Below are 57,671 nucleotides of genomic sequence, written 5' to 3'. Positions count from 1 at the left end.
ATTATCTATGCCATTAATCGGGTTGCGGAAACCGTTAACAATGACCAACGCCTCAACGACAAACTCAAAGTCATTTTCTTACCGGATTATCGGGTAAGTCTGGCAGAGCTTATTATCCCCGCTGCAGATATTTCCGAGCAGATCTCTACGGCTGGTAAAGAGGCCTCAGGCACTGGCAATATGAAACTTGCGATGAATGGTGCCCTGACAATCGGTACTATGGATGGTGCAAATGTTGAGATCAGAGAGGAAGTTGGAGATGACAACATCTTCATCTTCGGTCTCAAAGTCGATGAGGTGAAAGCTCTGCAAGCTAGAGGGTACGACTCGTTTATCTATTACGACAGCGACCCACAATTGAAAGCTTGCCTGAATATGCTACAGGACGACACCTTTACTCCTGAGCGCCCTGGAGAGTTAATTTCTGTTGCCCGTAATTTGCTCGATTATGGCGACCCATACCTTGTTCTCGCTGATTTCAGTGCCTATTGCGATGCGCAATGCGCAGTTGATAAATCTTATCGTGACCAGTCATCTTGGGCGAAGAAAGCGATTCTCAATACCGCACTTACATCCAAGTTCAGTTCGGACCGAAGCATACAGGATTATGCTAATAATATTTGGCGGCTGTCATCGGTTCGATAACAAACTGAGTTTTATCGTTTACTGATTAATTGCCCGACAGCTTGTCGGGCATGTCAGTGATTCGGACCGCTGAGAAAGCGAGGTTCAATGGAGCATTGGATGATATTGAGCCAGCGAAAATAACACAGAATATGTCGGTAAAAATGATTTAAACCGACAGTTAGCTGGGGTGAGTAGCTTTTCACCTGCTAGGAGATAGGGAAGTGAATATGGATACGACCATTGAAAAGGTTGCAGTCGAAGCTGGCATTGCAGGAGAGTACAAGGATGCATGGGGGCGTGATGCAGTCGTTGATAAGCAGACAAAAGAAGCCTTGTTGTCAGCGCTGGGCTATGACCTTAGCTCTGAAAAAGCGTTACTGAAATCGGCAGAGAAGAAAAAAAATAAAGAAATTATCGCACCAGTAACTGTATTCACGCAGGATGCTGAAAAAATTTTTCATCTCAACCTTTCAAAGGCAGCAAGAGTCAGTGATTTCAGTTGGCAACTCACCACTGAGTGCGGTCAAAAGTTATCAGGAGATATCTCTTCTCTGCTAGTTTCAGACGGCCGTGAAGCTAATCAGCCTGTCACAATAGCACTCCCTGACTCTTTGCCTATGGGATACCACAGTTTTCAACTGAGACGTAAACGCAGAAAATCTCCCATTCAGATGAGACTGATAATAGCGCCAACGCAGTGCTACAAGCCCTCAGTATTACGAAATGGGGATAAACTCTGGGGGGCAAGTGTTCAGCTTTATACTCTCCGCAGCAAAAATAACTGGGGGATTGGTGATTTCAGTGATTTGAAAGCGCTGGTGGCCAGTGTTGCCAAACATGGTGGCGATTTTGTTGGCATTAATCCTATTCACGCTTTGTTCCCAGCCACGCCTGAATCAGCAAGTCCTTACAGTCCATCATCGCGTTTGTGGTTGAATATTCTCTATATCGATGTTCAGTCTGTGCCTGAGTTTTTATCCAGTCAGCATGTACAAGAATATGTAAATACCGAGGACTTCAAAGAACAGTTAGCACTCATCCGTGACTCTGAGTGGGTCGATTATCAGGGTGTTACCGCACTGAAGCTGCCTGTACTCCGGTTGTTATTTGATGAATTCAAGCAATTGCGTGATGATACATCAAGAGTGCAGACATTTAAGGACTTCATAAGAGACGGTGGAGAGAGTCTTGAGCAACAAGCACTCTTTGATGCGTTACATATTGAACTGAACCAGTCTACTGGCAATGATGCTGGAGATGTGTGGGGATGGCCAGTATTCCCTGAGACGTTGAAACATGCAAAGAAACCAGCGGTAGCAGACTTCGCTAAAACCCATCACGAAGACATTGAATTCTTCATGTACCTTCAATGGATTAGCCAACAGCAGTTAGAATTAGTCCATCAGGAAGCGACGGATAAAGGCATGAAGCTGGGTCTTTATCGAGATTTGGCGGTTGGAGTCTGTCACTCGGGGGCTGAAACATGGGCAGATGAAGGAGGACTGGTTCTCGATGCAAGTATTGGTGCACCTCCCGATGCGCTTGGTCCACTTGGACAGGTCTGGGGTTTACCACCTTTCAACCCGGATTATCTCGAAAACAACGCATATCAGCCGTTCATTGAGCTTCTTCGCGCCAATATGCAGTATTGTGGCGCCCTGAGAATCGACCATATCCTGGGCTTACTTCGCTTGTGGTGGGTGCCTAAAGGTCGACCAGCATGTGACGGAGCCTACATTTATAACAAAGTTAACGACTTACTCTCTATTCTTGCCCTTGAAAGTCATAGATATAAGTGTAGTGTTATCGGCGAAGATCTTGGCACTGTACCAGATGAAATAGTGTCAATGTTGAATAATGCAGGTATTCACTCTTATAAAGTGCTATTTTTTGAAACAGCGAAGGATGGTGGCTACTACTCGCCTCAACACTATGCGCCTCAGTCTATGGCTACGCTGTGCACCCATGATATGCCTACACTGAAGGGCTTCTGGCATTGTGAGGATTTAAAATTAGGTGAGAAGCTTGGTCTTTATAATGACCAAGAAGAGTTGAAAGTACTTTATGACGGCCGTGCATACAATAAACAGCGACTTCTAGACAGTCTCCATTGGCATGTGGTACTCCCTGACCACATAGGTCACGACGCCGCTTATGTGCCTATGGATACAGCGTTAAGTCATGCGTTACACCTTCATCTTGCCGCTGGTGCAAGCTCGCTTTTCAGTGTGCAGCTTGAGGATTTACTTGAAATGGATAGCCCGGTTAATGTTCCCGGAACCTGTAACGAGTATCCTAACTGGCGGCGCAAACTCAGTGTATCTCTTGAAGAAATCTTCGCCCGATCTGATATCAACGTGCTGGCAGAAAAATTAACGAAAATAAGAGTTGAAGCCAGTCGTTCTGACTCGTAAGGAGACATTTTTTGGCTATTTCATGTCCTGAAAAGGATATTTATCAGCAGCTTGAAAGAGCTGCTTTCTCAGATCCCTTCGCTTTTCTTGGTCCTCAGTATCGTGAGCACGACAATACAGGCGACATCGCTTTGCGTGTTTGGATGCCTAGTGCGGAATCAGTCGTTCTCGTTCGTGCGTCAGGCACTCGACAGACACTTCGCCGTGACGGCGACTCTGCCGGGTTTTATCTCGACAGTGCTGATGATTTGACAGGGGAGCTGTACGAGTTAGAGATCGACTGGGGAAAACAGACACAGACGATCTGCGATCCTTATCAGTTTCATCAGGTAATGCCTGAGGAAAATGCCGTTCTGGACCCCATTCGTATGCATAAAGAGATGGGTGCCCAAAAGCTTGCTTTAGCGAGAGCAGGGGAAACGGTACAAGGTACCCGTTTTATCGTTTTTGCCCCGCATGCTTCCTCGGCCAGTGTTATTGGTGACTTCAATAGCTGGGATGGTCGTCGCAATCCGATGCAACGCATTGACCACGGATTATGGGTACTATTCATACCTGATATTGAAACTGGTGCCAGATATAAATTTGAGCTCAAGGATTCAGCAGGTAATGGTTTACCTCATAAGATGGACCCTTGGGGTATGCACGCAGAGCAGCACCCATCTTTTTCTTCCCGAGTGTATGATCGCAAAGCTTACCAGTGGAATGACAAGAAATGGCAAAATCGGCAACTGGAGACAAAGCATGAGCTGCCTTTGTCCTTTTACGAATTACATCCGGGCTCATGGCGTCGACATGAAAACGGAGATATGTATACGTACCGTGATCTTGCTGAGCATCTTGTCCCTTACCTTAAAGAAATGGGTTACAGCCATGTCGAATTGATGCCTATTTCAGAGCATCCATTTTATGGTTCTTGGGGATATCAGCCAGTTGGGATGTTTGCTCCTACGAGCAGATACGGTACACCTGATGACTTCAAATTTTTCGTCGATGCCTGCCATCAGGCCAATATCGGTGTGGTCTTAGATTGGGTTCCTGCTCATTTTCCTTCAGATGACCATGGTTTGGCCAATTTTGATGGTACATCATTATTCAATGATCCCGATCCTCGCAGAGGATGGCATCAGGATTGGAACAGCTTTATCTATGACTACGGAAGAGATCATGTTCGACGCTTTTTAGTCTCGAATGCACTTTTCTGGCTCGAAGAATTCCACATCGATGGGTTACGGGTAGATGCAGTCGCCTCTATGCTCTATCTGGACTACTCTCGCGAGCATGACCAGTGGATCCCAAATGCAGACGGTGGAAATGAGAATTATGATGCAATCAGCCTTCTTCGTTGGATGAACGAGGAGGTATACAAACATTTCCCTAATGCACTGACTATTGCTGAGGAATCGACGGCATTTCCCGGTGTTTCCCGTCCGACCTCAATGGGGGGACTGGGTTTTGGCCTTAAATGGAACATGGGCTGGATGCACGATAGCCTGAGCTATATTCAGGAAGAGTCAGTCCATCGCAAATATCATCACAATACGGTGACGTTCCCAATGGTTTACGCTTTTAGCGAAAACTATGTGTTGTCGCTGTCTCATGATGAAGTCGTATACGGTAAAGGGGCTGTTCACGATAAAATGCCGGGTGATGAGTGGCAAAAAACAGCTAATTTACGCGCTTACCTTGGTTACATGTATGGTCAACCGGGCAAGAAACTCAATTTCATGGGAACCGAGTTCGGACAGACGTCTGAATGGGATCACGACAACCAACTTCAGTGGTTTTTGTTAGAGTACGACCGACATGCTGGTGTGCAGAAACTGGTGAAAGATCTCAACCATCTCTATCGTGAATTTCCTGCATTGCATCAACTGGATTGCTCGCCAGAAGGCTTTGAGTGGCGGATGCAAGATGACAGTGAACATTCTGTTTTAGTTCATGAGCGTTTTGACCGCACTGGACAGCGTATTCTGGTCGTTTCCAACTTCACGCCAGTGCCAAGAGAAGATTATCGTCTCGGGGTACCAGTGGACGGAGATTATCGTCTGATCCTGAATACCGACGATAAACAGTATCATGGTAGTGGTTATGATATTGGTTCATCGATAAAAACAGAGAGGGTCGAGTGTCATACATTGCCACAATCTGTGGCGTTGAATTTGCCGCCTCTATCGACCCAGTTCTATATTTTTGAACCTAAGTAAAGCGTAAAACGAGACCAAAACCCTGTTCGAAAGCAGCCCAGTTGTGGCTGCTTTTTTTGTGATTAACTGCGTGTGACTTTTATGTTGTTCGATCCAAACTTAGCTCTGGTAAGTATACTGAACTAAGCAGTTGCTAAAGAACATTGATTGATTTTAAGGGGTTAGGATGCAATATCGAAAGGTTGCTCGACAGATTAAAAGCCACCGACGTCGGATGGCGATGGAGTGAGTATTAGCCGTGTACATGGATTCGATGATCCTTTGTCTTTCAGTCCTTTCCTGCTTCTTGATGAATTAAAAAGTGACAACCCTGATGATTATATCGGGGGATTTCCGCCACATCCTCACAGAGGTATCGAAACGCTGACATATATGTTGTGTGGTCATTTTGAGCATAAAGATCATCTTGGTAATCGCGGTGCGCTGAAAAGTGGCGGTGCTCAGTTTATGAGTGCTGGCCGCGGGGTAATACACAGTGAAATGCCAATCATTACAGAGGGTAAACTGCATGGATTTCAAATGTGGATTAATTTACCGGCGGCAAAAAAAATGCAGACACCTTGGTATGAAGATTTTCAATCTCCTCAAATCGCGGAGTATAGCGAGGGTGAGGGAAACCTGCTTCGCCTGATCGCTGGACAGGTTTCGGATGGCGAAGCCATATTACGTGGCCCTTTGATGAAGACAGGTGTCCCGGTAATTGTTGCAGACTGGCAGGCTAAATCGGGTGAGGAACGTGAGATTATTTTCGAACCTGATTTTCAGGCAAAAGTGTTTGTTTATGAGGGCAGCGTTGAAATAGGTAACGCTATCGTTGAGAAAGGTTACCTTGCATTGTTGTCTGAGGGAGAAGCGTTGTCGATAAGAAGCCGGGAAGCGACTGGCGTATTGATTCTGGCTGGTCAGGTAATTGACGAGCCAGTGGCCCACTACGGTCCGTTCGTGATGAACACTGACCAGGAGATTGAGCAGGCCTTGAAGGACTACCGCAACGGCGTACTAGCCAGAGACGACTTAGGCGAGTGAGTGGTTTTTAACAACCTGTTACTGCGTTTTTTCGGCGCGCTCAATGCCTGCAGGTTGTGTGTGACCAGCGATCGAAACTCTCTGGCCATTTTGTCGCCTTGATGACTGTTGCTTCATGATCGCTACTGCTTCTTTTGATTGAATTGTTTTATAAGCGCTGATATGTCGCTTCGGCTGTCACCATTTTGTGCGAGTTCTTCATAACGCTGTAAAGTTTGTTCGGTGAGGGGAAGTTGAGCATCGATTCGATGACCCTCATCAAGACAATAGGTCAGATCTTTGATCATCCATTCGATTGCGAAACCAAAATCAAAGTCGTCATTCGCCATTGTGCTGGCACGATTAGCCATCTGCCATGAGCCAGCGGCACCTTGTGACAGTGTCGCGAAAACTTTTTGTATATCAAGGCCAGAACGAAGTGCGAAGTTGACCCCTTCAGAGAGGCTTTGCAATACGCCAGTGACACAAATTTGGTTGACCATCTTACAGAGTTGCCCTGAGCCATGTGGGCCCATTAGGGTCACTACTCTGGAATAGGTGTTTAAAGCCTGAGTGATCTCGTTCAGGTCAGATTCATTTCCACCTGCCATGACGGCCAGTTGACCAGCTTCTGCACCTGCCTGACCACCCGACACGGGAGCATCTACGAATTGGCATTCATGCTCGGAGAACACATCAGCCAATTCGCGGGCAAGTTGAGCAGATGTAGTTGTGTGATCAACAAAGGTGGTACCCGGTTTGGCCGTTTCCAATACACCTCTCTCACCATAAACGACATCTCTGACGTCGTTGTCATTGCCTACGCATATAAAAACAACATCACTGTCTTTTGCTGCTTCGGCTGGTGATGCACATACCTGACCAACATGTTTTCTTCGCCAGTTCAGGGCCTTTTCAGCGCTGCGGTTGAATACTTTTAAGGTAGAACCCAAGCGAGATAGGTGACCGGCCATTGGAAATCCCATATTTCCTAAACCGATAAACGCGACCTTTTGAGACATATCGAACATAATCCTTTGTTCTAAACTGTTACCTGTTAACTATGCATGATCGCTTATTTGGTATCAAATTCTTGATTATATTGTAAATATCTGATTTATAATGTCATTAAGGAAAAACGTAAGGAATAGTGTGTTTTTGTCAACCATATTTCACGCAGTTGAGACAGTTCTCCTTATCACAGGTGCCCTGATGTTAATACGCTCAGCCTTCCAATATGGCCAGAGAACGGGCGATTGGCATCATATCAGCCTAGTGGTATTTAATGCGGCTGTTCTCAGCAGGGATGAACTCAGGTGGCGGTCATGTGCCATTATTTGTCTGCTTGTGGGATTCGTGGTGAAATTTTCTTCCTTACTGTTGATCGTCTCCTAATATCGAGGCTTGTAATCCATACAGCTCCAGTCAATCTGCCCTTCATTTAAGAAATACAACGTGAGTTGGCAGCATATCGATATGTCTGGCATCGACGTTCATCGTATTCAGAAACAGTTTAACGAGGGAAGAGGTATATGGCCGATATCGCTATGACGGGTATGGAGCCGAATCTGGTACTGAAAAAAAGCGTTAAGAAGATTCTTTTTTTTGGCATTTTAAGTGTGGCTCTTGCAACAATCGTCACTATCTCGGTGAGAAATACGGTATCAGATGTTTTGTTGGCATCGGTTCACTCTGAAGGAGAAGACAGGTTACTGTCTTATATCAGTGATATACGTAGAGTCCTCGGTCGATATAGAGTATTACCTTATCTGACCTCAGACAATGACAGCATTAACCAGCTTTTACTCGGCGATCCAGCGGCTGAGAGGGAAAGTGAGGCGTTTCTTACCCACATGGACAAGGCCGCCAATACTCGAGGTTGGTATGTATTTCGCTCCGACGGTTCTTTGGCATCCGCAAGCATAGAAGACTATCCCGATAATAAAATGCTTTCATCGCTATTTCAGCGTCTTGAAGACTCTGGTGGTGAGGTAGTCACAGCCACAGATACGACATCTACTCCTGTCTTCCATTATTTTGCAGCGCCTCTATACGGAGAAGGCAAGCTGGCAGGATTGTCTGTTATTCGTTTCGAGCTCAATCAGTTAGAAGAATCATGGTCTGCGGCTAATGAACATGTTTTTGTCAGCGATATGGACGGTAAATTTTTTCTTCGTGTAAGAGAGGATTTGCCGATTAACCTTTCATCCAGTGTTACTCAGCAACGCGTGGAGCTCAGCGGCGGCTACTCCATCTCAATAATGACGTTGGTGGACTCGAATAAGTCATTTCTTGAACAGAGCGTGTTACTTGATGATGTTAATTGGCGGGTTTATTTTTTGACACCGCTTGATACGATCCATGCTTATGCTAACGGATCTGCGGCAATCGCACTGACCTTGACGGTATCGCTGATTGCTCTGTGTTTATACCTCAATGAGCGAAAAAGACGCCTCAGAACAAGGGAGCAATTTCAGCTAGCTATTACTGACTCTGAACAGCAATTAAGGCAAATCATCACAGGTACCAATGTTGGGTTGATCATGCTGGATAGATGGGGAGAGACATTATTTATTAACCCAATGGCTCAAAGGTACCTTACTCTTTCAGATTCAGAGGCAAGAGGATTCTCTTTAAATCAACTTTTCCCGGACGATGAGCGAAATGAAATTATCAATGCTCTTCTGGAACGACTCAAAGATAGTGATTTTGTTGAAATGACTGGCGTTGAAGCTCATGCTCAGCGAAGTGACGGTTCGACATTTCCGATCTTATTTTCTATTACTGCCTCCCCACAGGCTTCCCAAAAAGTGTATCTCGTCACCATACTCGATATCAGTAAGAGAAAGAAAGCCGAGCATGCACTTCAGGAACTCAATAGCCGGCTAGAGCAAAGAGTATTAGAGCGAACAGCCGAGCTGGAGTCTGCAAAACAAACTCTGATTGACCAACAAAAGCTTGCTGCGATGGGCAAAATGTCGACCGCCATTGTCCATGAGCTAAACCAACCCCTGACAGGCCTGAAAACACTGCTTTCTAGCAATAGTCTTCTGATTGAACGTCAGCAAATGGATACTTTAAGAACGAATATGGCAATGGTCGATACATTAATCGATCGTATGGCAGCGATGACATCTCAATTAAAAACGTTTGCTTTTAACAGGCCCAGCGAACTTTTGCCTTTGTCCATTTACACGCTTATCGACAGGGTTGTGTTGATAAATCAGGACCGCCTAGAGAGGGTGATGTTTTCACGAAAAATTGAGTATGGCATCCCACTTATTAAGGGCGAAGCTCAGCGTGTCGAACAAGCGATTGGAAATCTATTATCCAACGCGATGGATGCGGTAGAAGGTGTTAAAGAGCCAATGATCGAGCTGAAGGTCAAGCTAAAAGTGTGCTCTGATACCAAGCAAAAATACGTTAATTTGGATGTGATAGACAATGGCCCCGGTGTGTCTGATCAAGAATTAGGACAGATCTTTGAACCTTTCTATACCAGTAAGAAGATGGGGGAGGGTTTGGGTATAGGGCTTGCTATTACTGCGAACAGCATGCGTGATATCGGAGGAAGCATAGAAGCGTTTCGAAATAATGGTCAGGGAATGACATTCCGGCTCCAATTCGACGTTTTTAGCAAATAGCGGCGGCCCCTTTGTGAGTGACGATTTTTAGAGTGGGCAAGTAACGCCGAAAATCAAAAAGTGGGTGACATTTAAGTCGACGTTACTTGATGGAGTTTATCTTTTACCTCGCAATTGACTCACGGTTCAATTTGTAATTTTTTGTGGTAACGGCAAATAAGATGGCAAATATCAAAAGACCGAGCATACGAAAATAAATCTCGATATCTGGCCATAACATCAGAAGCGCCGATATAAGAAGGACACCTCTCAATAGCGGGTTGAGAGGGCTCTCCAAATATCCCTCTAACGTCGCTACCAATGCCCAAGTCCCGAGAATGGCAAAACCTCCGACGACAATGACATCAGTGATATCGCCATTTACCAGCGGTGTATAAGCCATAAGTAGTGGAACGAGATAGAGACCTTTAGCAACTTTCCAGGCCGTAAATCCAGTTTTCATTGGTGGTGTTTTGGCGATGGTCGCTGCCGCGAACGCTGTCAGACAGACCGGTGGTGTCACATTACTGTCTTGAGACAACCAGAATATGATCAGATGAGCCGTTAAAAGAGCCAGCCCTACTTTTTCCAGACCCAGTCCCTGCTCTAGGAGGCTCGATTTAAAATCATCGGGTACCAGACTAAACAGCACTTTTGCATCCTCAAGCAACATTGGCCTTGCAAGCGCGTCAATACTCTCCGGTGCCAGAAGCATAAAGATTGTTTTCGCCTGTTCAGGGAGCTGCCCGTTTACCATCATTTCCAGAAGCTGTTGTTCCGCAATGAGGCTATATATTGCGGGGGCAGAGAGTGTTCCCAACACGATATAAGAGGCTGTTACAGGTAGGCCCATGCCAAGAACCAGTGAGGCTATAGCGACCAGCCCGAGCATCATAAATAAATTGCCATCGGCCCATGAATTAATCATGAGTGAAAAGGTATTACCCACGCCAGTTGTGCTGATGACATTGACGACCAGCCCGATCCCGGTCAGTAGCACTGCAGTGGTTGCCATGTTTTTCGAGCCTTGTGACAAGGCATCAATGACATCTCTCAGTCCCATTTTATTCGGCGATAACCAAGAGGCTACGACTACTGAGAGAATGGACAGCCCAGCGGCATAGGTTGGAGTAAACCCATTAATCAGAAGAATAACCAATACAACAAGGGGAATAAGATAATGCCAACCACTGATTAACACTTTCAAAACGGGCTCTGAATTTTTTTCTACTGATTGCACACCACTTCGTTTTGCTTCAATACGAACGAAAAAAGCAACGGAAAGAAAGTAAATGAGAGCAGGTACAAAGGACACTGCAATAATATCGACGTAAGGGATTTGGGTGTATGAAGCCATAATAAAGGCTCCTGCTCCCATTACAGGAGGCATAAGTTGCCCGCCTGTTGACGCGGCGGCTTCGACACCTGCAGAAAAACGGGCGGGAAAACCTGCTTTTTTCATCAGGGGGATAGTAATTACACCCGTTGAAACAGTGTTTGCAACGCTTGAGCCCGATACCGAGCCCATCAACCCGGAGCCAAGTACTGCAACAAATCCAGGGCCACCTATGATTTTTCCTGCCACTGCGCGTGATACACGAATGATGAAATCACCTGCGCCGGATTTAACCAGAAAGGCACCAAATAGAATAAACATAAAGACATAGCTCCATGAAATCCGAGAAATGGGGCCAAAAAGTCCTTCTGAGCTATAAAAACTACGGTAGAGAATTGTCTCAGTTGATAAACCGGGAAAAGCGAATACGCCGCTGATAAGATCTCCCCACCATACGACATAACTCAACGCGACGATGATTAGCAGGGGAATAAACCATCCCATGGTTCTTCTGATCAGCTCGAGTACGATGACAACGGCCAGAATAGAAAAAAACCAGTCAGATGCAATGAAGGTAACGCCACGCTCGTAAAGTGCATCTTCTGCCAGTGCGATATAAATAAGGCATGACATTGCGGCAATTGCGATGATTATATCGATACACAGGGCTATTTTGCTGTATTTCAGACGCTTAGCGGCAGGATAGGTTAATGCACACATTGCCGCGAAACCTGCAAAGTGTGTGGCCGAGACCAATAACTCGGGTACAGTGGCCAGAGTGTTAAACCAGATATGTAGTAACGCCAATATGACTGCGATGGTAGTGATCACGTTTGTGAGTAGCGGTGAGTGATCTCTTTGTGACAGCTCAAATTGTGAGAGGGCTTCCTCGCCACTCTCACTGCTGTCTTTTGTTAGATTGGTATTCATTGCGACTCCTGAGGTAAGGCTTCAGGTAACCAGAAGCTAACAGATGTCAGCCCCTGTACTTCCGTGTCGATAGATTGATGGCGGTCATTACTGCGTTTTTAAATGAGCCGGGATAGTCAGTCCCATTTCTTCATAAAAACGTGCTGCTCCCGGATGAAGCGGAACTGGCAAGCCTGCAATGGCTTTTTCTAATGCCATCGCTTTGGTGGCTTTATGAATACCATTCAGGAAAGGGAGATTGTCATATATGGTTTTCGTTAGCATGTACACGTCTTCATCGCTAATGTCATAGCGGGCAGCAAGGAAGTTTGGCTGTGCAATAGTTTTTACTGTTTTGGTTTGGCCCGGATATGTATTTGCTGGTATTTCAAGGCTATTCCAGAGGTTATAACCCTTATTGGCTGCTTTTATCTGCTTATCTGTGAATGATAGTAGTGTGATATTGTCTCCCATGGCGGCAAAGGCTCTGGTTACCGCACTCACAGGAACACCAGCAGGGGTATTCATTCCCTCAATGGCACCATTTTGAAGTGCATCGGCACTTGCACCATATCCCATGTAAGCGAGATTAAATGACTCCGGGTCAATTTTCAGACCAGACATAATATGCCTGCCGGAACCCTCAGTACCTGAATTTTTTTTGCCGATTGAAAATTTCTTTTTCTTCAGATTTTTCAGGTCTGACACATTTCCTGTTTTGGCTAAATCAGAATGAATAACAAAATGTTCGACATTTTGCCAAAGCATGGAAACTGAGCGAAGTTGTTTTTGCGGACCGGCTTGTTTAAGTTTACCTTCACCATTCCATGCCCACGCACCATAAAGACCCTGCAAAATTGCAAATTGCGCTTCATTCTCGCGTAACAATTTAACGTTTTCGCCAGACCCAGCAGAGCTGATAGCAGACAGCGAGAATTTGTGCTTAGGTTCTAATTTGATTTTACTGAGAGTGGCGAGTGCAACCCCAACAGGATAATAGGTTCCGCCAGTTGAGGCGGTGGCGAGAATATAACTACGATTCTCAGAGGCATGTGACGCGGCTGTCACTGTGGACATGGCGATAAAAATTGTTGTTAAGGCGGCATGTTTAAATCGAGCTGCGATGTTCATTATTCACTCCTTTATTCAGCGTGACTGATACACACTTTCCTTTCGATGACATTGTCATTACTGTGAGCCCAAATAGCATGTTACGTGCCAAAATATAAATTATTGATATTGATGTGATTTATATGAGTGAAGTATCGGAATGAGCAAAAAGATGCTGAGAGAGGTAAGGTAGAGTGAGCAAGATTATGCTCATGTGAACCGAGCTGTTGTGATTGGAAGGTATTGACGTCTAATGTGTTGGAGTATTTGTATGACTCTCATCACGCCATTTTGTAGATATGATGAGCAAAAAAATGCTCATAGGCTCGAGATAACGTTTGTGAGATATACACGTTATCAAATTAATAGCGACACATCTGATGTGCAATGTTGATCGATTCTTTTTGAGCCTGAGAGGTAATCGATGACTTGAACCTGATACCGCTTTATTTGCCACCGTCATTACTGATGTAGTCTGCCCGATTTAATCCATGCTTTTGCATCTTTTGATTAATGGTCCGTCGAGGTAGATCTAATTCATCCATGACTGCTTGAATATGCCCCTTATGACGCCGTAACGCTTCCTGAAGAATCTGACGCTCAGCATTTTGCATTCTGATCGCGAGTGGAAGTCTGTTTTCTGAACTGGCTGGCGTTGTATCAGGCCCACTGGCAAGAATCTCACCGACAGACACACTGCTGTCCAATGCAAACTGAGTTGCCACATTGCGAAGTTCTCTAACGTTTCCGGGCCATGCGTAGCCAGCAAGCGTATCTTGATCATTAATACTCAATGAACGAGTAGAACGATGTTCAGAGCAAAAGTACTCAAAAAGTAGGATGATATCCTGAACTCTCTCCCTCAATGGCGGTATGCATATTTGCGAAACATTTAGACGATAATATAAGTCTTGTCGAAAGTTAGGGTTGTCTTTCAAATCCTCTTTCGCTGCCGCTATACAGCGGATATTAATATCTTTTAGCTTGTTGGTTCCCACCCGTTCTATCTGTTGTTCCTGAATGGCTCGCAGCAGCTTTATCTGCATGGCGAGTGGAACACTTTCAACTTCATCGAGAAATACACTTCCCTGGTCGGCAAATTCCAACTTTCCGATCCGACTTTTTGTCGCGCCAGTAAATGCACCTTGCTCATGACCGAACAACTCACTTTCAAATAGGTTCTCAGGGATGGCAGCGCAGTTTAGTGCAACAAATTCAGCAGCGTTTCGTTGACTATGACGATGAAGACTCTCAGCAACCAATTCCTTACCGCAGCCAGTTTCACCATAGATGATCACGTTTGTGTCCATGTCAGCAAGACGTACTATTTGATCTCGCACTCTCTGCATTTGAGGGCTACTTCCAATTAGAACTCTTTCAAGACCATGGAGTTGTTCAAGGTATGCTTCCCTATCACCGCGTTTTTTTTCGTTCTCAGACTGAGCGAGTCCTTTTTTTACTGCATCTGTCAGTCTTGCCGGGTCAAAAGGCTTTTCAAGAAAATCGAAGGCACCAAGCCGGAGGGCACTGACGGCCATATCAATATCACCATGACCAGTGATCAGAATAACAGGTAACTGAGGAACAATATCCTGAAGTTGAGCGATCAGGGAAATACCGTCAATGTCTGGTAATTTAACGTCGCTGACAACCACACCCGAAAATGAAGGCGACATTGCATCTATCGCGGCATGGCCTGTTTCACAGGTGACCACCGTAAAACCGGCAAGCTCAAGCCATTGTGCAGTTGCCTGACGCACTATACTGTCATCTTCAATTAACAGTACCTGTCCAAACTTTTCCATATCACTCCAAGGGAACAAATATATTTATCCATTCATACTGTTTGGTATTAAACCTATTACGAGAGTGGTTAACACTTCTACTATTTATGAAAATAGGCGAGGCTATTTTTTCCTTGTATGCTGCTAACTATGTATGCAGCTTTCGTGGTTATCCGCGGGAAAATACAACGACATCAAACATTTCATATCCGCTACGATCCGGATAACCGAGCATGTATCTGTGACGATTGTAATGTAGAATGCTTGGCAGCTGTATTGCATTTCATTATTAAAGGGATCTATGCCGACAATAAACCCACTTATTCTTTCTGTTACTCATATTAATGACACACACTCGCATTTCGAGCCCTCGCCAATCACTTTGTCCTTGCCAGATAGCCATATGCAAATAAAAACGACAACAGGTGGCTTTGCTCGCATCAAGAATGTCGTTGAACACTTCAGACAACAGGCAAAAGAGAAGCAGCAGGGCTTTCTTTTTTTGCATGCTGGTGACTGTTTTCAGGGGTCACTGTATTACAGCCTTTTCAAGGGAGACATTAATGCCCGCCTTTTGAACATGCTGGGTCTTGATGCAATGACACTGGGAAATCATGAGTTGGACTTGGGAAACGGTCCGGTCTCAGACTTTCTTTCTGATATCCATTTTCCCCTACTGGCAGGCAATTGGGATGTCAGCCATGAATTGCCCAACAAAACTAAACGGCTCTCTGATAAGCCGCAATTACGTCCTTATCTGGCAAAACAAAAGCGGGCAGATGTCGTCATTAAAGAGTTCAACGGACATCAAGTGGCTATATTTGGTGTGTCGATAGATAAAATGTCTGCTATTGCCAACCCTGATCCAGACACTCCTTTTGTTTCTTCACTGGAGGTTGTCAAAAATACGGTCAAGCGCCTCCATGACCAAGGCATCAAAAATATAATTTTGCTCAGTCACCTTGGCTATGCAGCAGATCTTGATATGGCAGAGCAGGTTGATGGCCTATCGGTGATAATTGGTGGACATAGTCATACTCTACAAGGCGATTTTAGTGCTCTCGGGCTGGGTTTCGAGGAACCATACGGTCGCTGTGAATCTGGAACATTGGTTTTGCAGGCTTGCTGTCATGCGATGTTTTTAGGTGCAGTTGAACTCGAGTTCAATTCACATGGTGAGGTCACCCATCATTCTGGAAACAACTTTCTCTTACTTGATGAGGACTGTTGTCAAAATGCCAGCTTGACTGATGGGAACAGTGATATTGATGACGTTGATGCAAAACGCGAAGCAATTTGCGCTCTGAAGCAACAAGACAACGTCTTGTTCACTAAAACTGAAAATGATATCCATGATGTCATTGGCCGAGATTACAAGCCCGCCGTACACCGACTAGAAAGTGACATCGTCACTTTTGTTCCTCACTTGCTCAGGCATATCAGAGTTCCAGATCAAAAAGGAGGCAGTGAGATCGCGCCTTTGGTTTGTGAAGCAATGTTGTTCTCCGCTCGATGTCGTGGAATACCCGCCGATTTTGCCATCCACAATGCTGGTGGAGTAAGGGTGAGTGTGTCGTCAGGCTCACTTACTGCCGCTGAAATAGCTGGCCGTTTGCTGCCATTCGAAATTGATATTGTGGAATATCGTGTATCAGGTAAGCAGGTAAGGCTCGCGTTGGAAGGTGCCATAGATAACGCTATTAATAATGGTATAAATGGAACGGGTGACGGCAGTTTTCCTTACACTGCTTATTTGCGTTTTGACTACGATAAAGACTTGCCGATCGGACGCAGAATCAGCTCCCTTCAATACAGGGTTGAGAATGAATGGCGATCTGTTGAAGATAATGGTCTGTATCGATCCGTATCATCAGCGTATACGACAAAAGGAAAGGAAGGGTATGATGCACTGGAGCATCCAGGAAATAATGTCCGGTCGGTCGGTGTGACCTTGTCTGAGAGTTTTATTGAATACGCAAGGACAATAGAATCTCTTGAACCTGTGAAACCGGATATGGCTGGCTTTCAGCGGTTTTAATCGGGTGAAGTCATCTCAGTCATTCAATGACTTCAAGGCGAGGCGCTTCAACGTTACCGTTACCACCATACAAGAAATATGCGAACAACATCATCACTCTTCTTAAAGTAACTTGCTACATATCTTCATACCAGCGGCCTTTTCGTTCTTGATATTTACCTTTTGTTTGTTGTGCTTAACGTAACTACTTTAGTGCTTACTGGCACATGGTTTGCTTGTGAAAAGTGTATACGCCATATGACAACTCTAGTGAAAAGTCGCCGAAAGACCTAGAACATCGTGATTCAAGATGAACGCGTTGAGGCCGATAAAATGGAAAAGCAGTGGAAGGGAGAAACTGGATGGAAAAGCGTGACTGGCTCGATGTAGCATTAATTATTTTTTGGCTTGCTGCATGGGCATCTTTAACATACTTCGTCCCCATTTCCAGTTAATCAGAGTGTGTTGTGAGAAACAAATAAATGCCCAGACCTAAAAAAGGGCGCTGACCTTTGTCTGAGCGCCCTTTGCGGGAATATGACCCTTTACCTTTTTTGGGTTTTTCTACCCTCACTCTGAACAGCCTATCTGTTACTAGTGCTTTTAGGGCATTATCTTTTATTTCTCCTCTGTGGTGTTGGTAACTGTTGCCCTCAACGTTTTGTTCATCCCTCTGTGTCTCGCGGTCAGTTTTATTAAGTTTGCGCTTTGTCATTTCGGTATTTTCTCCGTTCTTTGGTTGTTGTCTGTCGATTAATGATAAACACATGATAAATAATAACAAAACCAAAAAAGTTGTAAATGTCTACTCATACTTATTGCCGTTTGCACCGCCGTAGTTACTGTATTGGTTTGTAAGGGCTGGAATATTTTTATTGGTGTATTTTCCAACCGGTGAAAACCGAGCAACCAAATAGCCTCTCCATTTCAGTGACAAGATTGAGTGAAGTGTAAACAGATTGTTTATTTTGAGATAAATCTTTGTGCTTATATTTTATAATGAAAGTAAAGAATCGTTATTAGAACAAATACTATTTAAAATAAGTCGTTTAGACGAATTTAAATGTAACTTTTGCATTAGAAAATATAATGGCAAAGTGGAAAAATTGTCAGTGTTAAAGGTTAAGAAATAGCCTTAATATTTGCTCATAAATTGAACGGCGGATTGGGGGTAAAAATGACACAGGCAGTTGAACTAAATTACGACAATATCGAATTAAACCAAAAGAAAAGAGCAAATGCTTTCAGCGTTACGGCAATCTTACTCCGTTGCTTGAATGCGCTAATGTCTGATAGAAATCAGCCACCCTCGTGGTCATGTGTTAACTTGCCGGATCATATCAAGCGTGATATCGGCTTGTTAAAATAAAGTATGAGATATAAAAAAAGCCTGTCCTAGACAGTTTTTTATATCTGTATGCCACTGATACTGGACAAAAAAATGGCTCTTCGTCAGTATAACGTTTTAGTTACAACTCATTGTAGGAAATATCATGGGATTATTTTCATGGTTGTTTGGTGAAAAAGAGAGCGAGAGATCAGTCGATCCAATCGAATACAAAGGATTTCTCATATATTCAGAGCCTAAGAGCGAAGGAGGTCAGTACAGGATCAGTGGTCGTATCTGTAAAGAGACAGACGGTGAACCAAAAATCCATCATTTTATTAGGTCGGACATTCTCCCATCAGAGAGTGCCGCATCTGAGCTTATGGTTAACAAGGCGAGGATGTACATCGACCAAATGGGTGACAAGATGTTTGATTAGCCCCGCCCGATATTACGTTGGGTTTGTTTTTCGAAGTTTTAATGTTGTTTTTAATTATCGTTTAATGTTTGAGAATGTCATTATTTAATGCTTTTTTTCAACTGGTTAGATGATAAAAAGATATTGTCGCTTGTTTGTTACATAACTACATTTTCAAACGCGGATCGGCTTCGTTAGCTTACATATATATGAAGTTTATGAATTATTCCAACAAATAGGTTGTTGAGTTCGGGTTCGTTGGTTAAAAATGGAACAATTATTTAAGCCAATAGTCAGGGATAAACTATGCAAATTGGTGTGCCAAAAGAAATACTCGCCAATGAGACGCGGGTAGCTGCGACGCCAAAAACGGTTGAGCAGCTTATAAAAATGGGTTTCAGTGTTGTCATTGAAACAGGTGCCGGCAACTTAGCGAGCTTTGATGATGCGTCATACGAAGCTTCAGGTGCTGTTGTTAAAGAAGCCAAAGATGTCTGGAAATCAGACATTATTTTTAAAGTAAACGCCCCTAACGCAGACACCAAAGTAGGTGTCAATGAAATTGATTTACTTAACGATGGCGCGACATTGGTGAGTTTTATCTGGCCTGCTCAGAATGAGCCGCTGATGGAAAAGCTCTCAGAAAAAAATATCAATGTCATGGCGATGGACTCCGTGCCTCGTATCTCAAGAGCACAGGCTCTCGATGCATTGAGCTCAATGGCGAATATCGCGGGTTATCGCGCAGTCGTTGAATCCGCACACGAATTTGGCCGATTCTTCACTGGGCAAATTACAGCAGCGGGCAAAGTGCCACCTGCAAAAGTCTTCGTAGCGGGAGCGGGTGTTGCTGGACTCGCAGCGATAGGAGCGGCTGGTAGTCTGGGTGCAATTGTTCGCGCTTTTGATGTCAGACCTGAAGTGAAAGAACAGGTTGAGAGCATGGGCGCTGAGTTTCTTCAGGTACAGTTTGAAGAAGCGGCAGGAAGCGGTGATGGCTATGCCAAAGAAATGTCAGACGACTTTAATAAAAAGGCAGCAGAGCTATACGCAGAACAAGCAAAAGACGTCGATATTATCATCACCACCGCCTTGATTCCCGGCAGACCTGCGCCGAAATTGGTTACCAAGGAGATGGTAGATTCAATGAAACCGGGCAGTGTCATTGTTGACCTTGCTGCGGCTAACGGCGGAAACTGCGAATATACCGTCGCTGACAAAATCATTACGACCGATAACGGCGTAAAAATTATCGGTTACACCGATATGGTTGCCCGTCTTCCTACCCAGTCATCTCAGCTCTACAGTACAAACCTTGTCAATTTGATGAAGTTACTCTGCAAGGAAAAAGATGGCAACATTGATGTCGACTTTGATGATCAAGTGATACGTGGTGTCACCGTCATCAAAGAGGGTGAAATAACGTGGCCGGCTCCGCCTATTCAGGTATCAGCTCAGCCACAGCAAGCGAAAGAAGAGAAGCCAGCAGTTGTCATTAAAGAAGACAAACCTATGGCTCCCGAGAAGAAATACGGCCTTATAGCAGCGGGAATAGCGGCATTTGGTTGGGTTGCCAATTCAGCACCAGCAGAGTTCCTCTCTCACTTTACTGTCTTCGTTTTAGCCTGTGTGGTGGGATATTATGTGGTATGGAATGTTACTCATGCACTTCATACACCATTAATGTCTGTGACGAACGCGATATCAGGGATCATTATCGTTGGCGCAGTGTTGCAGATTGGGCAGGGCAACGGATTAGTGTCCTTTCTTGCCTTCATAGCCGTTCTTATAGCAAGCATAAACATCTTTGGCGGCTTTACTGTCACTAAGCGCATGCTTGAAATGTTCCGAAAAGATTAAGGAGTGATCATGTCTTCTGGAATTGTTCAGGCAGCGTATATAGTTGCTGCATTACTGTTCATTATGAGCCTTGCTGGCTTGTCAAAGCAGGAATCTGCCCGTTCAGGTAACTACTATGGCATAGCGGGTATGACAATTGCCTTATTGGCAACCATCTTTGACCCATCATCTCAAGGTACCACTTGGGTGATTCTGGCAATGGTTATTGGTGGTGCCATAGGTATGCATTTCGCCAGAAAAGTCGAAATGACAGAGATGCCTGAGCTTGTGGCAATTTTGCACAGCTTTGTCGGTATGGCTGCAGTACTTGTTGGTTTCAACACCTTCTTCAATCCTGGTGAAATCGTTGCAGAGACGCCTGAAATTGCGTCCACAATGCACACAATCCACTTGGTTGAGGTGTTCCTCGGCGTATTTATCGGTGCTGTAACCTTTACCGGTTCAGTCGTTGCGTTCGGCAAGCTTCGCGGTCTTATTTCTTCTTCGCCGCTTATGCTTCCTCATCGCCACAAGCTTAACCTGGCGGCTGTGTTGGTCTCGGTTTATTTACTGACGTCATTCGTTGGAAGTGAATCGACCTTCGCACTGGTACTCGCGACTCTGATTGCCTTCGCATTTGGCTATCATTTGGTTGCCTCTATTGGTGGCGCTGATATGCCGGTTGTCGTGTCTATGCTCAACTCTTACTCAGGTTGGGCCGCCGCAGCAGCCGGATTTATGTTGTCCAACGATTTGCTCATTGTCACTGGTGCATTAGTGGGGTCCTCGGGTGCGATTCTGTCTTACATTATGTGTAAAGCAATGAACCGTTCATTTATCAGTGTTATCGCTGGTGGATTCGGCACAGACGGATCAGTATCTTCTTCGGATGAGCCGCAGGGTGAGCACAGTGAGATTTCAGCACAAGAAGTGGCTGAGTTATTAAAAGACTCACGCTCAGTGATTATTACTCCGGGATATGGCATGGCCGTTGCTCAAGCTCAGTACCCAGTGTATGAAATCACTGAAAAGCTACGTTCTCGTGGTATTGAAGTTCGTTTCGGCATTCACCCTGTTGCAGGGCGTCTTCCGGGACATATGAATGTACTGCTTGCCGAAGCGAAAGTACCTTATGACATAGTGCTAGAAATGGATGAGATCAACGATGATTTCCCGGAAACAGACACTGTACTTGTCATTGGTGCGAATGACACAGTGAACCCTGCTGCGATGGAAGATCCTGCCAGTCCAATTGCTGGTATGCCAGTGCTCGAGGTGTGGAACGCCAAGAATGTTGTTGTATTCAAGCGTTCAATGAATACCGGTTATGCGGGTGTTCAGAATCCACTGTTCTTCAAAGAAAATGCATCAATGCTGTTTGGTGACGCAAAAGAGAGTGTAGACGCTATTTCTAAGGCGATTTAAACACGCTCACCATTCAAAATATTTGTAAATTAAAGCTGGCCTCAATGTGGCCAGCTTTTTTATATGGAATAAAATTCGAGAAACAAAAAAGAGGGCGGATGTTTTGTATAAATAATGCTCGTTTCCAGAGGTTGAAGCCCTTTAAATAAGCCCCTTATAAAATCAGAAGCATATCTATTTGAACTGAATTGATTATTCAGGTAATTTTGCCCAATTCAAACTTTCGACACTTGGATGAGTAAACCCCAGATTCTGGTGTTAGTCTTTGGCTATGCGAGTATTACTTTTTCTTTCTGGTATTGTGTCACTGTCCGTATCTGCAAATGACAGCTTTCCGGAGAACTATGATCGTTTCAGGCAGCGACTGGTTGATGAAAAGCCATTAGTCAGTTATGCGTTGAACAGTATTCACAGTCAGTTCCCGCGAGCTCTGTTAGATCTGGATAGCCTATTGCCACAATCGTCCAGTTATCCACTTAATGACCTCAAACTGCTTTATCAGGCCGCGACTAAATGTAGTGGTCCTTGGCCTGTCAGTCCAGAAGTGACAGAGCCTCTGCTATTTTCACGAGCAGTTTGCAATCAAACATGGCTGCCTGCGGCATGGTTTTCCAGAACAGATCTCATTCACCCCGGGGGGGGAAGTTATGGGTTACGCTATGTGGAAATATTTCCAAGTAGAATGAATGATCTGGAGCGGTACTTCCACATTCAAGAGCGGCAAATTGCAGAACCCGAGACGTTGTTAGGTCGCCTGCAGCGGATGCCAGAGCTTGCCATTGATGCCTTGAACTCGGGCTCAGAGTTTTTTCTTTCTGGAGATGAGCTTTGGTTTAGAAAGGGTGGTGATTACTATTTATATACCCGAGAAATTTGGCAGCCTGCGTTACATTCTTTAGATCTCGATATCAGTGATGCGGCTGAAAATAGCTACTGTCTGACCAAAGTCGGCAATCTGTGTTGGAATTGGCAGGAAACGTCCTCAGAGTGGCGCCAACTGGTCGTCTTTCTCGCAATCATTAACTTATTTGGTCTTGGTGGTTGGCTATTTAACCGGTGGAGTGTAAAACGCCGACTGATCAAAGAGAGAATGGCTGTTCTTCAAATTTTGACTCATGAGCTTCGCACTCCTATTGCCAGTCTAACAATGACTGTGGAAGGGTTTCGGAGAAAATTTGACTCATTGCCTGAAGAGTTTTACGACGAATTCAGGCGAATCTGTGAAGACAGTATGCGCCTTAAGCAGCTTGCCGAAGCGAGTAAAGACTATTTACAGTCAGGTCATAAGCCACTGGAAACTAATGAAATACCCTCTGTTAATGAGTGGCTGGCGTTTGTTTGTGACGAGCATGATGTCACATTGACCGTAAAAGAAGACAGCCCGGTTTATGTCAATATGTACTGGCTGAAAACGTCATTGGATAACCTTATTACAAATGCGCTTAAGTACGGCGTAGCGCCTGTCTCGGTGTGTGCTGAACGCCTGGATGGCAAACTGACAATCAGTGTGAGGGATCATGGCACCTTGTCAGATAAAGATTGGAAATCAATCAGAAAACCCTTTGTGTCTGAAAGTGGTCTTGGGCTTGGCCTAACCATCGTCGATGCAATGGTAAAAAGAATGGGTGGCAAACTGTCTTTTAGTGGTCCACCTACCACCTTTGTTTTGGAGATACCTTGTGACTCAGTTGACGCTGTTGCTCGTTGAGGATGATAACAACCTTGCCGATGGTCTGCTCGCCAGCCTTGAACAGGCAGGTTACAAATGCCTTCATGCAGACTGTGCCCAAAAGGTTAGCTACTATTGGGCGAAAGCTGATTTAGTGATTCTTGACAGGCAATTGCCTGAGGGAGACTCACTGGAATGGTTGCCTGAATGGAAGAAAATTAAGACGGTGCCCGTGATTTTACTGACTGCAATGGTTTCAGTCAGAGATCGTGTTGCCGGCTTAGATCGCGGTGCGGTTGACTACATGATAAAACCTTTTGCTGAAGCTGAACTTCTTGCCCGTATTCGCGTTCATTTAAGAGAAACAGAACAAGAGATAGAGGATAACGAAGAAACGGTGATTGGCAATCTGACGATTTATCCGGCGAGCCGCACTGTTCTCAGCGATCTGGGTGAGGTGATCCTCACTCGGACTGAATTCGATCTTCTGTTTTTTTTGGCAAAAAATGCAGGCCGTGTATTTACCCGGGATGAGCTTCTTGAACAAGTATGGGGATATTCTCATTACCCGACGACGAGAACTGTAGATACCCATGTCCTTCAGCTTCGACAGAAGTTACCGGATGTGGAGATTGAAACACTTAGGGGCGTCGGTTACAGAATGAGAACGATGTAGTGGGAAAAGGATATGGGGATATCTGTTTGAAGCCTTTTGTTATTGCGACCATGTTGATGACGACCGTATTACCTGTCTCTGCCAACTGGTTTAATGGTGCAGATTCTTTGATTCTCGCTCATCAAAAACTTCTTGAGGGGAACACTTCGGCTAGTTTCGATGCAATGATCGAAGTGCTGCAACGCAGTTCTCTCCCGGAAAAAGAGTCCCATGTCTCTGATTTATTAAACCTTGCTATCACGGAAGACTGTGGTCGAAGCTTAACCAAATCTAACATGCCTGATTGGTTGCCAAATCTGAGATTGCGTCGTGAGATGGTGCAGACACCAAATAGGATTTATCACCGATTGCTTATTGCGGGTGAATCTACACGACAGTTGGTTTCGGTAAAACTGAGCCGGTGGCCTGACACCACAGTTTTAGAGCGGCAGACTTTTAACCAGACAGGTAATACCTTTTCCTTTGAAGTCGATGGTTTATCATCCGCAATTTCAGCAGGCCTTTATAAACTCGATTTGCAGGTAGATGCAGCAACTAAAGATAATCAATTTGCCAACTGGTCAAGCTGGTTGATTATCACTCAGCCAACCCCACTTCAAAAGATTAGCTGGCAGGATGCACGAAGTTGGTACATCCTCCAGCAATCAGAGACAGACGCTAAATGTGAAAAACCTTATTTGGCTATTGCGTTAGAATCAAAACCTTTAGGCAGTGCGGAACCAATATGGTCGGTCGATATTCACCATAACTTGCCATCTACACTGCCAAAAATCGATGTACCTGAGGGTAGATATTGGCTATCTGTATCTCTTATAGAAAAGCGTTGGCAGGGTATTATTTCGATTGAAGAGGTTCAGCGGATTGTTAGAACGGTTGAACTACCTGATGTCGATGTTAGCAGTTTGACAACGGGAAAAAGTGGCGACAAGTTGCCCAAGTAATACGCGCAGTTATGAACGAAGAGCAGAAGACACAAACCTCTGGATACAAGGATTGAATCGCCACTGACGAGTGAACCGTCGATGGCAACTGACTGCTTGTTCAAGGTAGAATACAAAATTGAATTTACCGATCACTATTTACTGGATTTAACTCATGTTTAATATGCCAACCTTGTCTCACTCTGAACAACAGGAAGCTGCCGAGCGAATTCATGCGCTGATGGCCAAAGGAATGAGCAGCGGAGAAGCTATCCGGCAGGTCGCAGATGAGATTCGGGCGAGACAACCTCAAAACCATCAGGAAGAAGAGTAACAGAACAGCGGCCAAAATCAGGCCGCTGTTCTTTTTAGGAATATGCTATACCTGCTAATACGCACCGATAAAATTCAACGTCATTATCGAATAACGGGATCACGCATTGAATAATCGTCTTTCGCTGGCAAGAAGTTTCGCAAGAACTCGACATGAGGGACAAATGTACGGAGAGTTCCCATTTTACGTGCATTTGGATCAGGTTGAAAAGCTCGGAGAACCTTACGGGCTAAACGTGATGATTGTCAGTCATTTGCAATCACTCGTCGACGATACTACTACTCACCTCGACGAGCTTTATGCAGAGTTCGGTGAAACAATCGCTCTTGCTGTCAGCTACCTTACTTGTACGATATCAGAAGATAGGCACCACAGAACAATTAAGCAAAATGAGACCCTCAGCACCTTAGAAGGATTTGATGAGTCAGAGCGTCTTGCGTTAATTGTGAAAACCTGTGATCAGCTAGTTGATGCCAAAGCATCCCGGGTTTTTTTCCCAGAGAGATTTGTGTTGTATCAAAAAAACTATGCTGAATTCAGAGACGCTGTTTATCGTCCTGGCTTATGTGAAAAAATTTGGCTGGATTTAGACAGATTGATGGAAGTGGGGACTTTGCTGGGCAGAAAGTAAAGGACGCCTGCATCAAACTCAAATGCAGGCGTCATTATATTGATTATGCTTGATGCTTTTTATAGCTCATCATATATGGTCGGTATAGGTTGTCGTTTATGCTGAGTCGCCTGATAAATGCCAACCAGTCTTTCGATCACCGCTTCTGACACAGGCTTACCTTCCAAAAAGTCATCAATCTCATCGTAAGAAAGCTGAAGTGCATCCTCGTCTGCTTTTTGAGGGGTAAGTTCTTCCAAATCAGCGGTTGGTACTTTATCAACCAAAATCGAGGGGGCACCAAGGAATTTAGCTACTTCTCTGACCTGTCTTTTACTCAGACCAAACAAAGGTGCCAGATCACACGCACCATCACCAAACTTGGTGTAAAACCCGGTTATATTTTCTGCAGAGTGATCGGTTCCTAGAACCAAGCCACCTACTAGCCCCGCGATTTCATACTGGGCTACCATACGGGTACGTGCTTTCACATTACCTTTCACGAAATCAATTTTGCTATTTTCCGAGGGCAGTAATCCTGTCCCCTCCAAAGCTTCCAAGCCAGCACTGTGAATACCATCAACACCTTGTTTTATGTTTACGCTGACTGACTGAGACGGTTGGATAAAACGCAGAGCGAGCTGGGCTTCATCTTCATCTTGTTGGATACCGTAAGGGAGACGAACAGCAATAAACTTGAACTCATCAGTATTGTTTTCACTGTTTAGCTCATCCACTGCCAGTTGTGCCAATCGGCCACATGTTGAAGAATCAACACCGCCGCTGATACCGAGTACCAAAGACTTTGTGTTTGACGCGAGTAAGCGGTTTTTAATGAAACTGACTCTTCGGCTTACTTCATAAGCTGGATCAATTTCTGGCAGGACTCGCATTTCATCACGAATAACTTGCTCCATGGTAGGGAATTCCTCTTAGGCTTTTATGTTGTTCATCCGGGTTGTTATGTATGCCCGATGTTGTGACCGCTATGGCCCAAGTATTGAGGTCAGTATCATTGCTAAGGTAATTACGTCTTATGCTAAACACATACTACCTCTCAACACTTTAATGGTAAGCGTATGTTTAAATTTTACATTTTATTCCGATGAAGAAAACAGCAACCGATAAAAATAGCTGTAAATAGTCCCGAATGAGTTAAATATTGCTCGGTTATCCAAGAATTTAATCGGTGGGTCATCTAACTGTCGGGGATTTGGATGAAAGACTTCTGAATTACAGTGAAAAGGCTAGTGGGATAGTGTTTGTGGTTATCAAGGGGAAGTCAGCAGTATCAAAGAGGTGGCCTAAAAATATATCGATCTCTAAAACTAGGTAAGGCGATCGAGTGATTCAATAACACTTTCGCAGGTTGTTTGACTTATTGGCTGTCTGTTTGTGTATCATATTGATAAGAATTCAAGATTTATAAAAGCCATGTCAAAAACATCGACCAATACAATTGCGGTTCTCGGAAGCGCATTCAATCCACCAAGCCTAGGCCATAAAAGCATCATTAATAGATTGAAGCATTATGACAAAGTGCTTCTTGTTCCCAGTATATCTCACGCTTGGGGAAAAAAAATGGCAGACTTTACCCACCGATGCCACTGGGTAGAAGCATTTATTGATGATATCGAGCAATCGAATGTTGAGCTTAGTGATATAGAAAAGTCTCTTTTTTCAAATAATGAGCCGGTTACAACGTGGCAAGTATTATCATCACTGTCAGAGTCTTATCCTACTTCCGACATTACTTTTGTTGTTGGACCTGACAATTTACTCAAGTTCGCTAATTTCCATAAAGCTGAAGAGATCACCAAAAGATGGAATGTTTTGGCCTGTCCGGAGACTCTGGCGATAAGGAGCACAGATATTCGTAATGCACTTTGCCAAAAAGAAGAGATTAGCCATTTGACGACTCCTGGTGTTGCTGAGCTACTAAAGAAATTTTCGTTTTCTGATTAGCGATGATGAGCGGTAGGAGAGGAGACCATTGTGATAGTGTGAAATTCTCGTTTTAGTGGGTTAGCTGCACGCCGCAGCTAACCGTAATTATATACTCTAAATCCCACAAGTATTTTTGCTGTGCTGCTTGGCTAGAGGCTGATTTCTTTTAAGCTCTCCACAACTTTATCTTCTCCTACCTGATGCATTTCGGCAATTTGCTTGGTTTTTTTTCCTGAGCGAGACAGTCTCAACCACTCTCGTGATTGAATTAAATCAAAAAGTTGTTGAGGTAAAAGGTGCGTTTTTTGTTGGCATAAGTCTGCCATTTCCGAATTTTTCGCAGATTCAGGTAGTTGCAACTCTATTTTAGTGACGCTGTCACATATGATGCGAACGAATCTATTAATTGTTTGTTGCTCTGTACTGATGTTATCAAGAGTGGCTTCACACTCACTAAGTTGGTCTCTCAGTACTCTCAGCAGTCTTCCCTGTGCCGTTTGCCACTCAGGCTCGAACGTTGTTTTAGACAACTCAGTAAAAATGGCTGTTGTTACCTGTGACGGTGTCACATATCCAGCTGTTTCGGGTAGTGAATAGGTATTGCGAAGAGAAAATGTTGCCTCACTAAAAGTAGTCAAAGGGAGCGCGGTAATAGAGTAGAGTGCGCCAGTAGGCAGCCAAAAACATTGCGATTGTCCCACAAAGTACTCAGTCTTCCCTAAGCGAACTATCAGTGCACCGTTGTGAACAAACAGAAGAGTATGAAAGGGAAACTTTTTACGTGCAGTAAGAATTAGGTGAGAAGCGACCTTATGGCTAAACTCAATAGCTTGTTTCATGTTCTATCTCTCAGATGAGTGAGCTGCACATACTCTGCAGTTTTATTGCCCAGATCAAGCATTAGCGTCGTTCCAATATTTGAATGTTCACATTTCGTGCAAATTCAATAACAATGTAATATAAGACCTCCAACCAGTAAGGTTTCAGGTCTTATATAAATGAGACGAGTCCAATTACTGCGTACAATGGTGCGGAACCAATAAAATAAGTGAAAGAACGTGCATTCTAAAAACGATACCTATTTCGACATTCGTCCTTATAACGACGAGGAAGTCTCTCCAGCACTTCATAGATTGATTGACGATAAAGAATTTATCACCGCAATATTAACATATCGCTTTCCAGTACTTGTCCGACATTTTCCGTGGTTTGGAGAACTGCTACTTAAGCAGTATCTGAAGATGAGATGGTCAAAGATTCAGACGATTAATGATGTGCAACTCCAGGTTGCCAAATACATGCGAGCGATGATTAGCTCAACGACTGACGGTTTGACATATAGCGGACTGGATAAGCTTGATCCTAACAAAGGCTATTTGTTTGTCTCAAATCACCGAGATATCGCGATGGATCCTGCAATGGTTAATTGGTGTCTCCATTTAGAGGGAAGGGATACAGTAAGGATTGCGATTGGCGATAATTTATTGAAAAAGCCATGTGCTACTGAATTAATGAAGCTTAACAAGAGTTTTATTGTGAAACGCTCTGCAAAAGGTCCTCGTGAAATGATGAAAGCGCTTGGACAATTATCTTCTTATATTAAGCATTCGCTGGACGAAAAACAGTCCATATGGATTGCGCAAAAAGAGGGGCGTGCGAAAGACGGAAACGATAAAACTGATCCTGCGATCCTAAAAATGTTCCATGTAGAGGGACGCCGCCGAAAAGAGAGTTTTTCAGAGTACATTGCGTCGTTGAATATTGTGCCTGTATCTATCAGTTATGAAAATGACCCTTGTGATTTGGCCAAGGCTAACGAACTGCACCAAAAATCAGTCGATGGTGAATACGAGAAGGGTGAGTTTGAAGACATCGAGAGTATTGTACAGGGTATTGTCGGCCACAAAAGAAAGATTCATGTGGCGTTTGGCAGTGTCATCTCTGGTGATATCGATAGTCCTGCAGACCTTGCTGAAGAAATAGACCGCCAGATTTGCGCCAACTATAAACTCTTTCCAAATAATTATATTGCGGCTGACATCGACCATGAATCAGTAACCTCACATGACAAAGAGTTGTTTGCCAGCAAACTAAGCACAATGCCAAACGGAATCTCGGATATTGTTCGTCAGATGTACGCAATACCTGCGGAAAAAAAGGCTCATTAAAATAGATAATTAAACGAAAGCTATCTGCAAAGGCCATGTGACAACGTCACATGGCCTTTTTTTCTTGTGCTGGTTATAAAAAGATACAGTGTCACGTTTCATCCATCACAATTGGTTGATTAGAAAATTTATGAAGGCTTCGCAGACATTCGGAATATCTTGAGTGTCTGGATAAATCAGATAAAGCGATGACGTTGACGTGTTCGTCAATTCATCTAATAGGCTCACCAGGTGGCCCTCTCTAATTTTTTCGTTAACGAGGTGAGCGGGTAGGTAACCAATTCCACAATGTTGTTCTACCGCGATTAATACATCTTCACAATTTTCCAGCTTAATATTTCCCTCGACAAATAGCGCTTTCATTTTTTCGTGTTGGCTTGTCCTCCAACCCTGTTGGATCGAAGCTTGTCTTGATTGGGTGGCAATACAATTAAATTGTGATAAATCAGCGTGTGATTTTGGCCTGCCATTTTTATCGATGTATTTCTTTGATGCAACCAAGCGAAGAGGGTAACGAGTGAGGCGTAATGATTTCACTGAGGATGGTGGTGACGGTAACACGGCAAGGTGGAAAATAGGGTCGAACTCGTGGCGATGTGTTTGTCTTATAAAATGAAAACGAACATCGGGATATTGAGTCTGAAAAGGGGAGGTTAGTGCCATGGCTTGCTGGAGAGTCACATTCTCGTCTAGGTAAAGGTCAATATTACCCGTCTCGGTTTGCTCGAAACGTTGAACAGAGCATTCAGCTTCATCAAAAAGCTGCAAGATTTTAATACCATGTGCGGCGTATTGTATCCCTGTTTCAGTAAGTGATACTGATCTGGTATTTCGATTTACCAGAGGAATACCCAGCCTATCTTCCAGTGCGCGTACTTGCTTGCTTACCTGAGATTTAGATATACCGAGTCGATTACCAGCCCGGGTAAAATGCTGTTCTTTAGCCAGCATGGTAAACACTACTAACTGCTCTAAGTGATCAAGCGTTCCTTTTTTCACATTGAATTCCTTCTCTGAGTCTCAGCGTTCTGACATACAAAGCAGAGCAACTCTTCGATACTTTCATTTAAGTATGAAAGAAACGCTTCATGATTTGTGACAATCATACTGAAAGTGTTTACACACTTACTTACATGATATTCTTAAATGGAATACCATGACAGTGTTGTGAAATTAACTTACAGTTTGAGTTTTCACCATATCTAAAATGTTATCAGACTGAGAGTTCATCGTTTCCTCATGGAAACAAAAATCCAATCTGTGTAACGAAATATTTTGAGCATGGGGAGGAATCTAAGTTTGTAATGAAGTTGTCATTTTAGTGAGGCATATTAATGTGTTAACTATCATTTTTACATCAGAGTGTTTTTCCTTTCCTAGACCATTCCACTGCAATGCAAAACAACATTTTTCTTGTTAAATGCGCGCATAGGCAGAACATCGAGTCGACGTTCAGTTGCCTCTTCTTCGAATGCCTTGATAGGAGATCACGAATACAGGAGGTATGAATGTTTGAGGTGTTTTATCGCTTCTTACTATTAGGTTGTATGAGCTTCGGTGGTCCGGTTGCTCACATAGGGTATTTTCAAAGAGAATTTGTTGATAAAAGAAAGTGGCTTTCTGATGAGGAATTTGCCAGTGCATTAAGCCTGTGTCAGTTTTTGCCGGGCCCGGCGAGCAGTCAGATGGGAATGTATATTGGCCATAACAGGGCAGGGTTTTCTGGGGCACTGATGGCTTTTATCGGTTTCACTCTTCCTTCTGCTGTTTTGTTAACCCTTTTAGCTGTATCAACCTCATCAACATCAGGTGATGCTCCTTGGCTTGTAATGTCGATCGGTGCTGCAAAATTACTCGCTGTGGTCGTGGTCGCCGATGCGATATGGACCATGGGTAAAAAGTTTGTTCACAGCTTTGCTACTGTTGCGGCGTGTATACTGACGGCAGTTTGGATCCTCTGGCAAAGCGGCCTAGTTGCACAGCTGATGCCCATCATAATGTGTGGTGTTGTCGGAGCACTTTTCTTATCAAAGAAACCCAAGAGTTCTGAGAGCGAAAGAAAGTCTTCAGTATCTTCATCGCTGACCATACCACTGTTCATCATTTTTGCTCTGCTACTTATCTTACCCGTGTTACTTCCATCTTCTTCCCCGGTGAACGTGTTTCATTACTTTTATCAGGCTGGTAGTTTTGTTTTTGGTGGTGGTCATGTCGTATTACCACTTTTACAGCCAATAATAGGTGACAGCGTAACTGGTACTGCACTCGTTGAGGGATATGCTGCTGCACAATTAGTTCCTGGCCCTATGTTCACTGTTGCCAGTTATGTCGGGGCATCGTTTCAAGGCGTCGATCCGTATCTCGGCAGTTTTATTGCTACGCTCGCAATCTTTCTCCCGGGCGCTTTGCTACTTTTCGCTGCAATGCCGGTATGGCAGAAAGTTATGCTGAATCCGGCATTCGCAGGGGCTGTGACCTTAATCAACGCTGCAGTGGTTGGGTTACTGTTGGCGGCACTGTACCAACCTGTATGGATAAGTGCGGTAAATAACATTAGTGATATCGTCGTTGTGTCGATTGCATTCCTCATCATGCGTAAATATCAGTTTTCAGTGTTTTGGTTACTGGCTGCGATGCTGGTGTATAAGCTGGTTTTTTCTATGATTCTGTAGTTATCGGAATAGGTGGACCTTAATGGTCCATTTATTTAAATCATTTAACGCACTATAACTATATATCTAATCATAAAATGATCAAACAAACGGCGAAAAATCCTAAAGGTCTATCAAAATAATGATTTCATTCCTTAAAACTCCCAACGGTGCGCTTTCCCCGTATCTGCAGCGTGCTGTGCAAGCTCAATGGCATATATAACCTTAGTCGCATCCTCAGCATTTATCGGTGAAGGTTTTCCATCGATAATAGCTTCAGCCAATCTAGCGAAAAGCTCGGAATAACAGCCACGTTCAAGTGCGATATCTCTGGTTTCTTTACCATCGCCAACTTCTATTGTGCCTGGATGATTTTGGACACCAAAATCAGGAGCTGAGGTACTCAAACCCGCTCTTAGTTGCTTTTCTTGAATATCAACACCGTAGCTGGTGAAAGTGGCGATAGTTCCTTGTACCTCGAATCTAAGGCCATGTCCGGAACGAAACGGACTTGAACCAAGAATGACTTCTTTATCGGAGTAATGGAGTACCACACGGAAATAATCTACCGCTTGTGATTCCGGTCGCATGGCATGAGAACGGGCAGAAATAGCAGATGGATCACCAAAAAGGAGAAGTGCTTGGTCGATTAAATGAGAACCGAGGTCAAAAAGCATACCTGTTCCTGCACCCGGTAGTTCTCGCCAGCGACCTGAAACATTTGGTCGATAGCGATCAAAATGCGATTCAAATAGCCGTACTGACCCCAGCTCACCCGACTCAATAAGTGATTTAACAGTCAGGAAATCGCCGTCCCAGCGACGATTTTGAAAAGGACATAAGATTTTATTCCTTTCCCTTGCAATTTTAATAAGCTGAAGGCCTTCGCCAGAACGAATAACAAAAGGCTTTTCCACAAGCACATGGCAGTCAGACTCCAGAGCCTGTTTAGCGTAATTGAAGTGAGTATCATTGGGGGAAGTAATAACGATCAGGTCGAGCTCAGACTTAAGCAGCATCTCTTCTATCGTGGAGTAACAACTTGCAGTTGGCAGTACGGCTTCAACCTCATTAGGTCTACTACTCACGACTGCGGTGATAGAAAGCTCTGATAGGGCAGAGAGAAAGGGTATGTGAAATATTGTGGAAGAGACTCCGAATCCAATTAATCCTGTACGAATCATAACGCGCCCCAGATACATAGATACCGTATGCAGAATATACGACATCACAATGCCAGTGTCAGTACGATTACGACCTGATGTATACCCAAAGACTCATCAAAACGTGAGGTGAGACTCAGAAATATCGCGTATTAATTGTAATCAGTGATTTGGTGTGGAGAAATACACTCACTTTCTGATGACGGAGTTTACGCCTAAATGATTTGCTAACCCCTTACAATCTAATTCATTTTTAGTTTTTTTAGGGTTTGGTGGGCGTAAACCACATCTATCTCATATCTGTTTTCAGGCACTTGCCTGTTCATTCTCTGTATAGAGCACATGCTGCCCACAGCCCTACTTATTTCGATAAGGAGGCGCTATGCCATTAGTTATTTTTCAGAATGTTACATTTCAATTTGAAAATGGCGAATCACTATTTCCACCTTTAAATTTCTCACTCAACGCAAAACTGACAGGCCTGGTAGGAAGAAACGGTTGCGGTAAATCTGTTGTCGCCAAACTGCTGATTGGAGAAAAGCAACCCATATCAGGTACTGTTATTCGTCCACAACAATGTGGTTACTCAGCGCAGTTCCATGACTACGAGCAATCTGTGTCTGTTACTGATGGCGGCGACAGTAAGAAATACGCCGAATTGACGCTAGCTAACTTCCTCGGCGTAAACCAGAAGCTTGATGCTTTGAGACGAATAGAGCAGGGCAGTTGCGATATTTCTGACTTTGAAATGATTGCTGATGACTGGTCCGTGAGGGAGCATATTGATGATTTGTTGACTGAACTCAGATTGGAAAGCTGCGCAATGACTACACCAATGTCCTCATTGAGTGGCGGGCAAAGAACTATTCTAGGCTTATGGAAGCAATTTGAGTCAAGTAAGAGCTTATTGGTCTTAGATGAGCCTTCTAATCACCTAGATATTGATGCCAAGCACTGGCTGATCAACAAGATAAAAAACTATGAAGGGAAGATTTTGTTGATTAGTCATGACAGGCTCCTACTGGAACACTGTGATGAGATCCTTCATCTCGATGATATGGGTATTCGAAAATACTCGGGATCTTACAGTGACTATATCGCTATGCGAAAAATAGAGCAGGATGCGTTTGAAAAGCGCTGTTTGGACGCCGATAAAGCCTGTAAGAGAGCTGAGCGACAACTGCAAGATAACAAGGAAAAAGCGCAAAAGCGTGAAAAGGCGGGAAATAAGAGAGTGAAATCTTCGTCTCACGGAAAGATGCTAATGGGTTATATGAAAAATTCAGCAGAGGCGCGACGTGGGAACCAACAGAATAAAGATAATCAACGGTTGCTGAAGTTGAAGGAAAAAAAGAAAAAGCTCGACTGCCTCAAGGCAGAGATCTGCCAGCAACATTTGGCCTTTGGTAATTATTGGCATCACAAAGATCACGTCGTGATACTTAATGATGTCAGGCTGCCATACGGCACATCCAACAAAGTGACAATGTCACTAAGAGGTGGGCAAAAATTATTACTTTCTGGCGCTAATGGAAGCGGTAAATCGACCCTACTTAAAGTGTTAAGGGGGGAGTACTCAGCGCTTAGTGGAGAGGTAGCTTGCTCACTTTCAACTTTATATCTTGACCAGAACATCAGCGTCCTTGATGCAGATAAGGGCATGCTAGACAACTTATGTATGTTGTGTCCCGGTGTGAGCGTATCAGATGCTCGTCATTTCCTAGCTCAAGCTGGATTTCGTGGTGATAGTGTATTTAAAGAAGTCTCCTCTTTAAGCGGAGGCGAACGAATGAAACTGACGCTCGCAGCGATGAGTAACAGCAAAGAGCCAACCATATTGCTATTGGACGAACCGGACAACCACTTAGATATCGATTCGAAAATTATGTTGTCACGAGCTATTCGGGACTATGAAGGGAGTGTATTGCTTGTCAGTCACGATCCTGACTTTATCTCGGACTGTGGGATTTGTCATACCTACAATTTAATAAGTGACAATGTCACAAATACAATAAGGAAAGAGGCCGATCTGTGTAATACATAAAGTGGCCCAACTATATTTCAATTTACCCCATAACAACAGGGTGACCCCTTTCGGGGTGGCGAAAAACATCCACTGGCCAGCGATATACACGTTGAATAATATCGCTGGTTATCACTTGGTCTGGATCACCATCCGCAATAATAAATCCACCATTTAGCATGATAATCCTATCTGCATATTGAGCGGCCAAATTTAAATCGTGTATCACAGCAATGACTGCTCCACCACTGGATGCAATCTCTCTGGCAAGTCGCAGTGTCTTGTGTTGATGACTGAGGTCGAGCGCAGATGTAGGTTCGTCAAGTAGCAGAATTTTGTCATGCTTCGCCTGAGATATTTGTGTTAACACTCTGGCAAGATGAACACGCTGCTTCTCTCCGCCAGAGAGGGTGGGGTAAATACGTCCCGCAAGATGGAGAACGTCTGTTTTTTCCATATACTCATCAGCAATCTCGGCCAGAGCCTGTTGGCTCACAGATAAGGACAGTCCACCCATTTCAACCACTTCACGTACATTAAAGGCAAAGCTTAGATCGCTGGATTGCGGTAAAACGCCCAGGAACGATGCACGATTTTGTGGAGTCCATTCGTCAATATCTTTGTCATGAAGACAGATACTCCCGTTGCCTTTCCATTCCTGACTGAGTAATTTCAGTAGGCTACTTTTTCCCGTACCGTTAGGACCGAGGATAATGGTTAATTCGCCTTTTCGAAAACGTGTTGTGATATCAGAAATAATATCATTTCCACCCAGAGTCAGGCTCAATCCCTGAACTGAAACTGCCATCAGCGTAACCTTCCTCGTTGTTTAGCCAGAAGACCGATAAAGAATGGTGCACCAAGAATTGCTGTGACAATACCAACAGGCATGTCCATTGGTGCCGCGATAGTTCGTGAAATCATGTCAGCTATCAGTAGTAACAGCGCGCCAAGTATCATCGAAACAGGAAGAAGACTCCTATGATCTGGGCCAGTGAAAATGCGCCCTAAATGCGGAACGATGAGACCAATAAATCCGATCATCCCTGAAAGTGACACCGTCACACCAACACCAATTGCCGTGAGGATAATGAGATTTCGCTTCAATGACTGGATATTGATCCCTAGGTGACGGGCTTCGGCTTCACCCAGTAATAGGGCATTAAGCTTTGCTGCATCCCTCCGAAAGCAGAAGAAGAGAATAAATAAGGTCGTAAACGCGAGGACTAAACCGGGCCAACTTGCACCTGACAGAGCTCCCATGGTCCACATTGTAAAGTCACGCAGTGCCTGATCATCAGCAAAGTAGGTCATTAGCCCGATGCCAGCTCCTGCGAGTGCAGCGACGGCAACGCCAGCAAGCAACATAACGGTAACAGATGTCCCTGTTGGTCCAGAGCCAAGTCGATATATGAGAAGTGTGGTGACAGCTCCGCCAATAAAAGCAAAAACAGGAACAGTACCAAACTTGAGTAACATAGCGCTCTCGGCGGCAAGACTGCCGAAAATAATAACAGCGAACGCAGCACCGAGAGACGCACCAGCTGAGACCCCGATAATACCGGGGTCGGCGAGAGGATTTCTGAATAATCCCTGCATGACAGTACCGCACATTGCCAATATGGCTCCTACACTTAGTGCCAGTAGCGTTCTTGGCAATCTAACCTGCTGTATAATCACTTCGATGTGCGTAGGAAGCGAAGTTTCCATCGGCAACAGTGCTTTTAGACTGTCAACGAAGGAAATATCCATTGGTCCCAGCGTTACCGAACTGACCACTGCAACATACAAGGCAAAGCCTGAGATGATCAGTAGCCACTTCACAGGCACTCGCCTGCCATGCACGATATTCATTATTTCAATCCGTCAGCATTTTTCCTGAACATTTCGTTCATTGAATACGCAAGATTCAGGCTCTCAATCCCGAAGCCACCAAGAATAGCCTCTGTTGGAACAGGAAGAATACGCCCCTTCATTCCCGCTGGTGTTGCTCTCAGTAATGGATAGGCATTTAATACGGCCTCAGCGTTGTTCATTTCGCGCCATGTTCTTTCTGAGATAAGGATATATTCCGGTCCCATGTCGACAATGGCTTCATACGACAACGCTTTATAAGAGTCGATACTGGCTGCGGCTGGGTTGTTTCCACCCGCGAGATCTATCACTGTGTTGATAGTGGTTTTATCACCAGCAACATGAGTAGCTCGCTCTCCTGCCATCATCATGAACAAAACATTTGGCTGGTTTGAGGGCTTTTCCTTAGTCAGTGCCTTCATTCGTGATGACACTTCCGCCTTGATCAATTCAGCTTTTTCTTGTTTGTTTGTCAGTGCTGCAAGACTGTCTATACGTTGATTAAACTCTTTCAGCGTATGGCCTTCTGGTAATGTACTGACAGTTACACCGCTGGCTTTGAGTATATCCAGTGTGCTGTTGGGGCCCATTGCTTCTGACCCGATGAGGTGTGTGGGGGACAGCGCAAGTAATCCTTCAGAAGATAACTGCCTGTGATAGCCAACCTGAGGAATGTTGTCTCCCTCAATATAACTTCGGCTTGTCAGGTCGACAGCAACCAGTTTGTCCTGTGCACCAAGAGCATAGATTAACTCAGTGACACCAGAACCCGCGCTGATAATACGCAATGGCTCTGCAATGGCCGTTGAGGTGGTAAGTAATGACCCAGCCAGTGCTATTCCCTTAATAAATTGTAGCGCTTTTGTTTTCATGTCTTATCTTCTTCCATAACGATATTAGTGGCATCTATGTTGTTTGTCTGTAAAAACGCCAGTAGCTTAAGCATCCTTTCAACACTGGCGTCTTTATCAGGGGCGATAATCACCTTCCGGTCAGGATATCGGGCAACAGTCTCCTGAATTTGACCGGCGAATAATGCCCACTGCGAAAATGCTTTTCCTTCAATCGCCCAATGAGGTTCTTCAGCGAGTATGTTTATTGTGACAACGTCACTATCTGTTACTGAGAGAACACTTTTCTCATTTGTCGATGGAATGGTTACTTCCATCGTCTTTATCTGAACGCTGGCAGTGAGCAATAAAAAGACCATGACGATAAAGAGAATATCGAGGAGGGGAGTCAAATCGACGCCAAATGACTCTTTCTGGCTATCGCTAGCGTGGCTTATCATCTACCTGCCTCCAGCGCAACGGTGCGGTGGCCATCAATATTATGGTCACGCTCTTTGTGCTCAGCGTCATGTCCCGAGATTATAAGGTTACAGTGGTTCATAACATGCTCAGCTTTGTTTAGTCTTCGCTCAGCGTAAAGCTGGAAGAGCTGTGAACAAGCGATAGCTGGTAGTGCAAGCATCAGACCCGCAGCAGTGGTTGACATAGCAAGGCCAAGACCATCTGCAAGTACTGCTGGCGTCACTGAACCTGTACTTTTGCCAATACCCTGGAACATTTCCATCAGTCCAAGTACCGTGCCGAGTAAACCAACCAATGGACTTATCACACCAATAATATTCATTAGCTTGAGACCAGCGAAAAAGCGTGCCCGCTGTTCCTGAAGCCAGATAACGGCGATTTCCTCACGTTGTGCTTTTTCTGTCTGATGGTGGCGCAGTAACAAGCCGACGCCCTTGTTCGTCAAGCTTCGCTGACGGGACAGGGCTTCGCCTTTGTCTAAGACTGTCTGCGTGTTGTCGATATTGAGTGCTTTTATCTGCTTTTGAATGTTAATAGAGCCGACAGAGGCGTTCAGTAAAAAGAAAATCGTACGTTCAATAAGCAGCATCAAAAGGATGAAAGAAAGCGCAGTCAGCGGCCAAGTCATTAAACCAAGCTGAGACTGAATAGATGAAATAAGTTGTGCAAATGTCATGATTAATCCAATTTAAAATGTACCGGAATTCGAACACGGTGTGCAATTGCGACGCCGTTTTGAGCGATTCCTGAAAATTTCCAGTTTTTGATAGCTTTCAACGCGGCTCTATCGAGTTGAGAATGGCCGGATGAGCGAAGTAAAACGTGTTTGACCTGTTCGCCGCTTTGACTCAACCACACTTCAACCAACAATTTCCCTTCGAGTCCGCGACGTCGTGCGCTCCTCGGATATCTTGGTGGGATAGGCTTGACCTTATAGGTCGGCTTTTCCACCAAGAGCGGTTTACCGTCTGACTTCTTCACGATATCAATATTTGACTTGCTATCGACTTTTGTCTCTGCTTTCTCGCTGACCGGCTCACTTCTAGCCACTTCTATTTTTTTCTGTACGACTTTTTTAGGCTCTTCCTTTTTGACTACCTTTTTAGGCAAAGGCTTCTTTTTAATCTCAGCTTTCTTTTCATCCGCTTTTTTTGCAACTATTACTTTTTGCTGTTTTGCCTCTGTCGGCTTGGGCTTAGCCTTGGCCTTCGCTACAACAACCTTTCTTGGTTTTTTATCAGGCTGAGGTTTATTCTTCGTTTCCACTATTTTTTCAGGCTGATTTACTTTTTTAGCTGGTACAGGCTGTTTTGTTAATAACTGCGGTTTTTTTGTTGGTATTTCTTCTGGAGCTTCAGGCTCAGGAATAGTCTCTTTCTGTGCAGTTTTCTCTTTTATCTCCTTTGGGGGCAGGGGGTTAGTAACATCTGCTTCAGGCTGCTTTCTAGCAACAGAAACAATACTGATATTTATACTTTTACCTGACTTTTGCTCCATGTGTATGACAGGTTTTTCTGGTGGTGAAAAAGAAAGAACAACACCGTGTATAACCAATGAAATAACACCACATATCAGGTACCTTGTGGCACTCACACTCTCTCCTGAAAGTATTCAAATCATGACTCTTTTTTATTATGCACGTAATGTAAATAATATCAATTATCATTTACATTACGGCTGGTAGAGAATATTATTGCCTATTCTGTCGGGCTAACGTATTAAGCAACTGGCCTTATTGAGGCTAAGTTCTCACAAATGAGATAAATGAAATATGTTGCATCCTAGGTGATGACGCTATTCTTTAGGCCGAGAGTAAAAATAGTAGACAGTGACGTCGAAAACGAAAGTTCAGAGTGAGCAAGGAGAAACGCATGCAAGCAGTAGATATTTCACTGCAAACGCATCAAATGGTCGCAGAATATCTTGAAAAAGATCAAGACACACCAGTATCCATGATGGCTGATAGCCTAGGTAAAACAGAAGGTGAAATAACGCTCGCGCTCCCGAAGAATTTGGTCAAAGTTGCCAGTGCTGAGCACGCCCAAGCAATATTGGAGTCATTACCCGATTGGGGGAAGGTAACCACTATTGTTCACTCATTTGGCTCAATATTCGAAGCAAAGGCATCCTTTCCCAAAGGCAAAGCCGCTCACGGATTCTATAATTTAATGGGAAAAGAAGGCGAGCTTCACGGCCACTTAAGACTCGATCTAGTTCGTTATATCGCCTTTGTCAGTAAGCCTTTTAGAGGAATGGAAAGCCACTACATCGCTTTTTTTACTGAGGATCTTGGGTGCATGTTCAAAGTGTATCTGGGCCGGGACAAAAAGCGTCAATTGATCGAAGGGCAAGTTGAGAAGTATGAGGCACTAAAGGAGGAATTCGGCCAATGAGTGACCAAGATAACGCCAAAAAGTTTGAAGAGCAAAAGGCTGAGCGTTTACAAAATCGACTCGGACCTGAAATACAGGCATTCCGTGATGAGCGTAAAACGCTCCAATTGGGCACAGTGGACAAAGATGGCAAGCCTCATACCAGCTATGCGCCATTCGCTTTTTCCAAGAGAGGGTATTATATCCTTGTCAGTGACCTTGCTCAGCATGGTCTCAATTTAAAAGTGAGTCCAGACGTGTCGATCATGATGATAGAAGACGAGACCGAGGCGAGATCAATCTTTGTTCGCCGCCGTTTGTCATTCGATACGATAGCGGAACCTGTTCATCGAGACAGCGACAACTGGGAAGAGGGGATCGCTGTAATGAGTGAGAGGTTGGGTGAGATGATTGACAATCTCAGCCAGCTCACTGACTTTAACCTTTATCGTTTGAATCCAATGAACGGTCGATATGTCAAAGGGTTTGGTCAGGCGTATGATGTATCAGGCGAGGACCTGCTTTCAGTTCTTCATCTTGCCGATGGTCACGGTCACGTGAAGAAAGATAAGCAAGAAGCATAACATTGACACCAATTGCAAACTGGGTGAGTAGGCTACCTACTTACCCAGTTTCTGTTTATTCGGCTGTCTTTTTATTCCAATCAGTCAGTCTCTTATCGTCACGACGTCAACCTTTCGTATTTTCCTCCTTCTGCTTTTCATTTTCTAAGCGTCGAAGAAATGCGAAATTGCCTTTCATTTACTCATGAGTGAACAAACGCCCATAAATATATAGTTTTGACACGTTACACGCGCTTAAATTACCTTTCACATGGGTATATGATCAGTTGAATTCCTCCCCGCTCTGTTCCACCCTTAGGTCAGCGCATCGTCCGGGAGAAATGATGAAAATATCCTTCAAGACCGTTATAACCTGTCCAGACTGTGGCTTTGTTTCCGAAGAGCTTATGGATGTGACCGAGAGTGTTTCCTGCTATCACTGTCGGCAATGCGACAGCCTGATAGTCACCCCTGCAGGCGAATGTTGTGTGTATTGTTCCTTCGGTGATACACCATGCCCATCAAGCCAGTTAAGATTGTCAACAGTCAGTAATAATCCAACTAAGCAGTAAATCCAGCCACTGATTGAATTCCAGTTTATTCGAAATATAACAATTATTTAGAAACAAATCTGAATAGCTTTCAACCATCACGTGGAACTATTGTAGACAATAATTCACGTTGTCTCGAAAATAGAACAAATTCAAACATCACTAATTATTTACACTCACAAATAAAATAATTATTAACATGTGAGGAGTGAAAGCATGGGGTTACATGAATGGTATTGTGGAATATGCCGGACTGAGACCGGACATGAGGTCAGAGAACAAAATCACTATGATCCACAGACATCAGCTCTGACTGTTGCACCCGTAGGCATTAGTAAGGATCACACCGAATGTACCTGCACTGCATGTGGTGCCGTCTCATGGGTGGATCCTGTCGATATTTTCAATCTCTACGAGCATGATTTCGGGGACTAGCTCCCAGTACTTTCGGTTGTGAAAATCACAAAGCTCTGCGAGCTGGCCGGATAGGGCAAAGTCCATCTTTGCAATCAGTCAGCCTAGAGCTTTTCACAAATCAATACCTGCATAATGATTATTCCGCTTGATAACTGGTACAACCCTGCTTTTGGATGGATATTCTCTTTAATTGGTCATCATCCTGTTCGTGCTTCATCTACCTTTTACTATTGCATATCCATTAACGTTGGCAGACATCATGTCGGTTGAAATTCTGCTCCCCAATAAGCACGCTGAACTTATTCAGTTATGGGAGCATACTGTTCGACACTGCTACCCCTTTTATTGCGAGCACGATATATCAACAATCAAACAAAGTGTCCTACCGGATTTGCTTGATATGTTGACATTGCGAGCAATATTTTCGCCACAGCAAGTGATGATAGGTTTTGTTGGTGTTCGTCAAAGTAAAGTGGAGTTACTGTTCGTCAACCCTTCCTATCAGCGGCAAGGCTATGGAAAAACACTGTTGCGTTACGCGACTGAAATATTGCGTTGTGACTGGCTTGAGGTTGATAGTCGGAACAAAAATGCACGCATGTTTTACGAAAAAATGGGCTTTGTCGATTCGATGTTGGTAGAGGACTCAGAGCCAACGCTGATAAGAATGCGCAGGTGAGCTTTCTATCCTAGCTTGCCTTCTCGCTGTTTCAGTTTTCCCTCATAGAAGTAAAAACCATATAGTTACTTCTTCTGATGACGATACAGAGTTAAAACAGGCGTTAATGTCGATGGTGATTCTTGTTGCCATTCTTCAGCCATGGTGGCACCAATTACCTTCAATTCATTGATAAGCGTTTCAGAGGGTTCTTCAACCTTCATACCATTTTCAGCCAGCAGTCTCGTGTCCCTCAATTCCTGTTGCTGTATTTTCTCCCATCCTTTTTTCTCAGCAACCGCTGCAGCGTTAATGATGGCGATTTGTGTTGTAAGGTTCAGTCGTTTGAAGGCATTTTCGTTGGCAACCACGAAGTTTTTGGGGATCCAAGCTTTAACCTTTGTGAAATAGTCGAGATAGTTCCACGCTCGTGTGTGTACGCCAGTAGATGATGAGGTAAACATAGCATTGACTTTATCTTTGCTGAACGCTTGATAAAGCTCTGGCACTTGGACCAGTGTAGGCTGCGTATTCATTAATGCTGCGAGTCGCGATGTCGATGCGCTGTAAACTCGCATCTTGGTTCCTTTTATATCACTCAGCGCATGAATGGGCTTTTGTGTATAGAGTCCTTGTGCTGGCCATGGTGTAGTGTAGAGAAGGACTAGCCCTTTTTCTCTTAGTTGCTTCTTTATCTCGGGTTTTGCTGCCAGCCAAAGTTTTCGTGCTTGATGGTAATTGGTCGCAAGAAAAGGAATGTTGTCATGCTTAAAAATTGGATGACTGTCACCTAAAATGCCGATAAACATCTCAGCGATTTGTACTTGTCCTGACATAACCGCTTGTGGAATTTTCGGATGCTTCAACAGTGACGCTCCGGCTCGAACTCTTATGTGTAAAGCACCTCCGCTACCTGCTTTAACTTCTCTGGCAAATTCTCTAGCGATTGTTGTGGATAGAGTCTGATCGTCATATGGTGTGGGCATATGCCAGGTTGCAGCAGACAAATGGAATGACACTATTCCACTTATTAGGATTAACAAGCTCGATAGAGCAGCAGGTATTACATTCATCTTATTCTCGCTGTATAGAATAGTGCGCATAAAATAGGATGTTGCTTGGGTTACCAGTCACATGACAAAAGCAGTTAAAAGTAGAGGCCAGCTATGGGCAAACATAAGCCTGTTAATCAGACTAAATCACGTTAATACAATACGTTGAGCACTAAATAATGTACTTAAACCACGATTTGATTTTCTGCCGTAAAGTCTATCATCTCGGAGGTAGGTACAGAATATTAATACTGATAGAGCAGCGATAAGCAGCAATTCGCATCAGCATTAAATTACAACTCCGCGGCATAACTGCGAAAGAAAAGGGAATTCACTTTGTGTATTAAAAAATGCCGCTGATGCGGCACTCACAGTTCATTCATTAATCAATGGGTGATCACAATTGGTCAAGGTTGTTTCGAATCCAATCAGCCCGGCTTAAAATCGCTTGTTGCTCATTGTCTTCCAATCTATCCCAGTTGCCAAATATCATCCCTATTCTGGGATTCCGGGTTAGCTCATCACGATGTCTGACCATAAAATCCCAGTAAAGGCTATTGAGAGGACAGGCATCATCACCTGTCTTTAATTTGACCTTGTACTTGCAGTGTGAGCAATAGTCACTCATCCGGCTAATGTAGCTACCACTGGCGCAATAAGGTTTAGTAGCGATGATGCCTCCATCGGCAAAAAGGCTCATCCCCCTTGTATTGGGCATTTCTACCCATTCGATGGCATCAATGTATATGCCGAGATACCATGCATCCACCTGATCGGGGTTTAATCCAGTCAATAGCGAGAAGTTACCTGTCACCATGAGTCTTTGAATGTGATGAGCATAAGCCGTTTTTAGGCTCTGCTTGATTGTCTCGGACATACACTTCATGCCCGTTTCGCCATTCCAAAAGAACTCTGGTACGTCACGCGTCGCTTCAAAGTGGTTTTTTTCAGCATACTCAGGCATGTTGCACCAATAAATGCCTCTTATGTATTCCCGCCATCCCAAAATCTGCCTGATAAAGCCCTCAACAGCTTGGATACTTGCATGATCAGCTAGATATGCAGATACGGCAGCCTGAATGACTTGCATTGGCTGTAGCATTTTCGCATTGAGCGCAAAAGATAGCCTTGAATGATAAAGACTCCAGCTATGGGGTGTCTGACAGGTCATTGCATCTTGAAATCGGCCAAAATCAGGTAATTGATGTTGAATAAAGAAATCGAGAAGTTTAAGTGCATCCGAGCGAGATACTGGCCAGCCAAGACTGTCTTCCATTTCCCCAATAGTTTGAACTTCATGACGAGCCAATCGCTCAGCGACTTCAGACGTACTATGATCAAACACCAACGGGGCAGGGATCTCTGCTATGTCTGATTTTTTCAGCTTTTTTCGGTTATCCGCGTCGTAATTCCACTTGCCACCGACAGGCTTATCTGACTCCATTAATACATCAAAGCGTTTACGCATTTTGCGATAAAACGTTTCAAGCCTAAGGTGTTTACCTTTTGTGAAATTCGTTGAGATTTCTTCAAAAGGCAGGAGGAAGTGTTCAGAATCGTAACAAACTGACTGTATTCCGCATTTCTGGAGTTCTATCTGCAGCTCGTTAAACTGCTCATTTAAACGAAACTCGTCCGGGTGCTGGTATTCAAATCGAATCGCTTTGTGTTCTTTGCAGAGCCTTGTTATCAGGGATAGAAACGTCTTGTCATTTGCTGTGTCGTCAAGTGTCAAATGGGTAACGTTATGACCCGCTTTTTGTAAAGCCAACGCAAATTTTTCCATGGCAAGAAAAAATGCAGTAACTTTCTGAACGTGGTGTTTCACATAGGCGGTTTCTTGTTTCATCTCACACACAAGGTATAGAACGCTGTCGTCGCGTTCTTTGAACCAACTGTGTGACGCATTAAGCTGGTCACCCAAAATCAATCTGATCGTTTTAGTTTTCATCGGCACGCTCCTGCCTGATATGACGGTGAAGTATTCGCATTTTTTCTTTTCTAACGTCGGACCGCTTCCGCCAATGCCAAAAAAGATCTCTCGCCCTTTTACCTGATTCATTCAAATCAACAACAGGCTGGGGATAGGATTTTCCCAAGGCAAAGTCGTACATTACTTCTTCAAGCGGCGTAATTTCCCACGGTGTATGAATAAGTTCGTTGGGTATTTCACTGAGTTCAGGGATCCACTGGCGAATGAAGTCGCCGTTAGGGTCTTGCTCCTGGCTTTGTTTGACAGGGTTGTAGATGCGAACAGTGTTGATACCCGTTACGCTCGCCTGCATCTGGAACTGTGGGTAATGAATACCCGGCTCGAAATCGAGAAAAAGCTTGGCGAGGTGAGTGACGCCGTCACGCCAGTCTTGCAGTAAATGGTGGCACAAAAAGCTGACCAGCATCGCCCGCATCCGGAAGTTTATATAGCCTGTGTGGATAAGACATCGCATACAGGCGTCGACAAGAGGATAACCTGTGTGGCCTGACTTCCAAGCGTTCAACAATTTTTGGTCTTTACACCACGGAAAGTGTTCGTAGCCAGCGTTTATTGGCTGGAATTCCATCTGGCACTCACTCTCAAATTTCTGGACGAAATGACAGTGCCAATGGAGCCGGGATGATAAAGCACGGAGGGGAGCACGCCAGCCGGGCTGTTGCCAGTTTTTCAGCAGCATTTGATAGACCTGCCTTAGACTTAGATTTCCCCATGCTAGATAAGGAGAGAGCCTGCTGCATGAATGCTGACTGAGTGAAGGGCTTGAAATGCTTTTATGATAATTCTTACCACGTTCAGCAAAAAAACTGTCGAGCACTTTCCACGCTTCTGACTCACCTCCACGTTGCATATCTGCGCGATCATCGCAATCAAGTGGTTGATTAAGCATTTCACTGTCGAGGGAGGCAAAAGATGCGACATCTAAATCGACATGTTCAATGGTTGCTTTCATTGTTTGCTGCCAATGCTTATCCCAGCCGTCGCGGTTTTCCGATCCTCTTATAACGGCACCTTCTGGTGATTGATGCCAAGTGACATGATTTTCTCTACACCAAGTGGCAACTTGTTTGTCTATGTCGAATGTCACCATGAGACCGGTTTCTTCATGGCTGTAAAGACCCGCTATTTCAAACTCATTTAGAAGTGCGCTTAACGCATCAATGATCCCAAGGTCTGAGCACGCCATCCGCGCAGAATAAGGGGAAAGCTTATGGTTCATATCGGTCAGTGATTGCTGCACAAATCTCCAATGGCGGGCGCTGTAATGTTCGTCTGAAAGAAGACGAGGTTCGAAGCTGTAGAGTAAAACAACGGGTACGCCGCTCTTTAAGGCAAGAGACAGCGGAGAGTGATCGGTAAGCCGAAGATCCCTTTTGAACCAAACGACTGCGATTTTTTGCATGTGGTGTTTCTCCCAGTAGTACTAGCGAGTAGATGCCAGTCCACCTTCTTAAACAGTATGAATCCTAATGATTTCATTACGTAACCACTACTATGGAAAGTTCACATCCAAAATCATTGTTTGCACAGGTTGTTGAATAGTTGAGCAGAACAGAGGGGTTCGGCGAAGTGTTGCGTATAAATAGGATGTTTTATCGAAAACATCTTATAGCATTCATTATTATCGTTTTTATCATAATTGTTCATATCTAAATCAAATTGTCATTTATTACATGATAAATGAGATTTAATAAAAATAATTCTATTGCTTTTAGTGACTTAATACAGATATTTGAATGTCGGCGTTTCTATTTTTGAATACTCAGTTTCTTTTTTAATAAACCACGTTTTTTCCTACTTTTTACATCGTTAAAAATTCACGCTGAGGCACATAATGTTGAAGGAATTGATAGGGATAGCAAAATTTTTGGTCTTTGTTAATTAGCCTTGCCCAGATCTTTTGCAGTGTACAGCTGCAATGGAATGTTTAATGTAAGAAAACTCAGGTATGAAAGTATGAGCATTCGCTTAAATTTTAAAATGTACGCTGCATCGGCATTGTGTATCAGCCTTCTCGGGGCTTGTGGTGGCTCTGGTGGAGATTCTCCCGCCATTTCTGAACAATCTCAAACCTTGTCAAAGTCAATCACTGAGAAAGATCTCAGCGATGAAATCGCGGTTGTTGATAGTTATGCGGCGCAGAGCGGAGAAGTGCCCACCCGCGAAGAGGGTTCAACGGGCCTTGAAGAAGCAAGAAATTACCTTGCTGACGAATTTGAAAAACTTGGCTTTGACGTGTCAGAAGACCCATTCTCATATCGGGTTTGGAAAGAGGGAACGTCGTCTCTCGATATTACTGGTTTACCTCAACCCACAACATTCAATTATAAAGTGCTAGAACGTTCTGCCGGCGGCATCGTTGCTGAAACAGAATTGGTTGTACTTGATGCGACCGTATACATTCCGAATACACCGTTTGCTCCAGACCATGGTTGCAACATCGAAGATTTCCAAAATGCTGGCGTGATCAAGGACAAAATCGTTCTTGTTCAGGCGGGTGGATGTACGCTGGAGAAAAAACTCACGCTGGCGCAAGATGCCGAAGCCGCTGGCCTGATTGTGTTCAAAGAAAAGAAAGATAGCTTTAGTGATAATGAGGTCTTTAGCGAGCCGTTACCTTATCGACTCTCGCCACTCGCCACGATTCCTGTGCTTGGTATCAGTTATCAGGACGGAATCAATTTATATTCGTATCGAAACGAAAACGATTTCAGAGCTGCAGTGAGTGTTAACGTCGAGGATACCTTAGTAGAAACGAAAAACCTGATTGCGGAATTAGAAGTGTCTGGACAAAATGAAGTGATCATGGTGGGCGCCCATTTAGATTCCGCCATTGATAGTCCAGGAGCAAATAACAACGGTGCCAGTGCAGTAGCACTTTTGTCTTACGCCAGAGTATTGGTCAATAAGAGAGAGAGTCTTGGTATTGGACGGTTAAAACGTAATTTGCGAATTGCCTTTTGGGGAGCGGGAGAGGCTGGTCGTTATGGGTCTGAAAGCTATGCAGAAAAACAATTTTCTTCTAGTTATAAAAATGTTGTCAATAAAGTGTTAACAGAGATTGGTAAAGCCAGCTACGACGCTTTATCTGAGCAGGAAAAGAAAATAGTGAGCCGTCGAATGCAGGCCGGAAATTCAGTAAAGCTGTATATCGATCTTGACTCCATTGCGTCAAAAAATAGTATCTATGGCGTATACGATGGCGATCTGTCTTCAACGTCGGCTAATCCAAACAGCGCTTATGGGTCGCAGAAACTGCTGATCCCCACTGATGGCGTTCAATACCACATCGAGGAGAAATTCAGGAAAGCCTTTGTTTCTATGAATAAGAGTATTGAGCCTTTGGTGCTTGACAACAAGGCCGACTACAAAGCGTTTGGCCAATATCAGGTGCCATTTGGTGGCTTGTTCAGCGGTGGGGCCGGATTGAAAACACAGGCTCAGGTAGACACCTTTGGAGGGGAGCCCAATCAGCCGTTTGATCCATGCCATAACAAGGCGTGTGATGGCTTTGATAATGTTCACCTTGAGACATTACAGGTAAATGCGCAAGCAATGGCAGAGGTTGTCACCAGTTACCTTCTTTCGGATAACGTATTCTAGAGCGCACAATTATGCGATAAAGCGTCAAGGGTATCGGTTTTCTTGTTGATGAGACTGGCAGATAGGCACCTATACAGCTAACATACCGTAAACTATAAGGAAGTTGAGTAAGGATTCGTCAATGCCACTAGTTAGTTGTCCTGTCTGTGAAGCATCGGTATCAAAGAAAGCCCATGCCTGCCCAAAATGTGGTGAGCCGGATCCAGTGAGTTACCACGCCCGTAATCGTTGGCTTGGAAACATTTTCTGGCTTTTGGTGATTGCCGGTATTGGATATTTTGCCTGGGTAGCGCTCTGGCCAATGCTGGTTGATACCTTTAATCGTTAATGACTATACACACCTAAACAGCCGCAAATGCGGCTGTTTTCTTATATTTTTCGGATGGTTATCAGCGGCTTAACGTGTTGTAATCTGGTAACTGCGCCACAAATTTCTGGTGCACTTCAAGGTACGTCATTTTATATATATCGTCTATCACTTCGGAGCTTGGCAATAACCCTGAAAATCCGGGATGTCCATGATCTATGGTCATTTGCGCTGCCTGTTGGATATGAGCGATAAATACCCGTGGATCCTCCAGCCCAACAGAAATTCGCATCGTGGTGGGTGCAATACCTGCTTCTTTCAATGCGGGCTCTGACATTTCAGAGTGGGTCGTCATTGCAGGACACAGCGCTACCGTATTAGTTTGACCAAGACTGACTTGCATACCGATAGCCGGCTCAAGCATATCGAAAAACTGTTTATACAATGGAGGTGAAATTGGCGCTCTGTTTTCAGCTCCCTCCATATCAATGGTGAATAAGGGGGCAGGAAGGCCCAGATACAAATTCTCAGTCATTACTTTGTGATTCGGGCTTGAGGGTAGAGCAGGGCATGACACATTGATATCGGGATGCCTGTCAAATACCCGGGCCAATGTTAGTGTATTGATGGTTTTTTGTAGTACGCGCATTTCAAACGTTTTCATCCCATTCAATACTTCAAATGCCTTGTCAGCATCAAGAAATGCACCTTTTATGTAGTAAACATTCCAGAATAGCGTTTCATTCCACTTAATGTTTTTCGATTCACCGGTGGAGTCCTTGTAAGTTGCTGAGTCACCTTTGGGGATGAACATTTCTTCATTACGCCCAATGACCACGCCTGCTGTAGTGTTTCCGGTTCCTGCAAGATCTTTGGTATAGGAATGAATGACAAAATCCGGTCGCTCAGTTGGATCCTTTCTTTTTAGAACAGGCGCCAAGAAGGGTGTGCCTACTGTCGTATCCGCCATAACGACCGAGCCGCGCTTGTGCGCTTCCCGACAAATACCCGCAATGTCTAGTACATAGCCGTGCGGGTTACATGGACTTTCAACATAAATATAGATTTTACGATCATTTGAAAGGCGCTCACTGTACTTGATCTTGGCCTGTTCAATGGCTGCAGCATATGAGTCGGCGTCATATCCATCAACCCACTCGACGGCAATATCGAGATTAGATGATTTATGATACCAATCCTGAAGTAACTGATAACTCCCACCATATATGTTGCGCGAGGCGATTACGATATCTTCACGTCCAAGAAGATGGCTCAAAAGTCCATCAATCGCTGCCATACCAGAATTAAAGTTCCATGCCAGGTACTGGTCTGCCATGTCCCCAGCTTCTACATCGACAATATGATTAGCGAGACTGATTGACGTGGGGTTGAGGAGTCTGGAGTAGATCTCATGGAGAGGTTCTCTGCCATTAAATGCATCTTCTACCCATTCAGTGCAGGCAAATAGGTAGGTGGCGGTTCTTGTTACGACGGGACTTGCAGAAAAAATAGCTGCGACATTATCAAAAATCGGATACGCGCCCTTTGCTGCAAAGTGTCCATTGGTAGTGGCAATGCTTTTATAGCTGGCTCGCATAGGGTTTTGTAAGTTATCGAGAATTTTTGCTAGCTGAAATGACAAAAACCGTTTCGCGTTAAACCAAGCTATCCGATCGGAACGATCGAGGGCGGACAGTCCATGAAGAGTAAGAGACCATAGATCATGAGCATGGCCATTGGCTTCATACAAATGCGTGGAGAGTTTAATTAATGATTTTCCAAAATCGCTCTGTATATCGATACCAAAATGTTCCGCTTGTTCTATGGCTAATTCTTCAACGGTCTCTTTGGATGTGGTGTTACGTAACGGGCTGAGTTGGTGAGCAGTCTTCATTACAGCGTTCCTATTAATTACCTTTGGTTATCCTTAAAAGTTAGCAAAGGTAATAGGACAAATGATTGCTATCTATGCTCAATAATAATGATATATTGGCATAAAATGCCAATATAAGGTTACAAATTAGCTATTATTGCCTTAACAGAAAATAAAAAAACTGCCCATCTGAGGAACCTGCAATGGACGCAATCGATAAAAACATCCTTTTTGAATTACAAAGAGATGGTCGTCTCACCAATCAAGAGTTATCTGACCGCGTGGCTTTATCACCTTCTCCCTGCTTACGCCGAGTAAAAGCGTTGGAAAAGAAAGGCTTAATTACCGGATATCATGCCCATGTCGACCAAGACAAATGTGGTTTGCCCATCAATGTATTTGTTCTAGTGAAATTAGACCGGCCAACAGAAGAGAGCATAGCGAATTTCGAGTATCAAATTGGAGAAATGGATGAGGTGATGGAGTGCTTTTTGATGACGGGTACACATGATTATCTTCTTAGGGTGGTGAGTGAGTCGTTAAAATCTTACGAGCACTTCATTCGAAAACAACTTACTCAATTGAAAAACCTTGCCGCAATTGAATCCAGTTTTGCTTTTGGACAGGTTAAAAAGCAGACGACGTTACCCATAAAATAACGAATTGAAACGTTAACTCAACCACCAGCTCACAACGAAAAACGCTCCCTCTATGAGGAAGCGTTTTGGTTTTTAACCTGATGATCAAAGCAGGTTAGTTTGTTGCGCAGGCCTAACCATTTGAACCAAATGTTCAAGATCAAGTAACTCTGGGTAAGCCCTCTGTAATCTCTCAATTTTGTTGAGATAATCGTCATTGGACTGATAAGCAACCACCCAACGGTTCAGCATGACTTTTGCCAGTGGCTCAAGATAACCCTGTGGCTCGTTACACAACAAATCGAGACTGTGTTTACGTATTCTCGAATCGCTATGCTCGAGACCCATTTGGATCATGGTTGAAATACCGGGTAGCGGTCCGGACATCATTACCACTGTCATCATATCCGGGATCACCGGGTCCAACTCGAAAGCGGAAACGCCGTCCACCGCATTTAGCTCAAGCAAGGTCGTCTTCATCAACCAGCGCTTCACACTTAAATGTGGATTGGCAGACAGTGCTTTAAAGAATGTCCGTCTCTGGTCTTTGGTGGCAATCAACAACCACTTTCTCCAGTCTTCGTTCGGCTCAGCGTGACGCAGAAGGCAAGCAATTTGTCTTGAAGAGACAATATCGCTCGTCTTAGCCCTTTTGAGCAGCTCTTTCTCCATACCCTCTGGGAAATAAGGTAACTCCTGACAGGCTTCAACGAGGCGCGACCAAAGTGACGGTTGCATCGCCATTAACTCGACAAAGCGTTTGGGTAATGTTCTCCCGTTGAGGCGAGATATTGCTCTGCTTGCCTGCTCACCGGAACCAGCCAGCCACCTGACGGCAATATCATTCGAGATGGGTAAATGATGTTGCCGTAGATATAACTGTTGCTGCTTTTCGTCATCGAGCAGATAAGCCAACTTCCAGTAGAGGTTAATATTTACTGGATAGTGATCATCAAAGCTAATGAGGGTGTTAAACAACTCATCCTTCCAGCCCGGATTTTGCACATGCTGCCACTGGTATAACATCCGATTATCAATACCACGAATTGCACTCAACAATACAAGATGCGTCAAGTCACGCAATTGCTCACCGCCGACAATACTGCCCTGACGCAATGGTTGCAGGTGAGACTTAACCGCTTCCTGCAGCGTGGCTAATGCTAGCCCTGGCGTATTGTAGCGCTGGAAAGTCACCAGTAACGTTTCAACATGTGTAGCGGACAAGCCGAGTAACCATTCGCTAAGCTCTTCAAGCTGCTGATTCGAAGCAAGCTTTCGCAAGCTGACGATACTACTCAGTGCGAGACGCGCTTTTCTCTCGTCCGGCTCAGATTGTGAATAGCGTTTAAGATCTTCCGCCATTGGCAGAAAGCCACCCGGTTGATTGAGTTCACCTAACGACAAGCGTGCAGTGAGAGCAATAATCAAATTTGGATGATCCAGATAACCAAGCAACGCATTCAGCGATTTGTGATGCCGCGATGCACCGAGTGCTCTCAGTTGGCATGGTGCCGGCTCATTGCCAAGAGCGTTTACCATGTCGGGCAAGGCTAACCATTTATGATCGGAAAGAGTCCTGTTTTGCTCAAAAAGATCAATCATCATCTGGTTAACAGCACACCTTACCGCAACAGAGTCATCATCCAGCAAAGGCAGCACCATAGGGATGGTCGCATCGATTTGCCATTTACTCAGCGCTCTCACTGTCCGTTCGCGAACATCGGGCGACGGATTCTGGAACAGCGCAGGCAAGTAGGCAAGCATTGCATTCCCTGGCCGACGATACATGAGCTGCTCACTGAACGCTTTACCCGCACTGGGATCTGACGACAGTTTGGCAAACAGAGATTCAGTAAATATCGCCCCAGCGTCAAGCTGATAAATCCATGCAGCCAGACTTCCCGGCTCCTTGTCGAGCGCTAGCGTTTCGCTTAGGAATAACTTACTGATTTCGTTGTCAGAAGATATTTTTGGCGAGAATACATTAGCCAGAGAAAAATCAGTTTGATCTTCCGCCGTCGTCGACTCTTTTTCACCTTTTCCAGCCCGGTTTTCCAGCTCATCCAGCTTCTCAAGGCCCAGACTGACCAGTGTTGCCAAAGAAATATCTTCTTTTTGCTGGATAGTCATGTACTGGTTGAGTGCCAGTTTGTCATGAGATGACTCACTACCATCAGGCCAGTTAACCGTTACAATCTTCACGGGCTTAGACGCAGGTATGAGAAAGCGTTTATCTCCGTAAGATAGGAAGCTAAACCGACTGTTGCTATGTCGCCTGATAGTCGTTCCGTCCTGAAACTCAACAGTGATCGACATGTCCAAACCATTGGCTTTATCGACCGACACAAGTTCAAAACCCAGCCAATCGGCGACTTTCGGTGTTCTGTTCAGCAAAAGCTGTCCAGCGTCATTGTTGTTGGTTAAAAACAGATCCATGTCGCCATCGTTATCAAAGTCGGCATAGACACCACCACGTCCAGAATAATCAAGGCTGTTAACCACTCCCATATCTTCAAGCGACAGTTTTTTGAACTGACCACCAAGGTTCATTGCCACTACATCAGGCTGTCGCTTGGTGAGATAAGGTGTGTCTGTTTCTGGCGTCAGCTTCCCTGTTCGGGAGACCACATCCAGCCAGCCATCATTATTAAGGTCGGCAACAATATTTCCCCACACGCTGAGGTACCTTTCATCCACAGCAGAAAACTGCGCTGATTGTGTGACATTTTGGAAGTAAGGGGGTTTCAGGGAGCGTGCAACCAGAGATTGAAGACTTCCCTCTGGATGTGAAACCAGTAAATCAAAGTTCCAGTTATCAACCAACGGGCCGTATATCGCGGCGCGAGAGCCAGTCTGCATCCTAAAATCGAATACCTGACTCTTATCGCGAAGCTTCTGGCTCGTATTGAAGACCGACTTACGGGTTACATACACCTTATTGCCCGAATCATTGGCATTCACTGTGTACAGATCGCGTCGCCCATCGTGATTGATATCCCAGCTCAGTGCACTTAGCCCCTTTCCAGACGCATCTCTAACCGCAAAATCATCAGTCTGGTCGGTAAATATCAGTCCACCATGATTAATCAACAACAGGTTTGGTGCAGCATCATATTGTACAGGGTTGAAGCCAACGTTACTTGCGATACCGCCGTTTGTAACGTTTTCTTCTGGTGGGGTGATAAAACCACTGGCGTAAATATCAACCAACCCATCATGGTTAATATCAGTCAACAATATGTTCGTGTACCAACTCTTTGCCGCTGTCCGGTAGGGTGCCGGATTGAGGCCTGTGGGTTGATTCTCGTAAATAGACAAGCCGTTTCTGTGTGAGACTATCAAGTCTTCCCGACCGTCCTGATTTAAATCACCAACAGCACACCCCATGCTGTGGTCGTGTTGATAGGTGGCAACTAGCTCAAAGCGTTTGCCGCCAATGTTACGAAACAGGGCATCACCCTGTGTTTTTTGCCAAATTCCATGGCTCTCTGCCAGCTCCCTGGCGCCGCTTCCTCCTATGATAAATAAATCCTGCCATCCATCCTGGTCGACATCGAACACACATGCACCACCTGCCAGCGAATCAGCAATATTCGTAATGCCGGAAGCATTCTGCTGGTGACGGTGAAACAAGCCATAAGCCAGAGTTCGGTCCACAAAAACCGGCAACACAGGCGATGCAGGTAAACGGTTACCTGATTGCGCTGGGCTGCTAACCGGAAAAGGAATAGATGCAGTCAGTTTTTTAAATGCTTCTGGCCAGTGCCTCTCAAGACCCAGACCAAATACGAGTACGCACAATACAACAAGTAAAATGCGCTGAAACGAAAAGTATTTAAACACTATCGAATGCTCTATTTGGCTTAACAAATTGTGAATTTTTAGAATAGCCCACGAAAATAGACAGTTGGGTCTCAGAGCTAATAAAAGTAGAAAGTAATAGACAGCGTGCCAGCATAATCTACTCACTTAATTATGTTGATTTTTGACAGACATCTATAATTAGATGTTTAACAAAGAAAAAACGACTAAAAAGTGAGATGGTTGTTCTGATGTATGGATATCAAGTTAGTGAAGCCTGCTTATTCGGTGGCATTCGTCATAGGTAGGTATGTTACGTTTTACTGATTTTATATCGTCATCGCTAAAGCTATTTATTTAAACCAACTAAAAAATATGTTTTTGAGAAGTTTTATTTTCATTTAAATTAATTAAACTGAGTTAACATTCCGAATATAATGATAATATTCAATTAATAATAAGATATAAAAGTAA

Annotated in this window: 45 protein-coding genes and 2 pseudogenes (1 of these 47 running past the window's edge); 27 read left to right on the top strand and 20 right to left on the bottom strand. The window is 44.3% G+C overall.

Going from position 1 to position 57,671, the window contains the following annotated elements:
• From A8L45_RS09050 to A8L45_RS09035, 4 genes are all read left to right on the top strand, one after another.
• On the top strand, nt 1-645 hold the 3' end of the coding sequence (locus tag A8L45_RS09050) for a glycogen/starch/alpha-glucan phosphorylase (protein WP_068901439.1). Its footprint begins 1,812 nt before the window's first position; the window shows 645 of its 2,457 coding nt (coding positions 1,813-2,457); its start codon lies beyond the left edge, outside the window; the stop codon is at nt 643-645.
• Between the two features lie 203 nt (nt 646-848).
• The gene (gene malQ / locus A8L45_RS09045; RefSeq protein WP_139122348.1) at nt 849-3,041 is read left to right on the top strand and encodes a 4-alpha-glucanotransferase; all 2,193 of its coding nucleotides are present in this window, start codon (nt 849-851) and stop codon (nt 3,039-3,041) included.
• 11 nt (nt 3,042-3,052) lie between these two features.
• On the top strand, nt 3,053-5,248 hold the full coding sequence (gene glgB, locus A8L45_RS09040) for a 1,4-alpha-glucan branching protein GlgB (protein WP_083228275.1): 2,196 nt from the start codon (nt 3,053-3,055) through the stop codon (nt 5,246-5,248).
• Nucleotides 5,249-5,473: 225 nt separating this feature from the next.
• Entirely contained in the window at nt 5,474-6,274 is an 801-nt protein-coding gene (locus tag A8L45_RS09035) for a pirin family protein (RefSeq protein WP_139122347.1), read from the top strand.
• Between the two features lie 122 nt (nt 6,275-6,396).
• Here the strand turns inward: A8L45_RS09035 and A8L45_RS09030 are convergent, their stop codons facing one another.
• Nucleotides 6,397-7,275 carry an NAD(P)-dependent oxidoreductase gene (locus A8L45_RS09030; protein ID WP_068901518.1) on the bottom strand — a complete coding sequence of 293 codons (879 nt, stop codon included), beginning with the start codon at nt 7,273-7,275 and terminating at the stop codon, nt 6,397-6,399.
• A 510-nt stretch (nt 7,276-7,785) separates the two neighbouring features.
• On the opposite strand from A8L45_RS09030, the gene A8L45_RS09020 reads away from it, so the two are divergent.
• Nucleotides 7,786-9,897 carry a sensor histidine kinase gene (locus tag A8L45_RS09020; RefSeq protein ID WP_083228274.1) on the top strand — a complete coding sequence of 704 codons (2,112 nt, stop codon included), beginning with the start codon at nt 7,786-7,788 and terminating at the stop codon, nt 9,895-9,897.
• 103 nt (nt 9,898-10,000) lie between these two features.
• Here A8L45_RS09020 and A8L45_RS09015 read toward each other — a convergent pair whose 3' ends face one another.
• The 3 genes from A8L45_RS09015 to A8L45_RS09005 all read right to left on the bottom strand — a co-directional run bounded on the left by A8L45_RS09015 (nt 10,001) and on the right by A8L45_RS09005 (nt 15,036).
• A complete protein-coding gene (locus tag A8L45_RS09015; RefSeq protein ID WP_068901433.1) occupies nt 10,001-12,142 on the bottom strand; it encodes a TRAP transporter permease in 2,142 nt (713 codons plus the stop codon).
• Between the two features lie 87 nt (nt 12,143-12,229).
• Complete coding sequence (locus A8L45_RS09010) at nt 12,230-13,252, bottom strand: TAXI family TRAP transporter solute-binding subunit (protein ID WP_068901431.1); 1,023 nt, start codon at nt 13,250-13,252, stop codon at nt 12,230-12,232.
• 425 nt (nt 13,253-13,677) lie between these two features.
• Entirely contained in the window at nt 13,678-15,036 is a 1,359-nt protein-coding gene (locus A8L45_RS09005) for a sigma-54-dependent transcriptional regulator (RefSeq protein ID WP_068901428.1), read from the bottom strand.
• Between the two features lie 280 nt (nt 15,037-15,316).
• On the opposite strand from A8L45_RS09005, the gene A8L45_RS09000 reads away from it, so the two are divergent.
• Nucleotides 15,317-17,053, top strand: a complete 1,737-nt coding sequence (locus A8L45_RS09000) for a bifunctional metallophosphatase/5'-nucleotidase (RefSeq protein ID WP_068901426.1) — start codon at nt 15,317-15,319, stop codon at nt 17,051-17,053.
• Nucleotides 17,054-17,483: 430 nt separating this feature from the next.
• On the opposite strand, the gene A8L45_RS08995 is transcribed toward A8L45_RS09000, so the two are convergent.
• On the bottom strand, nt 17,484-17,747 hold the full coding sequence (locus A8L45_RS08995; RefSeq protein ID WP_068901424.1) for a ribosome alternative rescue factor ArfA: 264 nt from the start codon (nt 17,745-17,747) through the stop codon (nt 17,484-17,486).
• 778 nt (nt 17,748-18,525) lie between these two features.
• On the opposite strand from A8L45_RS08995, the gene A8L45_RS08985 reads away from it, so the two are divergent.
• From A8L45_RS08985 to A8L45_RS08955, 9 genes and pseudogenes are all read left to right on the top strand, one after another.
• Nucleotides 18,526-18,798, top strand: a complete 273-nt coding sequence (locus A8L45_RS08985) for an HlyU family transcriptional regulator (protein ID WP_068901420.1) — start codon at nt 18,526-18,528, stop codon at nt 18,796-18,798.
• Nucleotides 18,799-19,083: 285 nt separating this feature from the next.
• Nucleotides 19,084-20,637, top strand: coding sequence for a Re/Si-specific NAD(P)(+) transhydrogenase subunit alpha (locus A8L45_RS08980; RefSeq protein ID WP_068901418.1), 1,554 nt, complete (start codon nt 19,084-19,086; stop codon nt 20,635-20,637).
• A 9-nt stretch (nt 20,638-20,646) separates the two neighbouring features.
• Nucleotides 20,647-22,041, top strand: coding sequence for a Re/Si-specific NAD(P)(+) transhydrogenase subunit beta (pntB, locus tag A8L45_RS08975; RefSeq protein ID WP_068901415.1), 1,395 nt, complete (start codon nt 20,647-20,649; stop codon nt 22,039-22,041).
• Between the two features lie 271 nt (nt 22,042-22,312).
• Nucleotides 22,313-23,749, top strand: a complete 1,437-nt coding sequence (locus A8L45_RS08970; RefSeq protein ID WP_068901412.1) for an ATP-binding protein — start codon at nt 22,313-22,315, stop codon at nt 23,747-23,749.
• Nucleotides 23,721-24,072 (top strand): annotated as a pseudogene (locus tag A8L45_RS25700) (response regulator transcription factor); the annotation flags it as partial. The gene A8L45_RS08970 and the pseudogene A8L45_RS25700, both read left to right, overlap by 29 nt.
• 95 nt (nt 24,073-24,167) lie before the next feature.
• Nucleotides 24,168-24,386, top strand: a pseudogene (locus tag A8L45_RS25695) (winged helix-turn-helix domain-containing protein); the annotation flags it as partial.
• Nucleotides 24,387-24,412: 26 nt separating this feature from the next.
• Entirely contained in the window at nt 24,413-25,327 is a 915-nt protein-coding gene (locus A8L45_RS08960) for a DUF2861 family protein (RefSeq protein WP_139122346.1), read from the top strand.
• 154 nt (nt 25,328-25,481) lie between these two features.
• Nucleotides 25,482-25,640 (top strand): YoaH family protein, encoded by a 159-nt coding sequence (locus tag A8L45_RS23785; RefSeq protein ID WP_175401953.1) that lies wholly within the window; start codon nt 25,482-25,484, stop codon nt 25,638-25,640.
• Nucleotides 25,641-25,746: 106 nt separating this feature from the next.
• Complete coding sequence (locus A8L45_RS08955) at nt 25,747-26,271, top strand: phosphohydrolase (RefSeq protein WP_068901408.1); 525 nt, start codon at nt 25,747-25,749, stop codon at nt 26,269-26,271.
• A gap of 59 nt (nt 26,272-26,330) precedes the next feature.
• Here A8L45_RS08955 and nadE read toward each other — a convergent pair whose 3' ends face one another.
• Entirely contained in the window at nt 26,331-27,167 is an 837-nt protein-coding gene (gene nadE / locus A8L45_RS08950) for an NAD(+) synthase (protein ID WP_068901406.1), read from the bottom strand.
• A gap of 517 nt (nt 27,168-27,684) precedes the next feature.
• Between nadE and A8L45_RS08945 the strand changes: the two genes are divergently transcribed.
• A complete protein-coding gene (locus tag A8L45_RS08945) occupies nt 27,685-28,215 on the top strand; it encodes a nicotinate-nicotinamide nucleotide adenylyltransferase (RefSeq protein WP_068901404.1) in 531 nt (176 codons plus the stop codon).
• A gap of 131 nt (nt 28,216-28,346) precedes the next feature.
• On the opposite strand, the gene A8L45_RS08940 is transcribed toward A8L45_RS08945, so the two are convergent.
• Entirely contained in the window at nt 28,347-29,036 is a 690-nt protein-coding gene (locus A8L45_RS08940; RefSeq protein WP_068901402.1) for a hypothetical protein, read from the bottom strand.
• Nucleotides 29,037-29,255: 219 nt separating this feature from the next.
• Here A8L45_RS08940 and A8L45_RS08935 point away from each other — a divergent pair, with 219 nt between their 5' ends.
• Nucleotides 29,256-30,365: a 1-acyl-sn-glycerol-3-phosphate acyltransferase gene (locus tag A8L45_RS08935; RefSeq protein ID WP_068901400.1), complete on the top strand. Its 1,110-nt coding sequence runs from the start codon at nt 29,256-29,258 to the stop codon at nt 30,363-30,365.
• Between the two features lie 105 nt (nt 30,366-30,470).
• On the opposite strand, the gene A8L45_RS08930 is transcribed toward A8L45_RS08935, so the two are convergent.
• Entirely contained in the window at nt 30,471-31,364 is an 894-nt protein-coding gene (locus tag A8L45_RS08930; RefSeq protein WP_068901397.1) for a LysR family transcriptional regulator, read from the bottom strand.
• Nucleotides 31,365-31,873: 509 nt separating this feature from the next.
• Between A8L45_RS08930 and chrA the strand changes: the two genes are divergently transcribed.
• Nucleotides 31,874-33,037: a chromate efflux transporter gene (chrA, locus tag A8L45_RS08925; RefSeq protein WP_068901395.1), complete on the top strand. Its 1,164-nt coding sequence runs from the start codon at nt 31,874-31,876 to the stop codon at nt 33,035-33,037.
• A gap of 134 nt (nt 33,038-33,171) precedes the next feature.
• Here chrA and A8L45_RS08920 read toward each other — a convergent pair whose 3' ends face one another.
• Nucleotides 33,172-34,245, bottom strand: coding sequence for a Gfo/Idh/MocA family oxidoreductase (locus A8L45_RS08920; protein WP_245680688.1), 1,074 nt, complete (start codon nt 34,243-34,245; stop codon nt 33,172-33,174).
• Nucleotides 34,246-34,561: 316 nt separating this feature from the next.
• Between A8L45_RS08920 and A8L45_RS08915 the strand changes: the two genes are divergently transcribed.
• Nucleotides 34,562-36,223: an ABC-F family ATP-binding cassette domain-containing protein gene (locus tag A8L45_RS08915; RefSeq protein ID WP_068901390.1), complete on the top strand. Its 1,662-nt coding sequence runs from the start codon at nt 34,562-34,564 to the stop codon at nt 36,221-36,223.
• A 22-nt stretch (nt 36,224-36,245) separates the two neighbouring features.
• On the opposite strand, the gene A8L45_RS08910 is transcribed toward A8L45_RS08915, so the two are convergent.
• From A8L45_RS08910 to A8L45_RS08885, 6 genes are read right to left on the bottom strand one after another with little or no spacing between them, the layout of a single operon-like run.
• Nucleotides 36,246-37,010, bottom strand: coding sequence for a heme ABC transporter ATP-binding protein (locus tag A8L45_RS08910; protein WP_068901388.1), 765 nt, complete (start codon nt 37,008-37,010; stop codon nt 36,246-36,248).
• Nucleotides 37,010-38,056 carry a FecCD family ABC transporter permease gene (locus tag A8L45_RS08905; protein ID WP_068901386.1) on the bottom strand — a complete coding sequence of 349 codons (1,047 nt, stop codon included), beginning with the start codon at nt 38,054-38,056 and terminating at the stop codon, nt 37,010-37,012. Before A8L45_RS08905 ends, A8L45_RS08910 begins: the two co-directional genes overlap by 1 nt.
• The gene (locus A8L45_RS08900) at nt 38,056-38,928 is read right to left on the bottom strand and encodes a heme/hemin ABC transporter substrate-binding protein (RefSeq protein WP_068901383.1); all 873 of its coding nucleotides are present in this window, start codon (nt 38,926-38,928) and stop codon (nt 38,056-38,058) included. Before A8L45_RS08900 ends, A8L45_RS08905 begins: the two co-directional genes overlap by 1 nt.
• Nucleotides 38,925-39,347 (bottom strand): ExbD/TolR family protein, encoded by a 423-nt coding sequence (locus A8L45_RS08895; protein WP_068901381.1) that lies wholly within the window; start codon nt 39,345-39,347, stop codon nt 38,925-38,927. The genes A8L45_RS08900 and A8L45_RS08895 overlap by 4 nt, the downstream gene beginning before the upstream one ends.
• Nucleotides 39,344-40,045 (bottom strand): MotA/TolQ/ExbB proton channel family protein, encoded by a 702-nt coding sequence (locus A8L45_RS08890; RefSeq protein WP_245680687.1) that lies wholly within the window; start codon nt 40,043-40,045, stop codon nt 39,344-39,346. The genes A8L45_RS08895 and A8L45_RS08890 overlap by 4 nt, the downstream gene beginning before the upstream one ends.
• A gap of 2 nt (nt 40,046-40,047) precedes the next feature.
• Entirely contained in the window at nt 40,048-40,962 is a 915-nt protein-coding gene (locus A8L45_RS08885; RefSeq protein ID WP_068901379.1) for an energy transducer TonB, read from the bottom strand.
• Between the two features lie 278 nt (nt 40,963-41,240).
• On the opposite strand from A8L45_RS08885, the gene hutX reads away from it, so the two are divergent.
• From hutX to A8L45_RS08865, 5 genes are all read left to right on the top strand, one after another.
• Complete coding sequence (hutX, locus tag A8L45_RS08880; RefSeq protein ID WP_068901377.1) at nt 41,241-41,762, top strand: heme utilization cystosolic carrier protein HutX; 522 nt, start codon at nt 41,241-41,243, stop codon at nt 41,760-41,762.
• Nucleotides 41,759-42,325 carry a heme utilization protein HutZ gene (gene hutZ / locus A8L45_RS08875; protein ID WP_068901374.1) on the top strand — a complete coding sequence of 189 codons (567 nt, stop codon included), beginning with the start codon at nt 41,759-41,761 and terminating at the stop codon, nt 42,323-42,325. The genes hutX and hutZ overlap by 4 nt, the downstream gene beginning before the upstream one ends.
• Nucleotides 42,326-42,645: 320 nt before the next feature.
• Nucleotides 42,646-42,876, top strand: coding sequence for a GDCCVxC domain-containing (seleno)protein (locus tag A8L45_RS25690; protein WP_432416290.1), 231 nt, complete (start codon nt 42,646-42,648; stop codon nt 42,874-42,876).
• 195 nt (nt 42,877-43,071) lie between these two features.
• On the top strand, nt 43,072-43,290 hold the full coding sequence (locus A8L45_RS08870; RefSeq protein ID WP_068901372.1) for a hypothetical protein: 219 nt from the start codon (nt 43,072-43,074) through the stop codon (nt 43,288-43,290).
• 241 nt (nt 43,291-43,531) lie between these two features.
• On the top strand, nt 43,532-43,951 hold the full coding sequence (locus A8L45_RS08865) for a GNAT family N-acetyltransferase (RefSeq protein WP_139122345.1): 420 nt from the start codon (nt 43,532-43,534) through the stop codon (nt 43,949-43,951).
• A gap of 65 nt (nt 43,952-44,016) precedes the next feature.
• Here A8L45_RS08865 and A8L45_RS08860 read toward each other — a convergent pair whose 3' ends face one another.
• From A8L45_RS08860 to A8L45_RS08850, 3 genes are all read right to left on the bottom strand, one after another.
• The gene (locus A8L45_RS08860; protein WP_245680686.1) at nt 44,017-44,916 is read right to left on the bottom strand and encodes a TRAP transporter substrate-binding protein; all 900 of its coding nucleotides are present in this window, start codon (nt 44,914-44,916) and stop codon (nt 44,017-44,019) included.
• A gap of 463 nt (nt 44,917-45,379) precedes the next feature.
• Nucleotides 45,380-46,933, bottom strand: a complete 1,554-nt coding sequence (locus A8L45_RS08855) for a cryptochrome/photolyase family protein (RefSeq protein ID WP_068901367.1) — start codon at nt 46,931-46,933, stop codon at nt 45,380-45,382.
• On the bottom strand, nt 46,923-48,377 hold the full coding sequence (locus A8L45_RS08850) for a cryptochrome/deoxyribodipyrimidine photo-lyase family protein (protein ID WP_068901365.1): 1,455 nt from the start codon (nt 48,375-48,377) through the stop codon (nt 46,923-46,925). Before A8L45_RS08850 ends, A8L45_RS08855 begins: the two co-directional genes overlap by 11 nt.
• Before the next feature lie 554 nt (nt 48,378-48,931).
• Between A8L45_RS08850 and A8L45_RS08845 the strand changes: the two genes are divergently transcribed.
• Entirely contained in the window at nt 48,932-50,578 is a 1,647-nt protein-coding gene (locus A8L45_RS08845) for a M28 family peptidase (RefSeq protein WP_068901364.1), read from the top strand.
• A 121-nt stretch (nt 50,579-50,699) separates the two neighbouring features.
• Nucleotides 50,700-50,906 (top strand): hypothetical protein, encoded by a 207-nt coding sequence (locus A8L45_RS08840; RefSeq protein WP_068901362.1) that lies wholly within the window; start codon nt 50,700-50,702, stop codon nt 50,904-50,906.
• 61 nt (nt 50,907-50,967) lie between these two features.
• On the opposite strand, the gene A8L45_RS08835 is transcribed toward A8L45_RS08840, so the two are convergent.
• Complete coding sequence (locus A8L45_RS08835) at nt 50,968-52,779, bottom strand: trans-sulfuration enzyme family protein (protein ID WP_068901360.1); 1,812 nt, start codon at nt 52,777-52,779, stop codon at nt 50,968-50,970.
• A 182-nt stretch (nt 52,780-52,961) separates the two neighbouring features.
• Between A8L45_RS08835 and A8L45_RS08830 the strand changes: the two genes are divergently transcribed.
• Nucleotides 52,962-53,417 carry an Lrp/AsnC family transcriptional regulator gene (locus tag A8L45_RS08830; RefSeq protein ID WP_068901358.1) on the top strand — a complete coding sequence of 152 codons (456 nt, stop codon included), beginning with the start codon at nt 52,962-52,964 and terminating at the stop codon, nt 53,415-53,417.
• Between the two features lie 84 nt (nt 53,418-53,501).
• On the opposite strand, the gene A8L45_RS08825 is transcribed toward A8L45_RS08830, so the two are convergent.
• Nucleotides 53,502-57,239 carry an FG-GAP-like repeat-containing protein gene (locus A8L45_RS08825; protein ID WP_068901356.1) on the bottom strand — a complete coding sequence of 1,246 codons (3,738 nt, stop codon included), beginning with the start codon at nt 57,237-57,239 and terminating at the stop codon, nt 53,502-53,504.
• Between the last annotated feature and the right edge of the window lie 432 nt (nt 57,240-57,671).

This window comes from Veronia pacifica, assembly GCF_001707825.1.
Taxonomy (GTDB): Bacteria; Pseudomonadota; Gammaproteobacteria; order Enterobacterales; family Vibrionaceae; genus Veronia; species Veronia pacifica.
This window is presented reverse-complemented; position numbering and strand designations above follow the sequence as displayed.

Bases quoted from the DNA above. Each gene is read 5' to 3' on its own strand.
- A8L45_RS23785 (WP_175401953.1), top strand. From the start codon at position 25,482: ATGTTTAATATGCCAACCTTGTCTCACTCTGAACAACAGGAAGCTGCC.
- A8L45_RS08855 (WP_068901367.1), bottom strand. From the start codon at position 46,933: ATGAAAACTAAAACGATCAGATTGATTTTGGGTGACCAGCTTAATGCG.
- A8L45_RS08900 (WP_068901383.1), bottom strand. From the start codon at position 38,928: ATGAAAACAAAAGCGCTACAATTTATTAAGGGAATAGCACTGGCTGGG.
- A8L45_RS08970 (WP_068901412.1), top strand. From the start codon at position 22,313: ATGCGAGTATTACTTTTTCTTTCTGGTATTGTGTCACTGTCCGTATCT.
- hutX (WP_068901377.1), top strand. From the start codon at position 41,241: ATGCAAGCAGTAGATATTTCACTGCAAACGCATCAAATGGTCGCAGAA.
- A8L45_RS08870 (WP_068901372.1), top strand. From the start codon at position 43,072: ATGGGGTTACATGAATGGTATTGTGGAATATGCCGGACTGAGACCGGA.
- A8L45_RS08850 (WP_068901365.1), bottom strand. From the start codon at position 48,377: ATGCAAAAAATCGCAGTCGTTTGGTTCAAAAGGGATCTTCGGCTTACC.
- A8L45_RS09005 (WP_068901428.1), bottom strand. From the start codon at position 15,036: ATGGAAAAGTTTGGACAGGTACTGTTAATTGAAGATGACAGTATAGTG.
- A8L45_RS08985 (WP_068901420.1), top strand. From the start codon at position 18,526: ATGGGATTATTTTCATGGTTGTTTGGTGAAAAAGAGAGCGAGAGATCA.
- A8L45_RS08830 (WP_068901358.1), top strand. From the start codon at position 52,962: ATGGACGCAATCGATAAAAACATCCTTTTTGAATTACAAAGAGATGGT.
- A8L45_RS25690 (WP_432416290.1), top strand. From the start codon at position 42,646: ATGATGAAAATATCCTTCAAGACCGTTATAACCTGTCCAGACTGTGGC.
- A8L45_RS08945 (WP_068901404.1), top strand. From the start codon at position 27,685: ATGTCAAAAACATCGACCAATACAATTGCGGTTCTCGGAAGCGCATTC.
- pntB (WP_068901415.1), top strand. From the start codon at position 20,647: ATGTCTTCTGGAATTGTTCAGGCAGCGTATATAGTTGCTGCATTACTG.
- A8L45_RS08905 (WP_068901386.1), bottom strand. From the start codon at position 38,056: ATGAATATCGTGCATGGCAGGCGAGTGCCTGTGAAGTGGCTACTGATC.
- A8L45_RS08920 (WP_245680688.1), bottom strand. From the start codon at position 34,245: ATGTCGTATATTCTGCATACGGTATCTATGTATCTGGGGCGCGTTATG.
- A8L45_RS08835 (WP_068901360.1), bottom strand. From the start codon at position 52,779: ATGAAGACTGCTCACCAACTCAGCCCGTTACGTAACACCACATCCAAA.
- A8L45_RS08995 (WP_068901424.1), bottom strand. From the start codon at position 17,747: ATGACAAAGCGCAAACTTAATAAAACTGACCGCGAGACACAGAGGGAT.
- A8L45_RS09010 (WP_068901431.1), bottom strand. From the start codon at position 13,252: ATGAACATCGCAGCTCGATTTAAACATGCCGCCTTAACAACAATTTTT.
- A8L45_RS09000 (WP_068901426.1), top strand. From the start codon at position 15,317: ATGCCGACAATAAACCCACTTATTCTTTCTGTTACTCATATTAATGAC.
- A8L45_RS09015 (WP_068901433.1), bottom strand. From the start codon at position 12,142: ATGAATACCAATCTAACAAAAGACAGCAGTGAGAGTGGCGAGGAAGCC.
- A8L45_RS08915 (WP_068901390.1), top strand. From the start codon at position 34,562: ATGCCATTAGTTATTTTTCAGAATGTTACATTTCAATTTGAAAATGGC.
- A8L45_RS08840 (WP_068901362.1), top strand. From the start codon at position 50,700: ATGCCACTAGTTAGTTGTCCTGTCTGTGAAGCATCGGTATCAAAGAAA.
- A8L45_RS08890 (WP_245680687.1), bottom strand. From the start codon at position 40,045: ATGACATTTGCACAACTTATTTCATCTATTCAGTCTCAGCTTGGTTTA.
- A8L45_RS08895 (WP_068901381.1), bottom strand. From the start codon at position 39,347: ATGATAAGCCACGCTAGCGATAGCCAGAAAGAGTCATTTGGCGTCGAT.
- A8L45_RS09030 (WP_068901518.1), bottom strand. From the start codon at position 7,275: ATGTCTCAAAAGGTCGCGTTTATCGGTTTAGGAAATATGGGATTTCCA.
- A8L45_RS08940 (WP_068901402.1), bottom strand. From the start codon at position 29,036: ATGAAACAAGCTATTGAGTTTAGCCATAAGGTCGCTTCTCACCTAATT.
- A8L45_RS08910 (WP_068901388.1), bottom strand. From the start codon at position 37,010: ATGGCAGTTTCAGTTCAGGGATTGAGCCTGACTCTGGGTGGAAATGAT.
- chrA (WP_068901395.1), top strand. From the start codon at position 31,874: ATGTTTGAGGTGTTTTATCGCTTCTTACTATTAGGTTGTATGAGCTTC.
- A8L45_RS08845 (WP_068901364.1), top strand. From the start codon at position 48,932: ATGAGCATTCGCTTAAATTTTAAAATGTACGCTGCATCGGCATTGTGT.
- A8L45_RS08865 (WP_139122345.1), top strand. From the start codon at position 43,532: ATGTCGGTTGAAATTCTGCTCCCCAATAAGCACGCTGAACTTATTCAG.
- hutZ (WP_068901374.1), top strand. From the start codon at position 41,759: ATGAGTGACCAAGATAACGCCAAAAAGTTTGAAGAGCAAAAGGCTGAG.
- A8L45_RS08980 (WP_068901418.1), top strand. From the start codon at position 19,084: ATGCAAATTGGTGTGCCAAAAGAAATACTCGCCAATGAGACGCGGGTA.
- A8L45_RS09020 (WP_083228274.1), top strand. From the start codon at position 7,786: ATGGCCGATATCGCTATGACGGGTATGGAGCCGAATCTGGTACTGAAA.
- nadE (WP_068901406.1), bottom strand. From the start codon at position 27,167: ATGGAGCAAGTTATTCGTGATGAAATGCGAGTCCTGCCAGAAATTGAT.
- A8L45_RS08860 (WP_245680686.1), bottom strand. From the start codon at position 44,916: ATGCCCACACCATATGACGATCAGACTCTATCCACAACAATCGCTAGA.